At 70.4% G+C, this 46,519-nt stretch carries 27 protein-coding genes and 1 pseudogene; 20 read left to right on the top strand and 8 right to left on the bottom strand.

What is annotated here, in order from left to right:
- From R5W23_RS25335 to R5W23_RS25280, 12 genes and pseudogenes are all read left to right on the top strand, one after another.
- A pseudogene (locus R5W23_RS25335) lies at window positions 1-256 on the top strand (trehalose-6-phosphate synthase); the annotation flags it as partial.
- A 366-nt stretch (window positions 257-622) separates the two neighbouring features.
- Window positions 623-1,633: a hypothetical protein gene (locus tag R5W23_RS25330; protein WP_320688759.1), complete on the top strand. Its 1,011-nt coding sequence runs from the start codon at window positions 623-625 to the stop codon at window positions 1,631-1,633.
- A gap of 155 nt (window positions 1,634-1,788) precedes the next feature.
- Complete coding sequence (locus R5W23_RS25325; RefSeq protein ID WP_320688758.1) at window positions 1,789-3,414, top strand: DUF1549 domain-containing protein; 1,626 nt, start codon at window positions 1,789-1,791, stop codon at window positions 3,412-3,414.
- Window positions 3,415-3,558: 144 nt separating this feature from the next.
- A complete protein-coding gene (locus R5W23_RS25320) occupies window positions 3,559-4,836 on the top strand; it encodes a DUF1501 domain-containing protein (protein ID WP_320688756.1) in 1,278 nt (425 codons plus the stop codon).
- 278 nt (window positions 4,837-5,114) lie between these two features.
- Window positions 5,115-5,492: a transposase gene (locus tag R5W23_RS25315; RefSeq protein WP_320688754.1), complete on the top strand. Its 378-nt coding sequence runs from the start codon at window positions 5,115-5,117 to the stop codon at window positions 5,490-5,492.
- 344 nt (window positions 5,493-5,836) lie between these two features.
- Window positions 5,837-6,967, top strand: coding sequence for a WD40 repeat domain-containing protein (locus R5W23_RS25310; RefSeq protein WP_320688753.1), 1,131 nt, complete (start codon window positions 5,837-5,839; stop codon window positions 6,965-6,967).
- Between the two features lie 34 nt (window positions 6,968-7,001).
- Window positions 7,002-8,321: a 3-keto-disaccharide hydrolase gene (locus R5W23_RS25305; RefSeq protein WP_320688752.1), complete on the top strand. Its 1,320-nt coding sequence runs from the start codon at window positions 7,002-7,004 to the stop codon at window positions 8,319-8,321.
- A gap of 343 nt (window positions 8,322-8,664) precedes the next feature.
- A complete protein-coding gene (locus R5W23_RS25300; protein ID WP_320688751.1) occupies window positions 8,665-11,613 on the top strand; it encodes a chemotaxis protein CheB in 2,949 nt (982 codons plus the stop codon).
- 11 nt (window positions 11,614-11,624) lie between these two features.
- Entirely contained in the window at window positions 11,625-14,084 is a 2,460-nt protein-coding gene (locus R5W23_RS25295; RefSeq protein ID WP_320688749.1) for a hybrid sensor histidine kinase/response regulator, read from the top strand.
- Between the two features lie 304 nt (window positions 14,085-14,388).
- Window positions 14,389-15,144 carry a hypothetical protein gene (locus R5W23_RS25290; protein WP_320688748.1) on the top strand — a complete coding sequence of 252 codons (756 nt, stop codon included), beginning with the start codon at window positions 14,389-14,391 and terminating at the stop codon, window positions 15,142-15,144.
- Window positions 15,145-15,360: 216 nt separating this feature from the next.
- The gene (locus R5W23_RS25285; RefSeq protein WP_261188683.1) at window positions 15,361-15,549 is read left to right on the top strand and encodes a hypothetical protein; all 189 of its coding nucleotides are present in this window, start codon (window positions 15,361-15,363) and stop codon (window positions 15,547-15,549) included.
- Between the two features lie 168 nt (window positions 15,550-15,717).
- Window positions 15,718-18,858 carry a hybrid sensor histidine kinase/response regulator gene (locus R5W23_RS25280; protein WP_320688746.1) on the top strand — a complete coding sequence of 1,047 codons (3,141 nt, stop codon included), beginning with the start codon at window positions 15,718-15,720 and terminating at the stop codon, window positions 18,856-18,858.
- Between the two features lie 801 nt (window positions 18,859-19,659).
- On the opposite strand, the gene R5W23_RS25275 is transcribed toward R5W23_RS25280, so the two are convergent.
- The 3 genes from R5W23_RS25275 to R5W23_RS25265 form a co-directional block, all read right to left on the bottom strand.
- On the bottom strand, window positions 19,660-20,340 hold the full coding sequence (locus R5W23_RS25275; RefSeq protein WP_320688744.1) for an alpha/beta hydrolase: 681 nt from the start codon (window positions 20,338-20,340) through the stop codon (window positions 19,660-19,662).
- Between the two features lie 475 nt (window positions 20,341-20,815).
- Complete coding sequence (gene cysC, locus R5W23_RS25270) at window positions 20,816-21,493, bottom strand: adenylyl-sulfate kinase (RefSeq protein ID WP_320688743.1); 678 nt, start codon at window positions 21,491-21,493, stop codon at window positions 20,816-20,818.
- A gap of 106 nt (window positions 21,494-21,599) precedes the next feature.
- The gene (locus tag R5W23_RS25265; RefSeq protein WP_320688742.1) at window positions 21,600-22,631 is read right to left on the bottom strand and encodes a hypothetical protein; all 1,032 of its coding nucleotides are present in this window, start codon (window positions 22,629-22,631) and stop codon (window positions 21,600-21,602) included.
- A gap of 141 nt (window positions 22,632-22,772) precedes the next feature.
- Here R5W23_RS25265 and R5W23_RS25260 point away from each other — a divergent pair, with 141 nt between their 5' ends.
- The 8 genes from R5W23_RS25260 to R5W23_RS25225 all read left to right on the top strand — a co-directional run bounded on the left by R5W23_RS25260 (window position 22,773) and on the right by R5W23_RS25225 (window position 37,781).
- Window positions 22,773-25,013: a hypothetical protein gene (locus tag R5W23_RS25260; RefSeq protein WP_320688740.1), complete on the top strand. Its 2,241-nt coding sequence runs from the start codon at window positions 22,773-22,775 to the stop codon at window positions 25,011-25,013.
- A gap of 23 nt (window positions 25,014-25,036) precedes the next feature.
- A complete protein-coding gene (locus R5W23_RS25255; RefSeq protein ID WP_320688738.1) occupies window positions 25,037-26,092 on the top strand; it encodes an SPFH domain-containing protein in 1,056 nt (351 codons plus the stop codon).
- A 197-nt stretch (window positions 26,093-26,289) separates the two neighbouring features.
- Window positions 26,290-27,228, top strand: a complete 939-nt coding sequence (locus R5W23_RS25250; RefSeq protein ID WP_320688736.1) for an SPFH domain-containing protein — start codon at window positions 26,290-26,292, stop codon at window positions 27,226-27,228.
- A gap of 704 nt (window positions 27,229-27,932) precedes the next feature.
- A complete protein-coding gene (locus R5W23_RS25245; RefSeq protein WP_320688735.1) occupies window positions 27,933-28,565 on the top strand; it encodes a hypothetical protein in 633 nt (210 codons plus the stop codon).
- 466 nt (window positions 28,566-29,031) lie between these two features.
- Entirely contained in the window at window positions 29,032-29,529 is a 498-nt protein-coding gene (locus R5W23_RS25240; RefSeq protein WP_320688734.1) for a hypothetical protein, read from the top strand.
- Between the two features lie 196 nt (window positions 29,530-29,725).
- On the top strand, window positions 29,726-32,254 hold the full coding sequence (locus tag R5W23_RS25235; RefSeq protein ID WP_320688733.1) for a PAS domain-containing protein: 2,529 nt from the start codon (window positions 29,726-29,728) through the stop codon (window positions 32,252-32,254).
- 1,328 nt (window positions 32,255-33,582) lie between these two features.
- A complete protein-coding gene (locus R5W23_RS25230; protein ID WP_320688732.1) occupies window positions 33,583-35,820 on the top strand; it encodes a WD40 repeat domain-containing protein in 2,238 nt (745 codons plus the stop codon).
- A 389-nt stretch (window positions 35,821-36,209) separates the two neighbouring features.
- Window positions 36,210-37,781 carry a hypothetical protein gene (locus R5W23_RS25225; protein ID WP_320688730.1) on the top strand — a complete coding sequence of 524 codons (1,572 nt, stop codon included), beginning with the start codon at window positions 36,210-36,212 and terminating at the stop codon, window positions 37,779-37,781.
- Between the two features lie 397 nt (window positions 37,782-38,178).
- Here R5W23_RS25225 and R5W23_RS25220 read toward each other — a convergent pair whose 3' ends face one another.
- From R5W23_RS25220 to R5W23_RS25200, 5 genes are all read right to left on the bottom strand, one after another.
- Window positions 38,179-41,247, bottom strand: coding sequence for an AAA family ATPase (locus tag R5W23_RS25220; protein WP_320688728.1), 3,069 nt, complete (start codon window positions 41,245-41,247; stop codon window positions 38,179-38,181).
- Between the two features lie 60 nt (window positions 41,248-41,307).
- Window positions 41,308-42,450: a hypothetical protein gene (locus R5W23_RS25215; RefSeq protein WP_320688726.1), complete on the bottom strand. Its 1,143-nt coding sequence runs from the start codon at window positions 42,448-42,450 to the stop codon at window positions 41,308-41,310.
- A 161-nt stretch (window positions 42,451-42,611) separates the two neighbouring features.
- A complete protein-coding gene (locus R5W23_RS25210; RefSeq protein ID WP_320688725.1) occupies window positions 42,612-44,222 on the bottom strand; it encodes a S8 family serine peptidase in 1,611 nt (536 codons plus the stop codon).
- A gap of 66 nt (window positions 44,223-44,288) precedes the next feature.
- Complete coding sequence (locus tag R5W23_RS25205) at window positions 44,289-46,190, bottom strand: hypothetical protein (protein ID WP_320688724.1); 1,902 nt, start codon at window positions 46,188-46,190, stop codon at window positions 44,289-44,291.
- A gap of 1 nt (window position 46,191) precedes the next feature.
- Window positions 46,192-46,519: hypothetical protein (locus R5W23_RS25200; protein ID WP_320688723.1), on the bottom strand; the 328-nt coding region annotated here is incomplete at its 5' end.

The raw sequence follows: 46,519 nt of genomic DNA, 5'->3' as shown, positions 1-46,519 counted from the left end.
GGCCCTCACCATGCCCGCCGCCGAGCAGGAGCGCCGCATGCGCCGCATGCGCGCCCAGGTCGATGACCACAACATCTACCGCTGGGCCGGGATGCTGTTGTCGGAGGTCGGCAAACGGGTTCCGGATTCACCCCCGATGTCCGCGGAGAAGTCGCAAGGGGAACGCGAGCCGGACCCGAACTTGCGCGCCGCCGCAGACGAAGAGGCAATTGCTCGCGAAACCTACGTGACCGCCATGCAACTGGCCGGCGCCTGACGCACGAGAGCCCACCCACGGAACGTTAAAACAGGGCCGCAACCGTGCGGGAGCAAGCATGATCGCTCCCGCACGGTTGCGGCCCCGGCCCGTTCGAGAGCAGACAGGCACACCACGCTCACCCAGTTCCGGAACAACGATCGTCTTGTGAAAAGTTCGACAATGGTCGCCTGCTCTTTGTCAGGAAAAAACGAGATGCGGGCAGGGAAATGTAACATGTCGTCAATCGGGCGCCAGCTCGTGTAAGAAGGCGGAACGGCGCGGGTATAATCGCGTCGAGTCGGTGCGCACTCGTGCCGGCCCTCTCAGCGGCCCCACGCCCGGTAGCTGAGAACCTCCCTGATCGGCACTTTTAGTGGGTGTTGCATGTTTCACTCCGTCCAGCGTCGTTTGACGTGGTTCGCGCTGGCCCTCGGCGCGCTGAGCTTGCTCCCGCTCACGGGGGTGCTGAAGGCACAACAACCCGGTCGCGCGCGGCCGGCGGGCAGCTACTCCTATGTGCCGCAGGGCGCGTGGCGTCCTGCCGGCTTCAACGGCACCCAAAACAACATCGGTAACGTCGGCCAGATCCAGGGCGGCATCGGCGGTCAGATCCAAGGCGGCATCGGCGGCCAGATCCAGGGTGGCATCGGGGGTATCGGCGGCCAGATCCAAGGTGGGATCGGGGGCATCGGAGGGATCGGCGGCATTCAGGGTGGTATCGGTGGCATTCAAGGCGGTATCGGCGGAATTGGCGGCGGGATCGGTGGGATCGGTGGTCTTCAAGGCGGCATCGGTGGGATCGGAGGTCTTCAGGGCGGCATCGGCGGGATCGGTGGCGGCATCGGCGGCCTTCAGGGTGGCATCGGTGGCATTGGCGGTGGGATCGGTGGCATCGGTGGTGGTATTGGCGGGATCGGCGGAATTGGCGGCGGGATCGGTGGCATCAGCGGCGGGATCGGCGGGAACATTGTCACGTTCCCCTCCATCGGAAGCTACCTGGGTGGTGCCGGCGGGTTCGGTGGCGGCATCGGCGGTATCGGTGGCGGCATTGGCGGCATCGGTGGTGGGATCGGCGGGTTCGGTGGCGGCATTCAAGGCGGTATCGGCGGGTTCGGTGGTGGCATTCAGGGCGGCATCGGAGGCATTCAGGGCGGCATCGGAGGGTTCGGTGGGATTCAGGGCGGCATCGGAGGGATCGGCGGCATTCAGGGTGGGATCGGCGGATTTGGCGGCATTCAAGGCGGCATTGCTGGCATTCAAGGTGGGATCGGCGGGTTCAACATCGGCGGCGGCGGCATCGGTGGCATCGGCGGTATCGGCGGCGGCGGGTTCAACATCGGCGGCGGCGGGTTCGGCGGGAAGCAGCTCGGGTTCAGCGGCGAAACGGGCTACTAACTCGTAACGTGGATCAAGCGCGAAACGGCTCGGCCCGGGGCAGGTGTCCCGGGCCGAGCCGTTTCGCGCTTGACTTGGGCGCGACGCCGGGCGACGATTAATCCTCCCACCTGCCGGTCCACCTTTGCTCCCTCCACCGCAAGGACCGCTCCGCGATGCTCGCTCCCTTTCGCGCCCTCGCTGCCGCCGCTTTGCTCGCCGCCCCGGGCCTCGCACCGGCCGCCGAGCCGCTGCACGTGCGGATCGACCGGCACATCGCCGCCGGCGTCCCGGATTTCAAGAAGAAGGCCGCGCCGCTCACGGGCGACGAGGAGTTCGTCCGCCGGGCGTACCTGGACCTCGCGGGCACCGTCCCCGCGGTCGCCGAGTTGAACCAGTTCCTGACGAGCCCGGAACCGGACAAGCGCGCGAAGCTCGTGGACCGGCTGCTGGCCGCGCCGGGGTACGCGCGGCGCATGGCGTGGCACTTCGACGTGATGCTGATGGAGCGCCGGCCCGACGCGAAGGTGCCCCGGGCCGCGTGGGAGGCGTACCTCCGGGTCGCGTTCTCCGCGAACCGGCCCTACGACCGGTTCGTGCGCGACCTCCTGGCCGCGGACGGCGCCGACCCGAACACCCGCCCGGCCGCGAAGTTCTTCCTCGACCGCGACCTCGAGCCCCACCTCGTGACCCGTGACCTCGGCCGCGTGTTCCTGGGCCGCGACCTCCAGTGCGCCCAGTGCCACGACCACCCGAGCGTCGACGGCTACCGGCAAGCGGAATACTACGGCATCCAGGCATTCCTGAACCGCTCGTTCCTGTCCCCCGACGCACAGGCCGCCGGCGCGGTGATCGCCGAAAGGGCCGAGGGCGACGTGAGCTTCATGAGCGTGTTCGACAAGGACAAGAAGCAGCACACCGCCCTGCCCCGCATCGCCGGCGTCAGGCCGGTTGAGGAGCCCAAGCCCGTAACGGGCCAAGAGCCCAGGGCCGCGCCGAACGCGGTCGCGAAGCCCGCCAACAGCCGCCGCGCCCGGCTCGCCGGCGCGGTGACGAGCCCCGAGAACGCGGCGTTCGCCCGCAACATCGCCAACCGCATGTGGGCGCTGATGATGGGCCGGGGGATCGTTCACCCGCTCGACTGGGATCACGAGAAGAACCCGCCGTCGCACCCCGAGCTGCTCGACGAACTCGCGCGGGAGCTTGTGGCCCGCGGGTACGACCTCAAGTGGCTGGTGCGCGAGATCGCGCTGTCCGAGGCGTACCAGCGGTCGAGCGAGCGGCCCGCGGACGCCGACGCGCCCGAGGACCGCTACTTGGTCGCCATCCTAAAGCCGCTCTCGCCCGAACAGTTCGCATACGCGGTGATGCAGGCGACCGGGCACACCGACGCCGAGCGCGACGCGATCAAGAAGCTCGGGCCGAAGGCGACGGAGGAGATGCTCGACGGGCGGCTGGCGCCGCGGCTGGTCGCGTTCCGGCGGGCGCTCGGCGGCCGGCCCGGGGACGCCGGCGAGACGTTCTCGGCCACCCTCGACCAGACGCTGTTCCTGAAGTACGGCGCGGCGGTGCGCGGGCTGCTCCCCGCGCGCGCCGGCAACCTCGCGGACCGGCTGAGGAAGACCGCCGATCCGGACGCGGTCGCGACCGAGCTGTTCGCGGCAGTGCTCTCCCGGCGGCCCACCGCCGACGAGCGCCAGGACATCGCCGACGCGCTGACGGGCTCCCGGGACCGCCAAACGACGCTCAACGAGCTGGTGTGGGCGATGGTCGCCAGCGCCGAGTTCCGGTTCAACCACTGACACCACCACGCGGTTGATCCGCATTCACGCCTTCATTCTGTAACCGGCCTCACCGCGGCCGGCTACAGAACACAGTTGCTTTCACCGGATTCGATCCGACACAGTGGGTTACGCCCACCTCTTCACCGCACGCGGGAGCCCGACATGCTGCCATGCCAGTACGCCTGCCACACGGCCCCGCACGCGGTCTCGCGGCGCGGGTTCCTCGGCGCGACCGCCGCGCTCGGCCTCGGCGGGTTCGCCAGCGCGGGGGCCGCGAGCGAGCTGAAGAGGTCACAGAAGCGGGTGCTGGTGATCTTCCTGGCGGGCGGCGTGAGCCAGCTCGAGACGTGGGACCCGAAGCCCAACACCGAGACCGGCGGGCCGTTCAAGGCGATCCAGACCTCGGTCACGGGCACACGCATCTCCGAGCTGCTGCCGCACGCGGCGAAGCGGGTGCACAAGCTGGCGCTCGTGCGCAGCCTCAACTCGGTCTCCGACGACCACGGGATCGGCGAGAAGATCATGCTCACCGGGCGCCGGCTGGAGCCCGGGATCGAGTACCCGCACATCGGCGCGGTGGCGGCCAAGCTGCTCGGCGGGGGCGCGTCGGCGCTGCCGGGGAACATCCAGATCCTGCCGCGGGGCGGGAGCGGGTTCGGCGGGCGCGACGCCACGTTCCTGGGGCCGAAGGTGGCGGCGGTGTCGCTCGGCGACGGCAAGCCGCCGGCGGACCTGTTCCGCCCGAAGGACCTCGCGGGCGACGCCGACGCCGCGCGCGAGGCGTTCCGCCGCAAGCTCAACGACCGGTTCGCGCGGTCGCGCAGGTCGGCCGCCACCGAGGCGTACGCCGAGAGCTACGCGCAGGCCGAGCGGGTGGTGCGCCAGGCCGACGTGTTCGACATCGAGAAGGAGAGCCCGAAGGTCGCGGACCGGTACGGGCGGCACGACTTCGGCCGGCACCTGCTCTTGGCCCGGCGGCTGCTGGAGGCCGGGGTGAGCTACGTGAAGGTGTCGCACTCGAACTACGACACGCACCACGAGAACTTCGACTTCCACATCGAGCAGCTCGGCGAGTTCGACCGCCCGTTCGCGGCCCTGCTCGACGACCTGTCCGACCGCGGGATGCTGGAGAGCACGCTGGTGGTGGTGATGAGCGAGATGGGCCGGACCCCGCGGATCAACGACCGGTACGGGCGCGACCACTGGTCGAAGGCGTGGAGCGTGGCGCTGGCCGGCGCCGGGGTCAAGGGCGGGGCGGTGGTGGGCAAGACGAACGCGACCGGCACCGCGGTGACGGACCGCGAGGTGTCCAGCGGGCACCTGTTCCACACGTACCTGCGGGCGGTGGGCCTGGACAGCACGAAGAACTTCTACCCGAACGACCGCCCGGTGCCGGTCGCCGACCCGAAGGCGGCCGCGATCGAGGAGATCCTTGCGTAGCGGGGCCTTCAGCCGCCTCATAGCATCAGCGGCATTGTTTTTGTGGTACAGACATTCCTGGCGGCTTTGTTTTGTGGCACAGACATTCCTGTCTGTGCGTCGTCGTCGGTCCCGACGCCAGGAGGGACCGACCGTCAACCGGCGGGAACCAACACGAGGCGTCATGCCACCGATTCGCCAGTTCCAGGCGACGCGCCGGAACCTACCACACTGGCACCAACCGGGCGCCACGTACTTCCTCACCTGGCGCGTGGGCCCGGGTCGCGAACTCGCGCCGGATGACCGCACACGCGCTCGACGCGATCCGCTTCTGGGACACCAAACGGTGGACCGTGCATGCGGCGGTCGTCATGCCCGACCACGCGCATGCGTTGGTCCGCCCTCTGCCACTCGACACGACCGATGTGACTGCGCGTGAGTTCTACAGCCTGCCGGAACTGACGAAGAGCGTGAAGGGCTACTCGGCACGCGCGATCAACCGGCGCCAGGGGCGGAGCGAGGCGCTGTGGCAGGACGAAGGGTACGACCGCATCGTGCGGAACGACCGGGAGCTGGAAGAAACGTGGGGCTACATCCGCTTCAACCCGGTGAAGGCCGGGTTCGTAGCGGAGCCCGAATTGTACCAGTGGTTGTACTCAGCCGGTCGCGCGGACTGATGTATGATGTCGGTCGCACGGCATGATTTTGTTTTTGTGGCACAGACATTCTTGTCTGTGCTGCGGGCTACGGCCGCGCTGCCGGAAACACCTGAGCTGAAAAGCATCCGCGGCTACGTGTCCTCCCGCCGCCGGTTGACAGGTCGGTTCCTCCTGGCGTCGGAACCGACGACAACGCACAGACAGGAATGTCTGTGCCACGAAACAGAAAGGCAAGCAGCGCCGCCTTCCCGCCGGTTGACAGGTCGATTCCTCCTGGCGTCGGAACCGACGACAACGCACAGACAGGAATGTCTGTGCCACAAAGCCAAGATTCGCAAAGCCCCAACCCGAGAGCCGCTGCCATGTCCGAGGCCCCCCCGCCGCGCCGCGCGTTCGACCCCGCGGCGGCCCGCGTCGCCCACAGCTTCAAGCACCCGCGCCCGCTCGTCGGGTGCCGGTTCGACCCGTCGGGCCGGTTCCTGTTCGCGTCCGCCGAGGACGACACGGTCCAGCGGTTCGACCTGCTCACCGGGGCGAAGACCGCGTTCGTCGGGCACGCGAGCTGGGTGCGCGGGCTCGCGTTCGTTGCCGCCGCGGCGGCCCCCGGCGCGCCCGCACCGAACCCCGGCACGCTTCACGGAGCGATCGGGTTCGGCGCGGTGCGGGCGCCGGTCCCGAAGGCCGCTCCGTTCACGCTGATCTCGGCGGACTACCACGGGAACCTGATCTGGTGGGACGGCGCGGCCGACGCCCCGAAGCCGCTCCGCACCGTGCCGGCGCACGACGGCTGGGCGCGGGCCGTGGCCGTCAGCCCCGACGGGGCGACGGTCGCGAGCTGCGGGAACGACCACGCGGTGAAGCTGTGGAGCGCGGCCGACGGCGCCCCGGTCCGCACCCTCGAAGGCCACACGTCGCACGTCTACAACGTCGCGTTCCACCCGAACGGCCGGCGCCTCGTGTCGTGCGACCTGAAGGGCGTGGTGAAGGACTGGGACGTTAAAACCGGCACGTGCGAGCGCGAGTTCGACGCGAAGGTGCTGGCCAAGTACGACGCCGGCTTCATGGCGGACATCGGCGGCGCCCGCGGGATCGCGTTCCGGGCCGACGGGTCCGCGTTCGCGCTGTGCGGGATCACCAACGTCAGCAACGCGTTCGCCGGCGTGGGCAACCCCGCCGTGGTGCTGATCCACTGGGCGGGCGGCACGCCGGCGCTGCTGCGCCCGAAAGAGGCGTTCCAGGGCACCGCGTGGGGCGTCGGGTTCCACCCGTCCGGGGCGATCATCTCCGCGGGCGGCGGCGGCCAGGGGCGGGTCTGGTTCTGGAAGGGCAAGGACGAAACCGGCGTTCACACGATCAACGTTCCCACCAACTGCCGCGACTTCGCGCTGAGCCCGGCGGGCGACCGGTTCGCCGTGGCCGGCGCCAACGGCACCGCCTTCGTGTACGATTTCACCGGCCCCGCGCCCGCGCCGCCGGCCCCGCCGAAGAAGTGAACCGCCCGCCCCCTTCTACCACATCGGATTCGTCATGCGCTACCTGCTCGCGTGTGCCGCGCTCGGCGCGGCCCTTCCCCTTCTGGCGGCCGACGCCCCGAAGGGCTTCACCCCGCTGTTCAACGGAAAGGACCTGTCGGGCTGGCACGGGTGGGCCGTCCACGCCAAGGGGGGCACCCCGCCCGACGTGGCGAAGCTCGCGCCCGAGGCGCGCGCGAAGAAGGTCGATGAATGGACCGCCGACGCCAAGAAGCACTGGAGCGTCGACAACGGCGAACTCGTGAACGACGGCAAGGGCGCGTACCTGGCGACCGAGAAGGAGTACGGCGACATCGAGCTGCTGGTGGAGTACAAGACGGTCGCGGGGGCCGACAGCGGCATCTACCTGCGGAACACGCCGCAGGTGCAGATCTGGGACAGCGGGCAAACGTTCGACCCCAAGAGCCCGACCCGCAAGCCGCACCTCGGCTCCGGCGGGCTGTTCAACAACACCCCGGGGGCGCCCGGGCGGGACCCGCTCGCCCGCGCGGACAAGCCGTTCGGCGAGTGGAACTCGTTCCGCATCGTCCAGGTGGGGGAGCGCACCACCGTGTACCTGAACGGGAAACGGGTGGTCGAACACGCCCGCATGGAGAACTACTGGGACCGCACGGCCGCGCTCCCGAAGGCCGGCAAGATCCTGCTGCAAACGCACGGCGGCGAGATCCGCTGGCGCAACCTGTTCGTGCGCGAGATCCCGGCCGCGGAGGCGAACGCGATCCTCCGCGCGCACGACGCCACGGGCTTCGAGCCGCTGTTCAACGGCACGGACTTCGACGGCTGGGCCGGGGCGCTCGACAACTACGAGGTCGCCGACGGCGCCATCGTGTGCAAGAAGGGGAAAGGCGGGAACGTTTACGCGAAGCCCGAGTTCGCGGACTTCGCCGTGCGGCTGGAGTACAAGCTCCCGCCGGGCGGGAACAACGGCCTCGCGCTCCGGTACCCGGGCGGGAACGTCCACGTCGCGACGCAGGCCATGTGCGAGTTGCAGATCCTCGACGACACCGCGCCGAAGTACGCGGCGCTCGACCCGCGGCAGTACAACGGCTCGGCCTACGGGATGGTGGCCGCGCGGCGCGGGTACCTGCGCCCCGTCGGCGAGTGGAACTTCATGGAGGTGACGGCGAAGGGGTCGGCCCTGGTGGTCGAACTCAACGGGACCCGCATCCTCGACGCGGACCTGAGCGCGGTGACCGAGTTCAAGGACAAGACCCCGCACCCCGGAAAGGACCGCACGAAGGGGCACTTCGGGTTCGCGGGCCACAACGACCCGGTGGCGTTCCGGGGCATCACGGTGCGGAAGATCGGCAAGTGATTCGCCAGCCGGCCCGGCCGCGGCTCGGTGCGACCGTCCGCCCCTCGCGTGCCGAACCTCACGAACGCCCGCGGCCCGCGACGGAGAGTCGCGGGGACCACCGCAACCAGGGAAAACGGGCGTTCTCGTGGGCACCAAATCGGCCCGGCTGCAACCTGAACTCGAACCAAGTCAGAATTTCCAGTTATTCTGAATGACCGCGACCGCATCTCGGTGTAGGGTAATATCCTGACACGTAAACACCTCGACGCCCGATTTACGATCCGGTCTATTACCGGGTAATGACGAACGGTGTCGGCCGTTAACGACTCGATGACGGCGAAGGCCTTCGCAACGTGCATTCATGGGAACCTCTGACGCCCCCGGAACGCCCCCGGTGCGCCCGCCGGCCGACGACCCGCCCACGCGCGAGGGGTGGCCCCGGCACGTCGTGGCGATCGGCGCGTCCGCCGGCGGCCTCGAGGCGCTCGAGGGGTTCTTCGATCACACCCCGATCGACACCGGGATGGCGTTCGTCGTCATCCAGCACCTGTCCCCGGATTACAAGAGCCTGATGGTGGAGCTGCTCTCCCGGCACACGCGGATGCGGGTGCTGCGGGCGGAGCACGGGATGCCGCTGGAACCGGACTCGGTCTACCTGATCCCCCCGAGGAACAACCTCACCATCCGCGGCGGCCGGCTCCAACTGACCGAGCAGGTGGCGCACAGCGGGGTCCAACTGCCGATCGACCTGTTCTTCCGGTCGCTGGCGAGCGAGTACGGGGACCGGGCGGTCGGGGTGATCCTGTCGGGCACCGGCAGCGACGGGGCGCGGGGGGTGCGGGCGGTCAAGGAGGCGGGCGGGCTGGTGGCGGTCCAGGACGAGGCGCAGGCCCGGTTCGACGGGATGCCCCGCAGCGCCATCGCCACCGGGCTCGTCGACCTGGTGCTGCCGGTCGAGCAACTGCCCGCCGAGCTGGTCAACCAGTTGGAGCTGCGGGCCGCCAGCCCGCCGCCCCCGCCCGGCCGGGCGCTCGAAACGGACGACGCCCTCCTGCGGCAGATGTTCGACCTCCTGCGCCAGCACGCGGGCGTCGACTTCTCGCTGTACAAGCCGGCCACCGTGACCCGCCGGGTGGACCGGCGGATGAGCGCCAACCGGGTCGAGCGGTTCCCCGACTACGTGCGGCTGCTGGAGCAGTCGCCGCCGGAGCGGGACGCGCTGCACCGCGAGCTGCTGATCGGGGTGACCCAGTTCTTCCGCGACCCCGCGGCGTTCGAGGTGCTCCAGACGCGGGTGGTCCCGGAGCTGTTCGCCGCGGCGCCGGCGGGGGAGCCGGTCCGGGTGTGGGCCCCGGCGTGCTCGACCGGGGAGGAGGCGTACTCGCTGGCCGTCCTGCTGCGCGAGTACTGCGACGCCAACCAGCTCCGCTGCCACGTCAAGATCTTCGCCACCGACGTGGACCGCGAGGCGGTCGCGTTCGCCGCCGCCGGGGTGTACCCGGAGGCCAGCGCCGCGCGCGTCGCGCCGGACCGGCTGGCCCGGCACTTCACGGCCGTCAGCGGCGGGTACCAGGTCAGCCGGGCGATCCGCGAGATGGTCGTGTTCGCGTACCAGAACCTGGTGAAGGACCCGCCGTTCACCCGGATGTCCCTGGTCGTGTGCCGGAACCTGCTCATCTACCTGCAACCGGTGCTCCAGCGGAAGGCGCTGGCGCTGCTGGCCTACGCGCTGCGGCCGGGCGGGTTCCTGTTCCTGGGGGCCAGCGAGAACCCGGGGCACCTGGGGCACCAGTTTCAGGTCGTCGACACCCGCTGGAAGGTGTACCGGGCGACCCAGAGCGGGCGCGGGTCGCTGACCGACATCCTCGCCCTGAGCCGCGCCCCCAGCGCCGGCCCGCTCCCGGCCCGGGGGCCGCGGCTGACCGGCGACGACGTGCTGCTGGACCGGGTCCACCAGGAGCTGGTGCGGGCCCTCGGGCAGACGTGCCTCGTCGTGGACGCGGGCTACCGGCTGCTGCACAGCTACGGGAACGCGGCCGAGGTGCTCACCGTCCCGCCCGGGCGGGCGACCCTCGACCTGCTCCGGATGGTCCCGGCGGAGCTCGCGTCCGCGATCCGCGTCTCGGTGCTCCGCGCCGCCAAGGAGGGGCAGGAGGCCTCCCAGCCGGTGACCCTCGGCGGGGCGGACCCGCGGGCCGCCCTGCTGCGGGTCCGCCAGTTGCCGCCGGCGCCGGACCAGGAGGCCCTGTTCCTGGTGCTGCTGGAGCGGGCGGGCGGCCCGGCGGGGTCCCCCGCCGGGGGCGGCGACGCGGACCGGTTCCGGTACCTGGAGGGGGAGCTCGAGCGGACCCGGGAGAACCTCCAGGCCACCATCGAGGAGCTGGAGACCTCTAACGAGGAGCTCCAGGCGACGAACGAGGAGCTGGTCGCGGCCAACGAGGAGCTCCAGAGCACCAACGAGGAGCTCCAGTCGGTCAACGAGGAGCTGCAAACGGTCAACGCCGAGTACCAGCAGAAGATCGACGAGCTGACGCAGCTCACCGACGACTACGAGAACCTGCTCCGGGTCACGGACGTGGGCATCCTGTTCGTGGACGAGGGGCTGCGGATCCGCAAGTTCACGCCGGCGGTGTCGCAGGTGCTGCACGTCATCCCCGAGGACGTCGGGCGCCCGCTCGAGCACCTGTCCGGCGGGGTTCTGGGGCTCAACCTGGCGGGCCGCGCGCGGGCGGTGCTGGCCGGGGGCGCCGCCGACGCGGTCGAGGTGCCGGCGCCGGGCAACCGGCACCTGCGGACCCGGTTCCTACCGTACCTGGTGGACGGGCGGCTCCGGGGGGTGGTGGTGTACCTGCTGGACATCACCCCGGAGCGGCAGCGCGAGCTGCGGACGGTCGAGATCCTGAACTCGCACCCGGCTCACGTGGCGGTCCTCGACGGCGCCGGCACCATCGTCATGGTGAACCGGGCGTGGGAGCAGTTCGCGCGGGCGAACGGCGACCCGGACCTGACCCGCACCGGGGTCGGGGCCAACTACCTGACCGCCTGCGACTGCGGGGGGGACCCGGCGGCGGAGGCCGCCCGGGACGGGATCCGGGGGGTCCTCGACCGGCGCCTGCCCCACTTCTACCTCGAGTACCCGTGCCACGCGCCGGACCGCCGCCGGTGGTTCATGATGCGCGTGTGCCCGACCGGGGAGCCCCCGTCCGGGGCCATCGTCTGGCACCTCGACATCACCGAGCGGCGGGAGGCCGAGGAGCGGCTCGCGGCGGGGCGCCCGGGCCCCGGTGAACCGACCGGCGCGCCAGAATAGGGAGCTCGCCCATGCGGACCGACCTGCGGCACCTCGCCGAACAGCTCCTCCGGGACGGCACCGTCGCGGCCCCGGACCTGCGCGGCGTCGACCTCGACGGGCTGCTGCACGAGCTGTACGTGTACCACGCCGAGCTGGTGGTCCAGAAGTCCGAACTGGAGGCCGCGCAGGCGGAGACCGAGCGGTCCCGCAACGAGTACGCGCAGCTGTTCCACTACGCCCCCGCGAGCATCCTGTTCCTGGACCGCCGCGGGGTGATCCGGGAGGCCAACCAGACGGCCGCCCGGGCGCTCGGCGCCGACGCCGGGGCGGTCCGGGGGAAGCCGTTCACCGCGTTCCTGGCCGGGGACGACCACGCCGCGTTCCACCGGCACCTGAAGGCGGTGCTGGGGGCCGGCCACCGGGCCGAGTTCTCGGCCCGGTGCGTGCGCCCCGGCGGGGGCGGGTTCCCGGCGGAGGTGGTGCTCGAGTGGTGGCCGATGAGCGAGCCGGGGGCGCCCCGCGCCGCCGCGGCGGTGCGGGACGTGAGCGACCGCGCCGCCGCGGAGGCCGAGCGCCGCGCCGCCGCGGAGGCCGAGCGCCGCGCGTGGGACCAGACCCGGGCCACGCTCGACGCGCTGCCGGCGCAAATCGCCCTCCTGGACCCGGCCGGGGCGATCGTCGCGGTGAACGCCGCGTGGCGCCGGTCCGGGACCGCCGGGGATGTCGGCGCGCCGTACCTGGGCGTGCGCGCCCGGGCCTGGGCGGGCACCCGGGCCGACGACGAGCGGCGCGTGGCCGACGGGCTGGCCGCGGTGCTCGCCGGCGCGACCGCCGAGTTCGTGTTCGAGTACCTTTACGGCCCGCACGACGGGCCGCGCTGGTGCCGGCTGATGGCCACCCCGGTCCACGCGGACCGGGTGACCGGGGCGGTGGTCGCGCACGTCGACGTGACCGAGCAGAAGGCGGCCGAGCAGGCCCTGCGGTTCCGGGAGCGGGTCATCAGCTGCGCCGACCAGGGGTTCGCCATCAGCGACTTCCTGGCCCCGGACCGGCCGCTCATCTACGTCAGCCCCGGGTTCGAGCGGGTCACCGGGTGGGCGGCGGCCGACGCGATCGGCCGCAACTGCCGCTTCCTCCAGGGCCGGGACACGGACCGGGCCGCGGTGGACCGGTTGCGGGCCGCCCAGGCGGCCGGCGAGGCGTGCGCCGTCGAGCTGCTGAACTACCGCCGGGACGGGAGCCCGTTCTGGAACGGGCTGTCCATTTCGCCGGTCCGGGACGAGGCCGGGCGGGTGACCCACTACGTGGGCGTGCTGGGCGACGTGACCGCCCGCCGCCGGCTCGAGGAGCAGACGCGGCAGGGGCAGAAGATGCAGGCGATCGGGCGGCTGGCCAGCGGGGTGGCGCACGACTTCAACAACCTGCTGACGGTCATCAACGGGTACACCGAGATCCTCCTGTCCGAGTTGCCCCCGGGCGGCCGGGCGCACCAACTGCTGCGCGAGGTGTGGAACGCGGGCGAGCGGTCCGCGGGCCTCACCCGGCAGCTGCTGTCGTTCAGCCACAAGCAGGTGCTCCGGCCCCAGGACCTCGACCTCAACGCCGTGGTCGCGGGCGCCGAGTCGCTGCTGCGCCGCCTGATCGGCGAGCACATCCGGCTGGTCACGCGGCCGGGGGCCGACGCGGGCGCGGCCCACGCCGACGCGGGCCAGTTCCAGCAGGTGCTGATGAACCTGTCGATCAACGCCCGCGACGCCATGCCCACGGGGGGCCAGTTGACCATCCGCACCGGCGCCTTCGACCTGGGTCCGGAGCACCCCCGGGCGAGCCTCGGGGCGCCGCCCGGGCGGTACGCCACCCTGAGCGTCTCGGACACCGGGTGCGGCATGTCGGCCGAGGTCAAGGACCACCTGTTCGAACCGTTCTTCACCACCAAGGGCGTGGGGAAAGGGACCGGGCTGGGGCTGGCGACCGTGTTCGGTGTGGTTCAGGGCAGCGGCGGGTGGGTCGAGGTGGAGTCCGAGCCCGGGGCAGGCACGACCGTGTGCGTGTACCTGCCCCAGGTCGCCGCGCCGGCGCCGCTGCCGCCCGCGCCGCCCCCGGCCCGACCGCCGCGCGGCGCGGAGACGATCCTCCTGGTCGAGGACGAGGACGGCGTCCGCGCGCTGAGCCGCTGCGTCCTGACCGCCTGCGGGTACACGGTGCTCGAGGCGTGCGACGGGGAGGAGGCGCTCCGCCTCGCACGCGCCCAAGGGCCGTCGATCCAACTGGTGCTGACCGACGTGGTGATGCCGGGTCCGAGCGGGCGGGAGGTGGCCGAGGAGATCCGCGGGCGGCACCCGGCGACGAAGGTGCTGTTCGTTTCGGGCTACACCGACGACGCGGTCGTGACCCGGGGCGTGTTTCAGGACCGGATGCACTTTCTGCACAAGCCGTTCTCACCGCACGCGCTGGCGCTCAAGGTGCGCGAGGTCCTGGACGCGCCGTGACGGCCCGCGCCTCACACCTCCGTGCCAAGCCGTTCCCGCACGCCAATCGGCACCGACTTCGGCGCCCCGCACAGCGGGCGGCGGGCCTTCCTCTCGCGGCCCGCACTCGTGACGATCGCAGAACCGCGCGACCTCGGCCGTCCGCGGGCGGGGGCGTGTCTACCACCCCGTGATACCTCGCCACGTCCGTCCCGGAAAATCGGCTCAGCCGAACTCGAACGGTACGCAAAATGCGTAATATCCCGACGCACTCGGCCCAACGCGGGCCGGGTTTCGTTTTTATGGCACCGTCAGGAGACGCATCATGGCAGATACGGTGGTCCAAGGAACTCACAACCGGGTCGAACAACCCGTCGGCGTAGAAGACCTGGCCGGGGTGCGGTCCCGGATCAGTTGGGGGGCGATCCTGGCCGGCTCGGTGCTGGCCGTCGCCTTGTACTTCCTGCTCACCCTGCTCGGCGGGGCGATCGGGTTCTCGGTCAGCGACAAATTCGGCGGCCGGACGATCGGCATCGCGGCGGCCGTCTACGCCATCGTCGTCACGGCCTTCTGCCTGTTCGCCGGCGGGTTCGTGGCCAGCCAACTGACCACCGGGGAGAACAAGCGGGAGGCCGCCATGTACGGCCTGCTCGTCTGGGCCGCGGTGTTCGCCATGCTCTTGTGGCTGATGGCCAGCGGGGTGAAGGCGGGGTTCAACAGCATGGTCGGGGTCGCTACCGCGGGCGGCAACGTTGCGGACGTGGCGGCCAAGAACGTGTCCCAGGCCGACGCCGAGGAGGCCGCCCGCCGGTTCGGGTTCACCCAGCAGCAGATCGACGAGGTGAAGGCGAAGGCCAAGAGCGCCCCGGCGGACGCCCGGGCGGCGGCCGAAGACCCGGCCAACCGGCAGCGGGCCGAGGACGCCGCCCGGGAGGCCGGCGACGTGGCCACCCGGGTGACGTGGTACTCGTTCCTCGGCACCCTGGTGTCGATGCTCGCCGCGGCGGCCGGCGGGTACGCCGGGGCGGGGCCGACCTTCCGGCTGTTCGCGGTGCCGACCGTCCGCCCCCGGCTGGCGTGACGCCACGGCCCGTCGTTGCACCCGTCCGGCGCCCCGCCGGGCGGGTCGCTTCGTACCCGGCCCCCAACCGGCCGACGCACCCAACTCATGTACGATCCGGCTGGCGGTGTTTGGTTTGGCTTTCGTCTCCGTGCAGCGCGATGGTTACTCTCAGACAGCAATGTCTTGGCCACAAGAAACAGACGCCACCAGCCGGGCCGTGAACCAGGAGCCCTTGTGATTACGATCGAGATCAAGAACGCGGACGAGGTGGTGAAGGCCAAGAAGGGGTGGTTCGTCGCCGGCCTCGCGGATCTGCTCCTCGACCTCGACGCCGAGGTCGAGAAGGTGGTTGCGCAGAAGGTCCGGGAGGCGCTGGCCGAGAACGGGGTGGTGGCCGTGGTGGAACGCACCCCGTACCGGTAACTCGCAGCGAAGAACCTGTGCCGCGCCGCCGCGGCGACGTTCGAGAAGTCATCTGTTGCACCTCTTGCCCGCCCCCGACCGTCCCGTTTCCCACCCGGCGGAAGAGGGGTTCGCGCGACACGAGGCGGCTCGTCCCCGTGACCATCCAGCCGAGTGGTAGACGACCCGATGAACCGTGAACACCCCCCGGCCTGCCCGCCGGAGGACGCGCCGCCCGGTGCGGCCCGGCGCAGCGGACGGCCCTTGCCGCGGTGGCTGGGCTACGCCGGCGCCGTCGCCGCGGTGGCGACCGCCACCCTGGGCCGGTTCGCACTCGACCCGGTGCTGGGCGACCGCTACCCGTTCGTCACGTACACCCTCGCCGTAGCGTTCGTCGCTTGGTTCGGGCGGACGCCGCCGACCGTCGTCACGCTCGTGCTCGGCGGGGCGTGCGCCTGCGTCCTGTTCGTCCCGCCTCACCACGCGTTCGCCCCGGGCGAGCCCGGCGTCCTGGTGGGCTCGGTCATGTTCCTGGCGGTGGCCGGAACGGTCGTCGCCATGAGCCACGCCCTGCGGACGGCCCGGACCCGGTGCGAGGGGCTATTGACCGAGGCGGGCGCGCGGGAGTGCGAGTTGCGGAGGGCGGGCCGGGCCGAGATCGAACAGCGGGAGCGGCTCCGGGCGAGTGAGGAGCGGCTGCGGCTGGCCCTCGGGGCTGCGCGCATGATCGCCTGGGAGTACGCCCCCGCCACCGACACCGTGACCACCAGCGACAACCTGTCCGACCTGTACGGGCTGCCTCCCGGCACCAGCCTGGCCGGGGCGGAAGAGGGGTTCCGCCTGGTCCACCCGGACGACGTGGCCGGGCACCGGGCGGCGGTGGACGCGGCGGTCAGCCGGAACGAGGGCTACGTGAGCCGGTTCCGCATCGTCCGCCCGGACGACGGCCGGGCGCAGTGGATGGAAGAGCACGGGCGCCCCGTCCACGGACCGGACGGGGCGCTGCGGCTGGTCGGGGTGGTGGCCGACATCAGCGACCGGGTGCGGGCCGAGGACGAGTTGCGGGCCGGCGAGCGCCGGCTGCGGCTGGCCCTGGACGCCGCCCGGATGGTGGTGTGGGACTGGGACCCAGCGGCGGACCGGGCGACGTTCTCGGCCAACGCCGCCGACGTGTTCGGGCTGCCCGGCGGCGCGACCCTGACGAACAGCGCCGAGGCGTACCCGCTGGTCCACCCGGACGACCTCGACCGGCACCGGGCGACGGTGCAGGCGGCGGCGGCCTCCGGCCGGGGCTACCGGACCGAGTTCCGCATGGTCCGCCGGGACACCGGGGAGACCATCTGGCTGGAGGAGCGGGCGTCCGCCGTCACCGACGCCGCCGGCCGGACCGTCCGGCTGATCGGCATCGACGTGGACGTGACGGGCCGGCGCCGGGCCGAGGAGCGGGCGGCGCTGCTGACGGCGGCGGTCGAGTCGGCCAACGACGCCGTCATCATCACCGAGGCGAAGCTCGACCGCCCCGGCCCGCGGATCGAGTACGTCAACCCGGCGTACACCCGCATGACCGGGTACGCGTTCGCCGACGCGGTGGGGCAGACCCCCCGCGTCCTGCAAGGGCCGAAGACGAGCCGGGCGCTGCTCGACCGGTTGCGGCGGGACTTGGCCGAGCGCCAGGAGTTCACCGGGGAGACGATCAACTACCGCAAGGACGGGTCGGAGTACATCGTGGAGTGGCGGATCACCCCGATGCGGGGGGCGGGCGGGGGGGTCGAGAAGTGGGTGGCCGTCCAGCGGGACGTGACGGACCGGCGGCGGACCGACGAGCGGCTGCGGGCGAGCGAGGAGAAGTTCCGCACCCTGTTCGAGCGGATGGACGAAGGGTTCTGCGTCATCGAGTTCCTGGACGGCCCGCACGGGCCGCTGAGCGACTACGTCCACATCGAGGCCAACCCGGCGTACCTGGCGAACGCCGGCATCCCGAACGTCGTGGGGCGGAAGGTGCGGGAGATGGTGCCGGACGAGGCCGACGGGTGGGTGCAGGTGTACCGCGACGTGCTGCTCACCGGGCGGCCGGTGCGGTTCGAGCGGGAGCTGGTCGCCACCGGGCGGCACCTGGACCTGGCCGCGTTCCGGGTCGAGCCGGCGGACCGGCGGCAGGTGGCCGTGCTGTTCAAGGACGTGACCGCCCGCAAGCGGGCCGAGGCGCAACTGCGGGACCAGGACCGGCGCAAGGACGAGTTCCTGGCGACCCTGGCCCACGAGCTGCGCAACCCGCTGGCCCCGATCCGCAACGGCCTCCAGATCATCCGGCTGTCCGGGGCGGACGGGCCGGTCGGGAAGGCCCGCGCGATGATGGACCGGCAGCTCGACCAGATGGTGCGGCTGGTGGACGACCTGCTGGACGTGAGCCGGATCACCCGCGGCAAATTGGACCTGCGGCGGGAGCGGGTGAGCGTGCGGGCGGTGATCGACGCGGCGGTGGAGACCGCCGGCCCGCAGATCGGGGCCGCCGGGCACGAGCTGACCGTGCGGGTGCCGGACCCGCCGGCCGAGGTGGACGGCGACCCGGCCCGGCTGGCCCAGGTGGTGTCGAACCTGCTCACCAACAGCGCCAAGTATACGCCGCCCGGCGGCCACATCCGGCTGACGGCCGAGCGGGCCGGCGCGACGGTGGCCGTGTCGGTCCGGGACGACGGCATCGGCATCCCGCCGGCCATGTTGGGCCGGGTGTTCGACATGTTCACCCAGGTGGACCGCGCCCTGGAGAAGACGACCGGCGGGCTGGGCATCGGGCTGTCGCTGGTCAAGGGGCTGGTGGAGATGCACGGGGGCACCGTCGAGGCCCGGAGCGACGGCGAGGGGCGGGGCAGCGAGTTCGTCGTCCGGCTGCCGGTCGCCGCGGCCGGGGGCGCTCCGGAAGGCGGCCGGGGGAGCGGCCCGGCGGACGAGGCCCGCCCGGCGGCCCGCCGAGTTCTGGTGGTGGACGACAACGCGGACGCGGCGGACTCCCTGGCCCAGCTTCTGAAGATACTGGGGAACGAGGTCCGCACCGCCTACGACGGCGAGGCCGGGGTCGCAGCGGCGGCGGCGTTCCGCCCGCACCTCGTCTTCCTGGACATCGGGATGCCGAAGGTGAACGGGTTCGAGGCGTGCCGCCGCATCCGCGCGGAGCCGTGGGGCGACGGCGTGACGCTCGTCGCGCTGACCGGGTGGGGGCAGAACGACGACCGCCGGAAGACCGCGGCGGCCGGGTTCGACCACCACCTCGTCAAGCCGGTAGAGTACGCCACGCTGACGAAGTTGATGGCCACAACCGAACCGCCCGCCTGACGCCCCGAGAGCGGCCCCCCCGCGAAGTCATGTAAAAAGCGAGCGGCCGGCCGTTTGGTACAAGCCCGTCTTTACACACGTACCCGCCTGCGGTGTCGGTGTTCTTAACGAGCCGCGACCGCCGGGGAGCGGGATACGTGGCACCCCGCCCTGGCGATCGCCGCTCGTTAAGAAAGCGGCAGCTGCGTTATCGGACTTCCGTGTCCGTATTCTTTGCGCGGTGGACGGTGCGTCGCGTGCCATCTGGTATTTGGGTGGCTTCTCCATTTAGGGCGCGCCCCTGGTGACCGGATGGTCGCCCGCCCAGGGCTCTTGGGATGCCCCTTGAATTTCGCACGCTGGGGCGTGCTGGTTTGGCGTCGTGAACAAGCCCCTGGGCTGTAGCATTGCTTCAACTCGCGGTTCACGCGACTGACTGTAACGAGGTTTGCAACCCGGCACTGGTGGCGGCCGAGTGGGGCACCGACAGGACATTCGCTGCCCGCGGACTACCCAATCGCGACCCGTTCGCTGGGGCACTACTACCACCGAATCACGTGCTTTCGAGCCCGAAACGTTGAGCAGGTGACTTGATAAATTTTGAAACCGTAGAAGTGTAACGTGTTTTATTTTCACCGTTTACATGCGATTCGTGTGAGCCAACATCCGCGCGTCATGAACGGGAAACCCGCGCCGGGCGTCCGGCGCAATTGTTGTCGTGCCGTAGAGGGAAATGATGTGGGGAACGGTCCGAGGTGTCGATCGAACGGCCGACCGCGATTCCGGACGAGGCGCGGCCCCTGGGGGCGGCACGCCCGCCGCTCACGCGCCGCTGACGTGCTCCATGATCCAGCGGTTGGCGTCGGCGAGCATGTCGGGGTGAGCGCCGTGGGTGGTCGGGTAGCGGTTCACGCGGACGGTGGCGCCCGCCCGGGTCAGCGCGGCGGCGGCGCGCCGGGCCTCCGAGACGGGTACGACCGGGTTCGCGGCGCCGTGCCCGATCAGCACGCGCAAGTTGTTCGCGGGGATGCGTCCGCTCGGGAGAGCGCCGTTCAGCGCCACGACCCCCGCGACCCGGGCGCCGAGGTGCAGCCCGAGCCGGCACGCCGCCGCGGCGCCCTCGCCGACGCCCAACAGGAACACGCGCTCCGCGTTCACACTGTAGTGTGCCTTCGTGTACGCCAGGGCCGCTTTGGTGGCGCGGTCGGCGTTACAACCGGACCAGCCGAACGCCGGGAGGCCGTCGGCCCGGCCACCGAGATTGATCGGGCCGCGCAGGCACAGAACAATGTAGTTGCGCCGACTGAGCAGCGGGACCAGACGCGCCGAGTGCTCCTCGCACTCGCCGTCCGCGTGGAACAGCACCACCAGCGGGTACGCGTACTTCGGCTGGTAGTCCACGGGCAGGTACACGCGCACCGGCCGGTTCCCCGCGGCCGGGAGCAAGGCGGAGCGAAACCCTTCGGCCGGGTGCGCGGCGCGGTTGTGTTTGGGAGCCGGCATGGTCAACCCGATGGTCCGGTTAGTGGCCCCTCTGGCGCCCGTTCCGTGAGCGCCGCGAGTCCGAGGGGGCCTGAGCGAGTGGCCCGCAAGCCAGGTCGCGACAACTCTACGTTGGGCGCGGAGCACATTCAAGAAACCCGCGCTGCGGAGTTGAGTCAAAATCGCGCGTTTTCCCAGTTCGTCGCACGGTTCCTCCGGCTGCGCTGTATGCAGTGGAATAGGAAATCTGGGTCGGGTCAACAGGCCCGTCAATGTGAGTAAGAAATTCTGTCTCGAACGGTCCCGCAATGCGCGGCGCATCCGCGCCAGGCGCATCCGATGGCGCATCCGCGCAGCGCGTCATAACCGTGCGCGGCGCCGGATTCAACCCGGGGTTACCGTGGCAGCATCAACACGATCGCCACAGCGGTCGCGCGATTCTGTGCCCGCCACCCGGTTAAATCCGGCCGAGCGTGTCAGAGCGGTTGCGCCGGGGTTAATGCAGGAGCCCCCTATCTTTCAGGTACTTCAGCACCAGTTCCACGCCCTGTTCGGTGGTCTGCGTGGAGGCGTCGAAGGTCAGCTCGGGGGCGACCGGCGGTTCGTAGGGCGCGTCGATGCCCGTGAACTCCGCTTTCTGCCCGGCGCCAACCGTGGCGCGGGCCTGCTTGTACAGCCCTTTCGGGTCGCGCCGCTCGCACGTCTCGATCGGGGTGTTTACGTACACCTCAATAAACGGAATCGCACCGGTCCGGTTCTGCTCGTGCGCCCGGCGTGCGGCGTCGCGGTCCTTGCGGAACGGGCTGATGAAGCTGGTGAGCGCGAACAGCCCGGCGTCCGCGAACAGCTTCGCCACCTCCCCGATGCGGCGGACGTTCTCCTCGCGGTCGGCGGCGGAGAACCCCAGGCCGAACCGGTCGGCCTGTTCCGCGCCGTAGCCGCGCGTCTCGGCCAGAATTTTCGGCCCCGCGTTCAGCCCCAGGCGGACGTTGTCGCCGTCGAGCGTGTACGCCGCGTGCCCGTGCCGGATCAGCACCTGTTCGAGGGCCATCGCCAGCGTCGATTTGCCCGAGCCGGAAAGCCCGGTGAACCAGATGGTTGCGCCCGTTTGCTTCAGGAGCCGCGCCCGCTCCTCGCGGGTCACCGTGCCGGCGTGGAAGACGATGTTGGACATAGCGCGTTCGGATTGCCCGGCGTCGGTGGTTCGTCACAAGAGAAATCAGCCACGTTCAGTTTAAGTTACGGCGCCGCAGATGGCGCGATCGGCGCTGCGTCGCCACTCACGGCCCGGCCACGTTGAACTCGCACGTGCGATCGGCCGGTGTGCTCACGGTGCGGCGGCCGCTGGCGTCGCTCAACTGAACGTGGATCGTGTACACCCCCGGGGCCGGCGGGGCGGAGAAGGCGTACCACACGTAAAAGTCCTGGAGCGGCGAGCGGGTCACGAACCGCTTCTCGAACTTGACGACCGGCACCCGGTGGGTGTTCTCGGTGGTGAATTGTGCGACCACGTTGCCTTTCGCATCGCGGATCTCGGCCGCCCCGTGGACGTGGGTCAGGAACCCGTCCGGGGTGAGCTGGTGGCCCAGGTTGCGCAGCTCCATGTAGAAGTGGACCCGCTCGTTGGGCCGGTAGTGGTTGGCGGGCGGGCGCTGGACGAACCGCCCGAACCCGGGCGGCTCGTTGGTGCAGAACGCGACCTTCTCGATTTTGAGGGCGGCCAGCGGTTCGAGCCGGCTCGCGGCGGCGCGCAGTTGGTCGGTGAGGGCGGCGGCGGTGGCGGGGTCGTTCGCGAGGTCGGCGCTGGCCCCGCGGGCCAGGATCGGCAGCACCCCCAGCACGAACTCCTGCTGGTTCGGCTCCATCCGGCGGATGATCTCGATGGCCTGCTCGGGTCGCCCCTCACAATGGGCGCGGACCGCGGCCAGCAGCGGCGGCTCGGGCGGCACGAGTTGCTGCGTGAGCGGCGGGAACGCGGCCGGCTCGCCGCTGCCCGTCTTCACGATGCTGGGCGGGACGGTCGGGCCTTTTTCGGGGGGCTTCTGGGCGGTGTTCGTGCTCGTCGTGGCGGGCGCCTCGGGCTTGGTCCGGACGACCTCCCCCGGCACCTTCGGCAGCACCGCGAACTGCGCCCGCGCCGGCTCGACGGCGGCCTGCGGGGCCGGGTCGGCCTTCGCCGGCGGGGCCGGTTCGGCCTTGCGCTCCGGCGGGGCGACCGGCCGCGGGCCGATGTGCGCATCGACGTGGAGGCACGCCGGCAGCGCCAGTGCGACCGGAGCCAGGAGAACGAGCAGCGACCGACACCCGGGCATTCGTGACCCTCGGACCGACCCGCGCGGGCACCGCGGGCGGCGGCTCTCATAACATCGCGGGCCGCCCGCGCCAATAGCACCGCCTTGTTGACGCGCCCCCCGGGGTGCCGTAATGTCGGGCGCACCTTCCAGGAGTTCCCCATGCTCTCGCGTCGCGACGCGCTCGCCCTTCCCGCCGCCGGCATTCTGGCCGGTCACCCGCTGTTTCATCACGCGCGGGCGGCCGACGGGGACGACCCGACCAAGGTGTTCACCGGCGGCAAGAAGCCGACCGACGTCCGGCTCGGGGCGCCGAAGACGCTCAACGGCTACTTCCCCTTCGTGGTGCCTAAGACGAAAGAGGCGTGGGAGGCGCGGCGGACGCAGCTCCGCGAGCAACTGCTGGTCGCCACCGGGCTGTGGCCGCTGCCGGAAAAGACCCCGCTGAACGCCGTGGTTCACGGGACAATCGACCGGGGCGAGTACACGATCGAGAAGGTCTACTTCGCCAGCACGCCGGGCCACTACGTCTGCGGGAACCTGTACCGCCCCGCGCACGGGAAAAGCGACGAGAAGCGCCCCGGCATCCTGTTCGCGCACGGGCACTGGGCCGACGGCCGGTTCCACGACGCCGGCGAGAAGGCCGCGAAGGCGAGCGTCGAGGGCGGCGGCGAACCGGACATGGACCGCGGCCGGTTCTTCATGCAGGCCCTGCCGGCCACGCTCGCGAAGCTCGGGTTCGTGGTGTTCCAGTACGACATGCTCGGCTACGCCGACAGCACCGCCATCCCGCACGGGGCGAGTTTCCGGGACGCGGAGGCCGAGCTGCGGCTCCAGAGCCAGATGGGGCTCCAGACCTGGAACAGCGTCCGCGCGCTCGACTTCCTCGCCGGCCTGCCCGACGTGGACCCGAAGCGGCTCGGCATGACCGGGGCCAGCGGCGGCGGCACCCAGACGTTCATGCTCGGGGCCATCGACGACCGGCTGGCGTGCGCCTTCCCGGCCGTGATGGTGAGCACCGCGATGCAGGGCGGGTGCGTGTGCGAGAACTGCTCGCTGCTCCGCGTGAACACCGGGAACGTCGAGATCGCCGCGCTGTTCGCGCCCAAGCCGATGGCCTTCTCCTGTGCGAACGACTGGACGAAAGACTTCGTGCGCAAGGGGTACCCGGAGCTGGAGCAGCTCTACAAGCTGTACGACGCCGGCGACCGCGTGGACGCGAAGGAGTGGCTCCGGTACGGGCACCAGTACAACGTCCACGCCCGCGAGTTCATGTACTACTGGATGCGCAACTACCTTCTGGGCAAAGAGGAGAAGGTCAAGGAGCCGGCCTTCAAGCCGGTCCCGCCGAAGGAGCTGAGCGTCTTCGACGCCGCACACCCGCGCCCGAAGGACGAACTCGACGCCAAGGCGCTCCGGGCGGCCATGTCGAAGGCCAGCGACGCCCAGATGGCGAAGTTGGTTCCCAAGGACGCCGCGGGCCTGAAGGAGTTCCGGCGGGTGGTGGGCACCGCGCTGTGGGCGATGGTGAACAGCACGTTGCCCGAATACGACTCGCTGGTCATCAGCTTTCAAACCGGTCGATTTCCGGTGGAATGGCCTGATGGTTATGAAGGGTGTAAAGAGCAAGTCACGCGCACTCGCAAAGAGCAAGATGGTACGCATTCGATCGTTGATGAATTCGCCCGCGATCCGGACGGCTCGGTACGCCATTACACCTCCGGTGAAACGCTCCCGCTGTTCTGGTCGTGGGGAAAGATGCGCGCCCACCATGCCTGGGTCGTTTGGGTTCACCCAAAAGGTAAGTCCAGCCTTTTTGAGAAGGGCAAGTGGGTCCCGGCCGCGAAGGCGATTTTGGACAAAGGGTTTGGCATCATGGCCCCGGACGTGCTCCACACGGGTGAACTTGTTGGGGATAAAACGCCTGCCGTAGACAAAACTTACGCCGGGTACACTTACGGCTACAACCGCGCGGTCTTGGCGCAACGCGTTCATGACGTGCTCACCGCCATCACTCGGACTTACGGTTTTACTAACGAGCAAAAGCGACGCTCCCCGGTTCACCTCGTCGGGTGGGGCGAGTTCGGCCCGATCGCCGTTCTCGCCAAGGCCCTCGCGGGCGACGCGGTCGCGAAGACCGCGGCCGACCTCAACGGGTTCAAGTTCGAGGACATCACGGACCCCGCCGACCCGATGCTGCTGCCCGGCGCCGTGAAGTACGGCGGGCTCGGCGCGTTCCTCGCGCTGTGCGCGCCCGGGGAGGTGCTGGTCCACAACCACAAGGACACCGGCACCGGGCAACTGTCCCGCGCGGCCTATGAGGCGGCGGGGGCGGCCAATAAGCTAACCCGCAGCGCCGACAAGCTCGACCCCGCGAAGGTGGTCGAGTGGCTGGTGAAGTAGCCCGGGCCTCGCTGAAGGACGCCATGAACCGCTCCCTACAGGTCGTCGGATCCGTGCTGGTGGCGCTGTGGCTGCGGACCGCGTTCTACACCGTGGACGCGGCCGAGTTCGTGTACGTCACCCGGTTCGGGGCGCCCGTCGCCCTGCACGACGGCGCCCGCGGCGCCGGGCTGCACCTCAAGGCCCCGTGGCCGGTCGATTCGGTGCTCCGCATCGACCGGCGGTTGCAGTCGTTCGACCTGCCCGCCGTCGAGGCGCTGACCCGCGACCCGGTCACCCGCACGGTGGACAAGACCCTCGCCGTCGATGCCTTCGTCACCTGGCAGATCCCCGACGCCGCCGCCGCGGACCGGTTCGTGAAGACGGTCCGCACCCCCGAGCAGGCCCGCAAGCTGCTCGGGCCGATCATCAACGGCCGCCTCGCCACCGTCATCAGCACCATGCCGATCGAGGACCTGATCGGCGTCACCGACACGCAGCTCACCCTCGCCGCGGTCGCCGGCGGCCCGATCCTCGGGCTCCCGGAGTCGTCCTTCCGCGCCGACGACGTGCGGCTGATCGACGAGCGCAACGAGCGGGTGCGCCGCAAGCTGCTCGGGGCCGACGGCCCGAGCGGCGGGGCGGGCGGCGCGGCCGACAACCTCCGCGTGAAGGCCCTGGAGGAGTACGGCATCCAGGTGATCGACGTCCGCGTGCGCCGGTTCAGCTACCCGAACGACGTGCGGGCCAGCATCGCCGAGCGGATCCGCTCCGAGCGGGCCAAGAAGGTCGCCGAGTACGAGAGCGAGGGCCGCAAGCGGGCCGCGGACATCACCACCGACGCCGACCGCGCGGCCCGCATCGTGGAGGCCGACGCGCGAGCGCAGAAGACCGTGATCGAGGGCCAGGCCGCCGCCGACGCCGCCCGCATCCGCGCCGCCGCCTACGCCCAGGACCGCGAGTTCTACCTGTTCCTCGAACAGTTGAAGTCGTTCCAGGCGATGCTGGCCGAGACCCGCGACACGCTGCTGCTCACCACCAAGCACCCGCTGCTGCGGATCATCCAGGGGCCGCCGGCCGCCCCGCCCCCGCCGAAGTAACGGCCCCGCCGACCACGGTCTCATTCACGATCCGGCTAGCTATGTCTGTTTCTTGTGGCGCAGACATTCCTGTCTGCGCAGCGCGAGAAGGCCGCACCGACAGGAATGTCTGTGCCACATAGACGCCAAAACAGGCACCAACAGCCGGAACGTGAATCAGGAACGACGCCCGCTTCACGCCACACGCCGGGGGCACCATGTTCCGCGCTCGCAACGTCCTCCTCGTCGCCCTGGCCGCGTACCTGCTGACGGGCGTGTACCAGGTCGCCCCGGAGGAGCGCGCCGTGGTGCGCCGGTTCGGCGCCATCGTGGCCCACCCCGGGCCGGGGCTCGGCTTCGGGCTCCCGTGGGGCGTGGACCGCGTGGACCGCGTGCCCGTGCGCACCGTGCGGCAGCTCAAGCTCGGCTACGACCCCGAGGCCGCCGCCGACGCCGCCGCCCCCGCCGGCCAGTTGCTCACCGGCGACCAGAACCTCGTCAACGTGCAGCTCGTGGTCGATTACGCGGTGGGCGAGACCGACCGGGACCTCGACGACTACGTGATCCAGCGCGCCGCCGTGGACCCGGCGCTGGCGCAAGCGGCCGAGGCCGCCGCCGCCGAGTGGGTGGCCGGCCGGACCGTCGATCAGGTGCTGCTGACCGGCCCCGGGGCGCTGCCGGCGTGGGTCATGGAGCGGCTCGCGGAACGGCTCCCGGACCTGCGGCTCGGGGTCCGGGTGCAGCGGGTGAGCGTGGCCCAGATCGCCCCGCCGGACGAGGTGCGGGCGGCGTTCGAGGCGGTCGCGCAGGCGCAGGCGGGCATCCGCACCAAGGAGTTCCAGGCCCAGCAGGAGCGCGAGCAGCGGCGGCAGCAGGCGGACGCGCTCCGCTACCGGCTCAGCCAGGAGGCGACCGAGTACCGCGAGTCGCAGTTGCGTCAGGCCGGCGCCGACGCCGACGATTTCCTGGCCCAGCTCGCGGCGTACCGCGACGTGCGGCGCACCAACCCGGACGCGCTGGCGTTCCTGTGGTGGGACGAGATGCGCCGCACGATGCTCGCGCTGCGGGCGCGGGGCGGCACGGTGCGCCCGCTCGACCACCACCTCCAGAACGGCGAACTGAACCTGACCGAAGTCGTCCCGCTCCCGAAGCGCTGAGCCCGGCTCCCGCTGTTGCACCGGGCGCTTTTCCCGCGCGGCACTTCCGGAAGTCCGCGCCGCGCCCGGGAACGCCACCGGCGCCGATTTCCGTTCGCGGGCCGAAACCGCCTCCGGGAACCAATTTCGCCGCAAACCTCTTGTCGTAAACCTCTTGCGGAACTTCATTCGGTGTGGCCCTTCGTTCATTGTGACGCCCTGTGCCGGTTTTGCGGGCGCGATTCGGTGGTAGCAGTGCGCCAGCGAATCGCCAGTTCGTGACCCGTCCGCCGGCACCGAATGTCCACTCCGTGCCCCATCGAGTACCGGCGGGGTTGCGGTGTAACCCTCGTTACAGCCGCCGTTCGCCTCCGCCGCGCCCGCGTGTTCCGGCACCGCCGGCGGGCACGGCGGAGGCAAACGGCGCGAGCCGCCCACGATACCCGGTGCCGGACGGGCGGCTCACACCCGGCCGGCGGAACGGAGCCCCCCATTAGACTGATGGCACGGCGGCCACGCGCGGCGCACGGCTCGGCCGGCGCGCCCGCGGGACGGGTCGGTCCGGACGCTGCGCGGGTTCGGCAGCCGCCTGCTACCGCGCCCAATGCTGTGTGGCGGATAAACGAGTACCCCGGCAAAGAAGGAAGGTGCGGTCACGACAACCGGAGCAAGAATTAGATGAGCGCCGCGGATAAACTCAGAGAGGATGTCGAAGGGGAAAGGCGATGACCGAGATGGAGTGGTTCTCGGGCCACGACCGGGGTGCGATGTTGGATCAAATGGTAGGGAAGTGGAGCAAACGGCAACTGCGGCTCTTCGCCTCCGCGTGTTGCCGTCGAGTCTGGCCCCTCATTGTGTCGGACGCCGCGCGGCGAGTCGTCGAGCTCACGGAACTCTGCGCTGACGGCTTGGCGACCGAGTTGGATCTTCAGGCCGCAGCATCCTTCGCCGAGGCCAACACATTCAGCCTCGACACCTCCACAGCCCGGGCCAACACCGCTGCTGAAAGCCTTGCGACAGTCGATAATTACTCGGGGCCGTGTATGCTTGTTGCCCAGTGTGCCGAATTCGCGGCAGAGTCGGAGGAGGGTGAACGAATAGCCCAGGCCGGGCTGCTCCGCGACATCTTCGGGAACCCGTTCCGCCCCGCCGCCATTGATCCTGCCTGGCTCACGTCCACCGTCGTGGCCTTAGCCGAAGGCATCTACCAAGATCGTGCCTTCGAACGCCTTCCGATCCTCGCCGACGCCCTCCAGGATGCCGGGTGCGAGAACGCCGACATCCTCGACCACTGCCGTGGCCCGGGGCCGCACGTCCGCGGGTGCTGGGTGGTGGATCTGGTGCTCGGGAAAGAGTGAACGGGGGCGATCGGATTTGCGATTCGGCAATCGAGACACGACAGAGATCAACGCGCTAAACAAGTACCTCTGGGCGGTCGCCCGGTGGGTGGTGTGGGAAAAGATATTGACCACGAGCAACGAGTTAAGTTTGAAATTTAAAATTATAATGTATTAATATTCATGATTATTATGAGCTTGCTTTTCCTTCTCGTCCATTGCGTTTTTGGCCGTTGAGCCATCCGGACGGGGCTGCGGGCTCCGGCCGCGAACGGTTCTGCGGCTTGAACTCCGCTGCGGAGAGATCTGGCCGGGTCGGCGGTGCCACCGGTTGAACGCCGGGCCGCAGCCAAGTGCGCGCCCGCGGTACGGGCCGGCCCGGACGCTGCACTGGTTCGGCAACCGCCTACCGCACCCAATTCTATTCGGGTGGGGAACAGGCACGGACGTCTGGCCGTAACCCGCACCGGCTTCCAGGGCACAACGCATGCGCGACCGCGACCCCTTCAACGAGCCGGAAACCGCGCACCCGCGTGCGCGTGAGCTGATGACCGAGGCGTTCTTCTGGGATTGCGCCGATGAGGACGCCCCGTTCGGCAGCGACGAGGGGCACGACGCCTACTACGAATTCCGGAGGTGGCGCCGGCGGAACAAGCCGAAGCCGCTCACGGACTGCTTGGCTTGGATCATGCGGGGCGTGGATTTGAAGAGCTACAACGACGACCTCTGCTCAGACGAGGCCGTCGCTCGGGCCCTGGAAAAGCCGGCCGAGGCGTTCTTGGCCGGTGCCTACGACATGTTCACGCTGGACGCGACGGTCATCGCTACGTCCCTCGGGCAACTGCTGGACGAGGGGCGGATCGACGCCGCCGCGAAGCCTTATGTCCGTGTTGCGATCCGGCGGCAACTGCACCCCCGGGTCGTGACGAGCGAGCGCCGCAGGGAGATCTTGCGTGCGATCCATCGGATCGTTGATGCAGCTTGACCGATCAAGGCGCTCATCAACTCCTTTTTGTGCCGAAAGTGCGATTTCGGGGTGTCGGTCGGCGGAACCGCGGCCGTTGAGCGTGTGCCGGAAAGAGGTTACGGCCTCGGCCCCGCTGCCCGCCCGCGCCCCGGCCTCGTGCGAACGGGTGTGCTAGGATTCACGGAAATCCGTGTCGCCTGGTTCAACCCGATACATGCTCGCCGACCCCACAGCCTCCTCGGCCGGTCTCGACGCCGTCCTGACCACCGACGAACTCGCCCGCCGCTCCCCGCGCCCGCCGGATCACGCGGCCGAGGCCCGGGCGCTCGTCGACCTAGCCCGCACGATGGCCGAGAGCCCGCGCGGCCTGCTCCAGCGGCTGTCCGAGCTGGCGATGGAGCTGTGCGGCGCCGACTCGGCCGGCATCTCCATCCTTGAAACCGACGGCGCGGGCGACCGCTTCCGCTGGCACGCGATCGCCGGGCGGCTGGCCCCGAACCTGTGGGGCACGATCGCCCGCTACGCCTGCCCGTGCGGCGAGGTGATCGCCCGTGACGCGCCCCTGCTGTTCGCCCACCCGGAGCGGCACTACCCCGGGGCGGCGACCGCCCCGCCGATCGTCGAAGCGCTGCTCGTCCCGTTCCACGTGGGCGGGCGCGCCGTCGGAACGGTTTGGGTGATCGCCCACACCCCCGACCGGCGGTTCGACGCCGAGGACGCGCGCCTGCTGACCAGCCTGTCCCGGGTCGCCGCGGCCGGCTGGCAGACGGTCACCGCCCTCGACGCCGCCGAGGAGGCGCGGGACCGGTCCGAGGCCGAAGGCTTTCGCTCCCGGGAGGCGCTCCGGGCCATCCTCGACACGATCCCCCAGCGGGTGTTCTGGAAGGCCAACGACCTGACCTACCTGGGGTGCAACCGCCCGTTCGCCCGCGACATGGGGTACGACTCGCCGGAGGAGGTAGTCGGCAAGAGCGACTACCAGGGGGCGTGGCTGGAGCTGGCGGACCAGTTCCGCGCGGACGACCGGCGGGTGATCGATTCCGGGGTGCCCAAGCTGGACTACGAGGAGGTGCTGGTGGCCGCCGACGGCCGCCGCCAGTGGGTGCGGACCAGCAAGCAGCCGCTCCGCGGCCCGGACGGGGCGGTGGTCGGGGTGCTCGGCACCTACGAGGACGTGACCGAGCGGCGGCGGATCGAGCAGCAGTTGCGGGACCAGGAGGAGCTGCTGCGGGAGGCGGCGACGCTGGCGCACGTCGGCGGGTGGAGCTTCGACCCGGTCACCCTGAAGGGGGAGTGGACGGCGGAGACGGCCCGCATCTACGGGGCGGACCCCGCCGCCCGCCCGGACGTGATGTCGTGCCTGCGGCACTACGACCCGGCCGACCGGCCGCGGCTGGAAGAGGCCCTGCGGAAAGTGATCGCGGACGGCACGCCGTACGACCTGGAGCTGCGGTTCACCGCCGCCACCGGGGCCAGGAGGTGGGTGCGGTCGATGGGCCGGCCGGTGTACGAGGGCGGGCAACTGGTCCGCGTGCGCGGGTCGATCCAGGACGTGACCGAGCGCCGCGCGCTGGAGGAGAAGCTGCGGCAGAGCCAGAAGATGGACGCGTTCGGCCAGCTCGCGGGCGGGGTGGCGCACGACTTCAACAACATGCTCCAGGTGATCAACGGGTACGCCGACCTGCTGGCCGAGGGCCTGCCGCCGGGCGACGGGCGGGCGGGCGTCGTCGCGGAGATCCGCAAGGCCGGGGAGCGGTCCGCCGCGCTCACCAGCCAGCTCCTGGCGTTCGCCCGCCAGCAGGTGGCCGCGCCGCGGCTGGTGGACGTCGGCGCGGCGGCGGCGGGCACGGCGGGGATGCTGCGGCCGCTGATCGGCGAGGACGTGCGGCTGGTGACCGACCTGCCGCGCGGGGGCTGGCCCGTGTTCGTCGACCCCGGCCAGCTCGAGCAGGTGCTGCTCAACCTGGCCGTCAACGCCCGCGACGCCATGCCGGCGGGCGGCACCCTGACGGTGGCCGCCCGGAGCGAGGCGGTGGGGCCGGCCGAGGCGGCCCTGGCGGACATGAAGGCGGGCGAGTACACGGTGCTGTCGGTGACGGACACCGGGTGCGGGATGTCGGCGGACGTGCAGGCCCGCGTGTTCGAGCCGTTCTTCACCACCAAGGGCGTCGGTAAGGGCACCGGCCTCGGGCTGGCAACCGTCTACGGCATCGTCAGCCAGGCGGGCGGGCACGTGCGGGTGCGGTCCCGGGTGGGCGAGGGGAGCACGTTCGACGTGTACCTGCCGCGGGCGAGCGGCGCCGGCCCGGGCGACTCCACCCGGCCGGGCGTGCGGAACCTCCCGAAGGGGAGCGAGACGGTGCTGGTCGTCGAGGACGAGGCGGCGGTGCGGGGGCTGGTGAAGGCGGTGCTGTCCGGCCGCGGGTACACCGTTCTGGAGGCGGGCGACGGGGCGACGGCCGAGCAGGTGGCGGCCGGGTTCGCCGGGACGATCCACCTCGTGCTGAGCGACGTGGTGATGCCCGGCGTCGGGGGCCGGGCGGCCGCGGCCGGGGTGCTCGCCACCCACCCCGAGGCGAAGGTGATGTTCATCAGCGGGTACACGGACGACGCCGTCATGCGGCGGGGCGTGTCCTCGGCCGACGTGCCGTTCCTGCAGAAGCCGTTCACCCCGGCCCTGCTGGCCACCCGGGTGCGCCAGGTCCTTGATACCGCAGGGGACGAGGGGCGTGTGCTCGTTTAGCGCCCGGTCCTGTCCCGGTGCGGATGAACCGCAACGCCCGGCCGCACGTCGGGCAACCGCTGGCGCGCGAGCGCTCGTGCGGTCGCATCGCCCGGGCGCGAGCGGTCCCGGCCGCCCTATCCATCGCGCCACGTCTCGTCGTATATAAATGACGGCCTGCCGAAAACGCCATCTTTTAATTGAATATCAGATAAAATTCTCTTCTCGTCGCCAACCAGATCGTCGACCGTCAGTGGCACCGTTGGCCGTGTGCGCAACTCGTACACGACGCGGCGGTTTTCGATTTGCATGGCGGACTATGTACATAGCCCGTGAAATGAATACTGATCGAATGATTAAAAATCAAATCAAATCAACACATCAATAAAATATAAACATCGAATACTCAAATCGTTTCAGAGTATACAATTGAATTGAAAAGCAAACTCTTAACTGTCTTAGCTAGCGTCTTGATCGGGTAGCGGGAGGTGGAACAGCCAGGGTGCCGTTGCTGACCAAACACGCGACGCGCCGGACGCATCGCACGCAAACCATTCGACATCCCAGCCGAGTAGGTCTTGGGGGCTCACCGGGTCGCGGCGCATACCTTGACCTCCCAACCGCTCACACGGACTGCGCGCCGGCGCGGGCGTCGCGCCGAATCGCCACGTGCCCGGCGCGCATGAAGTGGCCGCCGAGGTTAAGTGACATGGACCATCCAGGTGCTTTGTTTGCCGGCTGGTCTTCGCGAATATTTAACTGAACGCTCTCCGCGTCAAAACCGAGCGATTGTAACAGTAACATTGCCGTTGTCATATTTTATCCGTCCGCTGACAGGTGTGCAAGGCAATCGCGTGACAGTCTGGTGGCGGTGCCGGCGGTAAATCGTGCCGGTAGTCGCTCACACGGCCGCCGCCGGGCGGAGCGCGTCCGGCGCCGCCGAAGGCCGTGCGCGGCGCGCCGGCCCGTTGGCGATCAGGGGCGGCGCACGTCAACGGACGCCGCCGCTATATTCAACCTCGCGTGACCGCAACAGGTAACGCTCAAAGGGCTCGAACCCGCCCGTGCCGGACGCAAGGAGCGAGTAACGACCACTGAAGCGCGGTCGCCCTCTCAAAACCGGCCGACGGCACGGCCCGAGTGCGGTCATAGCTGCACTTGGTTGGCGTGTTGCACTTGTCGGGCGATGTTCTCGGGCTCGGTTGCCGGGACGTTTCCGATCCTGAATAGAACAACGGTGCCGTCGTGTGCGGTTCTGCGGCAAGCGAGTCAGTCACGGTGAAGCTTGCGGCGGGTGGCGGCACCCGGCCGGCGGCCTGTTCACTCATCCGAGCGGAGGAATGCGCGCCATGCCCTTGAATCGCGTGCGATACGCGGCGGCCCTGGCGGCCCTCGCCCTGTGCGGCGGCTGCGGCACGAAAACCGAGCCCGCGCCCGCGGCGAACGATCGCCCCCAGCCCGCCGAGAACACGTCAACGGCCGGGGGCGCGACGCGGCCGGGCGTCGCCCCGCCTCCAATCACGCCCCCGTCGATGCCGAGCGCGCCGCCGGTGTCGCCCAATGCCCTTCCGAGCGGCGCCCTGTTCCGCCTCGGCACCGAGAGCGGAACCCCGCCTAACGCCTGGAAAGGGGCCGAACTGCTGCCCACCGGCACCCGGGTGTTCGCCCCGCACAGCGCGGAGCAGCCGCACTCGTTCCAGCACTTCACCCTGTACGACGTGAACGGCCTCCGGCCGCTCGGCGCGGCGGTGCACGCGGAGTGCAACCCGGGCGGCGGCCTCGGCCCGGTCGCGGCGGTCTCGGCCGACGGCCGGTTCATGGCCGCGGTCAACGTCAAGACGCTTGACGTTCACGACCTGGGCACCGGCAAGCGGGTGCTCCAGTTGCCCCGACCGGAGAACGGCTCGCCCACCATGTCCCTGTCCGCCGACGGCGGGCGGCTCGCGATCACCGGGAGGTTCCAGCGCACGCCCGGCGACGTGCCGGTCACGTGTACCGTGTGGGACGTGAAGACCGCGGCGGAACTCGCCCGGGTCACGATCCTGCAGAACGAGTACCCCTCGGCCGCCCTCTCCCCCGACGGCAAGACGCTGATCACGTCCGGCTCGCACCGCGACCTGCGGGGGCTGGACCCGGCGGACCGGCCGGACCGGGTGAGTCAGGTCTGGGACGTGGACTCGAAAGCGGAGCTCGCCCGCCCGCGGTGGCCGAACGGCCGCACGGTCGTATACGCGCCGGACTCGACGACCGCCGCCGTGGTCGTGTACTCGTCCGCGCAACTGCTCGTCGTCGAGCCGCGGACCGGGAAGACGCGCCACACGATCGAGCTGAAGGACATCGGGACCGGCCCGGTCGCGTTCTCCCCGGACGGGGCAACGCTCGCGCTGGTCACCGACGCCGCGACCCGCTGGGACGTTGCCACCGGCAAGGCGTTCGGCACCACGCCCCGGCCGAAGGACTTACCCGAAGGGGTGAAGGCGTCCGGTGCGGCGTTCGACGCGAACGGCCGGCTGGTCGCGTTCGGCACCCGCGACGCGGCCGCGTACTGCTGGGACGCGCTCGCCGGGAAGCTGCTGACCGCGCCCGCGGGCGGGCACACCGGGCCGGTCCGGACGGTCGCGTTCACCGCCGACGGGGCCGAGATCCGGACCGCCGGGGCCGACGGCGCGGTGCTCCGGTGGGCCGCCGCCGACGGGAAGCCGCTCGGCCGGGTGTCGGCCCATCCGGCGGAGCGCTCCGGGCCGTTCGACGTGCGGCTGAGCCGCGACGGCCGCCGCGCCGTGACCCGGGACGAGGTGTACCCGGTGGACGGCACCGCCCCGCCGACCAGCTTCCGCCCGCTGTTCACGACGAACGAGTTCGCCCAAGCCTCGTACCCGGCCCCGGACGGGGCGCACGTGGCGGTGATCGGTGTGGCCCCCGGCAAGTCCGCGCGGTGCGTGGTGTTCGACGTGGCCGCCGCCAAGCCGACGTTCGACGTGCCGCTCCCGACGCGGATGACCCGGGCGGTCGGCGCGATCGGGGCGAACCCGCAACGGCTCGTCACCGCGCACTCCACCGAGATCGTGAACAACACGTGTGACGTGGTGGTCACCGGGTGGGACGCCGGGAAGAAGCGGGGCGAGTTCACGATCCCCGGCGGGGGCGTGTTGCAGGGGCTGGTGCGGGTGGACGACCGGCACGCGGTGGTGGTCACCGCGATGGGGCACGTGGTGCTGGTCGATGTCGAGACCGGGACGCGGGTCCGGGACTTCGCGGACCCGACCCGGCTGTCGTCCGGCGTGCCGGCGATCAGCCCGGACGGCAAGCTGCTGGCGCTGGCCCAGGGCGGGCGCCAATCGGCGGCCCGGCAAGGCCCCGCGATCCGGGTGTACGACGTGGGCACCGGGGCCGTGCGGCACACGATCGCGTTCCCGTACGGCGGCCCGCCCGTGTTCCTGAAAGACTCCACCTATCTGTTCAACAACACCCCGGCGCCGGAAACGATGGCGTTCTCCCCGGACGGCACCCGGCTGGCGGTTCCGGCCCTGACCTCCGTGCTGGTTTGGGACCTGACCAAGGTCGGCCCGGAGGGCGAGGCGCGGTGAGGACCGAGGGGCCAACCGGTCCCCTGTCCGGATCTCGCCCGCGGCGGACGCTCCGGCCCGCCGCGGGGATTGCGATCGGGACGCGGCCCGCACGGCTCGAACGGGAGCACTTGCCACCGCTCCTTCGCGGCCCGGCTGGTTGCGTCGGTTTCTTGTGGCACAGACATTCCTATCTGTGCGACCTTATCGCGCCGCACAGACAGGAATGTCTGTGCCACAAAAACCAAAGCTGGCAGGCACGCCAGACCCGATGCCGCTCCGGGTAGCCGGATCGTCACCCGTGGTATTCGGCTCTTACGGCAAGTAAATTATCGCTTCTGTTTCTGGGGCACCTTTTACACTGCGCGTGGGCCGTCGCAATTGTGCCGGACCACCGCAAAGGGGTTTGCATGAACAGCCGCCTGATCTGTTTCGCCGCCCTCGCGGCCCTGACCGCCGCCGGCGCGGCGCAGGAGCCGCCGGCCAAGCAGCCGCCGCCCGCGAAGGCCGAGAAGTCCAGCTTCTCGGCGTCGGTGCTCACCCTGAACACGATGTTCCAGAAGGACGGCGGCGCGCTGGGCAAGAAGTACGTCGGCAAGGTGGTCACGGTGTCCGGCAAGGTCAAGGCCGTCACGGCGGCCCCGGACGGCGGGCAGACGCTGGCCCTCAGCGGCCTGCCGCCGACCCCCACCGAACCGGCCGGCTGCACCGTCCCGTTCCCCGCCGGCCACCCCTCGCTCGCGGCCGTGAAGGGGCTGGCCGCCGGGGCGGTGGTGCAGGTGAAAGGGGAGATCGACAGCGTCACCGGCGCGGCGTTCACCCTGAAGAACCCGGTTCTGCTCCCCGCGGCGGGTGCCGGCCCGGTCGCCAAGGGGCCAGGCCCGAAGCGCCCCGGCGCGAAGCAGCCCGACCCGCAACCGAAGGCCGCGCCCGTGCCGACGATGACGACCGTCGACCTCTCCACCCAGTTGCGCGACGACAAGACGGACAAGTTGTGGCTGACGTACGCCGGCAAGGAGGTGGAGCTGACCGGCGAGGTGGAGTACAGCGGCCGGAGCGCGACCGAGAAGGGGGGCTGGGCGCTGGGCCTGCTCGGGTGCGAGTCCAGGGACCCCGAACTGCCGTACAGCTTCCGGATGCACTTCCGGCCGGACAGCCCCGACCTGGCGCGGCTGCGGAACCTGTCCGTGGGGGACCGGGTGACGGTGCGCGGGGAGTTCGGCCTCTCGGTCGGCGTGATCACCACGCTCAGCGGGGCGCGGCTGGTGTCCGGCGGCGAGAAGCCGCCGGCGCCCCTCACCCCGGTCCGGACCGCCGACGCCGAGGCGTTCGTCAAGGAGCTGCTGGCCGACCGGCCGGCGGCGGACAAGCTCCGCGGGCAGGTCGTGGCCCTGACCGGGGTCGTCAGCGGCGCGGACCCGAAGTACTACGCGCACGGGCTGTCCCTCCGGGCCGGGAAGCTCAAGCCGGCCGACCTGTTCGAGGTGTCCGCCGCCTGCGTGGTCGTGGACGACCAACTGGACGCCGTCTGGCAGCTCCCGCCCGGGCAGAAGGTGCGCGTCGTCGGGCGGGTCGGGCGGAGCGAGAAGGACCGCGTGCGGCTGGTCGGCTGTCGGGTCGAGCTGCAAGAACCGAACCCGATGCCGACCGTCACCGCGGCGGAACTGGTGGCGGCGTTTCAGGCCGACCCGAAGGCCGCGGCGGCGAAGTACGGCGACGCCTACGCCGAGAAGTGGCTGTTCGTGACCGGCGAGGTTGCGGCCGTCACGCCCAAGAAGTTCGGCGTCGCCATCGCCGTGAAGGTGCCGGCCGGGCCGAAGGTCGAGTTACTGGTGGATGGGAGTCAGGCGGACGGGCTCAAGGCCGGGGCCGCCGTGCGGTTCAAGGCGGTCTGCCAGGGGCTGACGGACGACAAGACGGCGGTGCGGCTGAGGGGCGATGTATTACCCGAGGCCAAGACCGCGTTGCCGATGGCCAAGTGACGTGCGTGCGCGCCCCCGCCCCGCCGTGTTGCGGAGACCTCGCGCGAGCAGCACAACGGCTTCCTCGACCGCGCCCGGGCCGCCCCGACCGTTTGAATCGGTTAAATCAGACTAAGGGATGGCCAGATAATTTAGCCGTCGCAGTGAGCGAGAGTGGCGTCCACAAACGTTGCACACATGCGCGTACCGGCAGGAATGATTGGCCGCCGTGACTGTTTGTGCGGAACCGCCAAATCGTCCGGCAGTAGTTCCCCGGCGGCGGCGTTGCCCCTCCACCCCGAACGGGAACCTTCGTCACCTCGCTCCCTCCGCTCGGGGCAAAGGTCAACCGGCCAGGGGCCGCGCCAGCGGGCGAGGCGGCCGCGGCCCGAACCGCGGGTGCGGGGCGAGCGCGTGCCTACTCCCCAAGAGTTGCCGACGGGTTGTCGGGGTCCGCGCGCAAGAGCTCCTCGCGGACGCCGAATTTGTTTGCCCAGACGACCACAGCGAGCGCTCGCTTAGGGAGCCCCTCCGCCGGCGCACTGATCTCCTCCAGCCGGCGGCCAAACCGGTCCCAAAGCATCTGGTCGAGAGTCGACTCGGACAGGTGGCTTTCCAGGAGTTGGGTGTGCGCGCGGTTCTGCCACTCGCGGGCCTCGTCGTAAATGCGGTCCCACTGTTCAGCCACACCGGGTGCATCCTGGTCGTCCGTACGCAGAGCCTGCCGGATCGCCTCTCGGGCGTTGTGAAGGGCGACCTGTTGCGCGAGTTCGGGGAACAATTCCGCGAGCGATTGACCGACCGCGGCAGGGGCCTCGTAGTACAACCAGGCGTTCCAGAGCCCGGCCACCGCGTGCCTGCGAGGTGGCGTCAGTTTGCACCGCTCGGCGAGCGGGTGCGGCCGCTCGTTTGCGATCCGGCCGGCCTCCTCCCATTCCCCCAGTGCGCGTGCGAGGCTGTTCACGGAAGTGAGTTCCGCCGCGCCGAGCCCGACTTGCGCCAGCACCGTTCGAAGGATCGTGGGGTCCCGGTCGATAACCTCGGCGGCGAGCTTCCGTGCGACGCGCGGGTGCTTCCGGATATCGGTCAGCGTCGCACGCTCCAGGGCCTCGACGGCCGCGTCCTCTGCGGCCAGGCGGGCCGCCGGAGCGGTGCCCACGGCCGGGAGGGCCTGGAGGCGGGCCAGGGCGAGGTCGATCCGGGCGGCCTTGAGCCGGTGCCGGGTGAACAACTCGTCGGCCTGTTTAATGGCGTCGGCCGCTCGGTCCGCCTGCCCCATCAGGCAGGCGACGCGTGCCAGCTCAAGGAGCAAATCGAGCAGACGTTGTGCCGGCGCGGATTTCGCGAGCCGGATCGCTTCCTGGAGCGTGTCCTGCGCGTCCGCGAGCCGTCCGGTGTTGCGCAGCACCCGGACCCGTAGCGCCCATAGTTCGCTGTCCGGGTGCGGGGCCGTTCGTGCCCAATGGGTGTCGAGCGCGGCGGCCGCCGGACCGTACTTGCCGAGACGGATGAGGTCACGCACGCGGCGGCTCAAATCCCGCTCGACGCTGAGTTCGTCGGCCTTCACCCAGGCGGTGGTCACCTGCGGCGACGCCTCGGTCCCGAACCGGGAGGCCAGGTACGCTTGGGCCGATGGCGGCAGCTCCTCGAGTGTGCTCAGCTCGTCCAGCGCGCCGGCGAGGTGCCGCTTGGCCCCGTCCGTCCACCGCGGGTCGATCTGGCTGGACCGCTGCCCGAGCAGCAACCGGTGGTACACCTCCTCGGCCCGGTCGGCGTCGGTGCTGCGAGACTTGTAGTACTTGACGGCCAGGTTGTGGATGCGGGTGACCCGCTGGTGCTGTTCTCGGAGCAGGTCCTTGAGCACCTCCCGGCGGACCTCCGGGCGGAACCACAGGACGTCCTCGTCCCCGAGGGTCACCAGCGCCACCTCCTGCGCGAGCTTCGCGAAGATCTCTCGGGCCCGCTGGTGCGGGAGCGGCCGGATCTTGGCCTCCGGCCCGAGTACCCGAAAGATTAGGTCCGGGGTAATTTGGCGGAGTACCATCCCGGGGTAAACGATGGCCTGGACGCTGCTGTCGTGCAACCGCTCCAAGATGCGCCGGTGCAACTTCCCTTTTCCGATGGCGTCCCGGAGCCGGACGGGCAGCGCCGGGTCGGTCTTGGGGTTCGCGTCGGGGTGGAGCAACTTCTCCCGATCCAGGACGACCGCGGCCAGGCGCAGGTCGAGCGGGAGGATCGGCGACCCGAGGGTACCCACCACGAACTCGGCAACCCCTGGTGACGCGCCGAGCCGCTCAAGCGTGTGGACCGCCGTTGCGCGGTCGAGGTGCTGGAGGTGGATCGGCGGCTTGTGCGTGGGCAGCAGACTAACCGGGGTCCGGCCTGCTACGATCGGCCGCTGGGCCGGTGGCGCCCGGCCGATCACGATCGGCCGGGCGGACGGGATCTCTTGCTTGAGCAGCGCGAGAAAGGTCCATACGTTCTGGACGAACTCCCAGCTCCGGTGCTGCACCTCCTCGAACGTGTCCAAAACGAACAGGTACGGTTTCGCCGACGCGCCGATTACTTGGGCCAGCTCCCGGACGCGGTTGGGGAGTACGCGGGTGAGGGCCGCCGGGTCGTGCGGATGCCGGATCAGATCGTCGGCTAGTGCCTGGCCGAGCCGTACACAGGCCGCCCGTCGGGGGAACGACTGGGCGGCGAGTTGGGCGACCGCTTCGACCAAGAGGGTGGTCGGGACCTCCGGATCGATCCGGCCCCGACGGTCGAAATCCAGCAGAGCGAAGAACGGGCCGTCGTCGCCAGCGGCGTCGGCCATCGGGAGCAGGGCGTGGTAGGCCAGGCTCGACTTGCCCACGCCCCCGACCCCGTAGACGACCAGCGGCGGCTGGCTCGTGAGGTCTGGGTTGTGTTCGGCGTCGAGGTAGTCGTGGACGACCTGGGTGTCGCGCGCGCGGCCGACGAAGGCGTTGCCGATTAGCTCCCGGAGCGGGCGGAGCAACCGGTACCGTTCGGAGTGGTAGAGTACCAGTTCGAGCGGCGGCAGTTCGAGTTGGGCGGCCGCCACGATCCCCTCGAACCACCCGAGGATCTTGGCGGCCGCGCCGAGCTGGTCGACCGAAAGGTCCGCGGGTGACCGGCCCGCGCCGCGGATGAAGAGCCCGAGGACTTGTTGCAGCACGTCTCTGGCCGGGAGCCACGGCCCGAGCCGCTCGTATTCCTGCCGCAGTTCGTCGCCCGTTGCGAACAGACCGAGGGCCGCACGCCGGACCTTGCTGGGCAAGTACACCCGGCCGCCTTCGGCGGTTTCGCAATCCCGGAGCACGGCCTCGACGTCCTCGCCCAGGGGGGCGACGGCGGCGCGCAACTCGGCCCCAGTGAAGTTCGCGAAGAGGGCCGCGGTCCGGTGGGCGTGGGTGAGCGGAGGGGGTTGGAGATCGTTACGCTCCCAGTCCGTCAAGATATCGTTGAACAGTTCGTCGTTCACCGGCGCACCGGCACCAGCGGTACCTCGGTGCCGAGGGTTCTTGGGCATGATTCGCGTCCCTCAGTTGGCCCCGGAATTCGGGGCGAGCAACCGGCCCTGGAGGCGGCTCAGAAATGACGTCAGCGCCCGCCAGAACCCATCGTATTGTATCGCCCCCCCGCCCGCAGCAGCAGTGATGCGGATGAGCAATTGATCGATTTGTTCCGAACTGAGTTCGTAGCCGAGTTGGCGAAGGTCTTGCGCGATCTCGCCCGACGACGGCGGAACGACGTCTTCAGGATGCGTCAGCAACCGGACCGCCCCTGGCAGGACCGAAGGGAAGTCGAGCAGGATGAGCCGAACGGAGTCGAGATTGGTTACCACCCGGATTGCGAACTGGATCACGAAATCGATCACCTCGGGGGCGGCCCGGCCTTCCCGAAATCCATCCAAGACGATCCACGCCGGCGCCTTCTGATCCCGGATCTGGTCTGCCAGCGATTTGCACAAAATCGGCACCCACGCGTTTACCGTCTGATCGGGCGGTTGGGGCGGGGCCTCCCGCTCCCTCAACTGTAGGTCCGATGCGATCGCGGTCCACACGTCCTGAGGGGTGAGGCCGTGAAAGTCCTGCTCCCTCGGGCTGAAGACCGCGAACCGTACCTTCTTCCGCCACGGGGCGCCGTGCCAGCCGCTCCAGTCTTGATGGCGCAAATACGCGATGAAGCGGCGGGAGTGTGACTTGCCGGAGGCCTTGGGGCCGTTAACGACGAGGAGCCGACGCCCACCGGTACTGAGCGTTAATTCCCGCAGCGCAACGCGGAAACCCTGACGGTCGAGAAAATACTCAGACCCGCCAAGGTGCACGTGATCGAGCGGGCCGGGCCGGGGTGATGGGGCGGGCGTTTGAGCCGACGCGGACCTGGGCACGCCCTCTCCGGTGTTCGCTACCCGAATACCGTTGCCGAGCGTTCGTAGGCGCGTGTGCAATTCGGTGTTAGGGTTCAGCCGGCGCAGTTCCAGAAAAAACCATTCCCACGCCGCAAACCGGCCGACCGCCTCAACTAAATCCAAGGCCACTTGTTGAATCGTTCTGTCCCAGTTGACCGTTGTCGTGAAGTGGAGGTCGCGCCACGACAGGGCAACCGCTCTCAACTCTTGGGTGGTAAAGTACTTGGGAAGGGCCTTGGCGAGTTCGCTCCGCTGGGTATTGGTCAAACTCACGTTTTCGGTCGCTCCGACAAACAAAAACTGGATACCTTGCGCGAAGGCGAACCCCGCGCCGGTGGCAGGTAAATCGGTGTGTCGATTTCACTATCGATAGCGTCAATGAGTAAGAACGGCAACAAATCAATCGATCTTCTTGGTGCGTACGTCACGCAGCGTTACGCTCGTACCAGCAGGGCCGCCAAGTGCGCCCGGAGCGCCCGCGAGGCGAGCGGGGAGCGGCTCAGTTCGGCCAGCACCGGCTTCGCCTCGGCCCACGGCAGCGGGTCGCTCGCCGGGTCCGCGCCGCCGGCCAGTTCCTGGACGCGCGGGGACTGCAGGAACACTTGCAGCGCCTCGACCTCGAACATCCGCTCGACGCCCGTCGGCGCCGCCTCCAGCACCCCGGCCGCGCGCAACCACCCGAACGACACCTCGTCCGCCGGCGTCTTCGGCAGGTCCGTCCGGAACGGCTGGTCGAGCGCGGCCGACGCACGCAGCGCCCCGCGGCCGAAGTAGGTGCCGGCCGCGGGGTGGGATCGGTCGGCGGAGGCGAACAGCGCGCGGCGGACGGCCTCCACCCGCTGCCAGGGTTCGGTGCCCGCCGGGGCCGCGACCGACTGGAGCCACAGCGCGGCCGCGGCCGCGGCCTGCGGCGTGGCCGAAGAGGTTCCCCCGCCGAACCCGACCGATCCGCCGCAGCCCATGACCGCCCACGGCGTGTTCGGGGTGTACGCGGCCAGCGCCGTGCCCATCTTCGCGGGCGGCCCGAAGCAGCCTTGCATGTGGACGTGCAGTTGGGACTGGTAGTACGGGCGGCCGTCGGCCGTCACGCCGCACACGGCGACGACCCGGTTGAAACGGGCGGGGTACACGATCATCCGCGGGGGGGACGGGCCGAACCGGTTGCCCGCCGCCGCGAACATCGCCACCCCGGCGTCGTAGGCCCGGTTGACCGCCGTCGCCCACGCACGCGCCGGCACCCCGCCCATACTGACCGACAGCACCTGGCAGCCGGCTTCAATGGCGTATTCGATCCCGCGGGCCATCGCCGAGGTGGCGAAGTGGACGACCGAGTCGGCGATCCGGACCGGGACGACCTCGGCGAACGGGGCGCCGCCCAGGAAGTCGCTGAACCCGGTGCCCGGGATGGCGACGCGGTTGCCCGCGAGAAGGGCGAGCGTGGCCGTGCCGTGCCCCGGCTGGTTCCCCGGGAAGTGCCGGCCGGGGTCGGTGGCGTCGTTCGGGTCGCCGTCGGCGAAGTTGCGCGCCAGACCGGACAGCACCTGGAGCGGGAGCGTCGAGTGACGGGGGTCGTACCCGGTGTCGAGGTGCGCGACCCGGACGCGCCGCCCGTCGCCGGGGTCGCCGGCGCGGGTCCGCGCGGCCCGCAGTTGCGAGTGGCCGTCGTCCAGGTGCCACCCGAACTCGGGCGCGCCGACCGGCCAGAAGCCGTCCGGGGCGCGGTCCTCGCACGGCGAACCGGTGAACGATTCGAGCCCGCCCGAATCCGGCCGGGGGAACGGGAACGTCTGAACGAAGTCGGGCTCGGCGTAGGTCGGCGGGGCGACCGACTCCAGGCCCACAGAACCCGGGTCGCGAACGGCCCGGTGGGCCTGGTCCCAGGGGTGTTCGGCCGCGCCCCCGGGTGCCGGGGCGGCGGCCCACCCCGGTGAAGAGGATGGGCGGGCGACGGACTCCAGCCCGGCCGCGGCCGACGCGCGCTCCAGCCCCGAGTCCGGCGGCACCTCGACCAGGACGCGACGCGCCCCACCTGCGACCAGCGCCATGTGTGATCCTCCTGGGGTGGTCTGAGGCCCGGCCCGGGAGGGGCCGGCGCGCCCAGCGCAACGAAGTCAGTTCGAGCCGTACGGCCGGATCGATTCCTTCTCATCATGAGCCAGAGCTGCGAGCAGTTTATCCGCGAGCTTTCTCAACTCCTCTGCTTCGCTCCGATACAGCATCCGCGAGTAGTTGCGGCACCAACGGTTCGCCTCGTTACGCTTGGCCGGGTCGGCGCTGAGCAATTCCGCCGCACGCCGGACGCCCTCCACTTGCTTGCCCCATGCCTTGGTGTTCTCGTTGTACCTCGTGAGGCGGTCCTGAAAGGCGTACTGCGGAAGAGTGCTCTCGATCTGACCGAGTTTGGATCCGAACTGCCCCATCGCACCGGCAACGGCACCGCTCTCCACAAGCCCCATGTCGCCCCAGTAATTGAGCCAGAACTCACGAACGTACGGCTCGACGTCGTCGAACGGCCGGGCGGTTTTACTGTCCACGACCTTTAGCACCCCGTTAACGCAGAGCCGGACCCGCAGGTAGGCATCTGTTCGAACGGCCTTCAGTGCGGTTTGGACCTTGGGGTCGTCGCCCTCCAATAAGGCGTCTCGCAGCACGTGCGCCGTTGTCAGGGCGGTGCCCTTTCCGAACTGCTGCCATTCGTCGGTCGCGTACAGTTGCTGAGGGGCCACGTCCCGTCCTGCCGTTTGCTCCGCGGCCAGGGCTTTCTTTCGCGCCTCGTCGGCCATTCCGGTCAGGTCCGCGGTGCCGCGGAGCAAGTGCAATTTCTGCCCCCGGGGCGTGAAGAACCGCCGCTCGGGGCTTTGTTGTCGCTCGTCCGCCAAGATCCCGTCGGCGAGGACATGCCACCGGTTCAGCGCGACGTCCAAATCGGCTTCGCCCCGGGCCGCCCCGATCTCGGCCATCGTGCGGACCGCCTGGACGGTTCGGACCAGCCGGTGCTGCCGCGACACCTCCGCCTCCGCTGCCTCGGCCTTCGCCTTTTCACTCTCGGCGTTCTTCCTTTCGTATTCGGCGTTCTCCCTTGCGCCCTCGGCTCGAACTGTTTCGCGGTCGGCCGTCACCCAGCCGAGCCACGAGTAAACCGCAAGAGGAATAACCAGTAAGAGCAAAACCGCGAGGAGGCTCAGTCCGCCTCGGAACAGCTCCTGGCGGCGTCGGGTACGCGCGCGGCAGGCCTCGATGAACTCCCGCTCTTGGGCGTTCCGATCGTGGTACGCCCGCGCCTGGTCCAGTTCTGCGTCCGTGAGGCCGTCCCCGACCGAAATCCGGCCGGTTCGTTCCCATTCGGTTACCCGTTGCCGGAACGCGGTCCGCTCCTTGCGCAGCTCGTTGAAGATGGGCCACACGTCGAGGAGGGCGGGCGAGCGGAGGGCCACCCGGTCCATCTCCTCGACGTCACCCGGCGTCACTCGGATCACCCCCGCGCCGGCCAACTCGCGCAGCACGCGCAGCAGGTCCTCTGGCGGCGCGTCGCCCGAGAGGCCGGCGCGGACGGTCGGTGCCGGAGCGAACGTGTCGTCGTTACGCAGGCGCACGAGCCGCAACAGCACGCGGCGGGCGAGCTGCTGGTCCTCCGGCGGTGCGGCGGCGAGCCACCGGTCGGCCGCCGCGACGGCGGCGGCGAGGGTCGCAGGCGCGAACGGGGTGAGGACCGTGGACGGCGGCTTGACCCGCGTGGACTCCCCGTCTCGGGTCGCTTCCCGGTACTCGGCGACCAGCGCCGCCGCCCAGTAGTCGATGAGCCCCTGGACAAGTTTGCGGTCGTCCGGGGCGTCGAGCACAGCCCCGGTGGCGACCGCCCGGCGGATGAACTCGGTCACCCGGGCGAGGTCGCCCGGGCGCGGCGGGTCGGGCAACTCGGCGAGCAGCGCGGCGTGGGCCGCACGGACGGCGTCAGCCGACCGGAACGGCTCGGCCGGCGCGGGGCCGGCGGGCGGGGCGGCGGGCGTCATCATGTCAGATGACCTCCAGCAAGGTGTTCAGCGGCTCGATGATGTCGGTCAGCTGGTCGGCGAGGTCGAGCAGCAGGTCGTCAATGTGTTTGAACTCGTGCCGGGCGGCGGTGACGAGGTTGAGGAACACGGTCTCGGCCGCGGCCGGGTCGGCCGCCCCCTCCCACTCGGCGGCCAGGGCCGTCGGCTCGGCGGCCGGGTCCAGGGCCGAGCCGGGCGGGCAGACCCGGGCGAGGTTGGTCCGGACCCGGTCCCACCGGGGCACCCGCTGGGCCGGGGGACCCGGCGGCAGCCCCTCGGCCGCGGTCAGCGCCGCGTCGATCCGCTGCCAG

Source organism: Gemmata algarum, assembly GCF_034097035.1.
Classification (GTDB): Bacteria; Planctomycetota; Planctomycetia; order Gemmatales; family Gemmataceae; genus Gemmata; species Gemmata algarum.
Note: the sequence above shows the minus strand (reverse complement) of the source record. Positions and strands in the feature narration are given on the sequence as shown.

What these genes read in the sequence shown, in the direction of transcription:
- R5W23_RS25280 (WP_320688746.1), top strand. Translation starts at nt 15,718, where the DNA reads ATGAACCGTGAACACCCCCCGGCCTGCCCGCCGGAGGACGCGCCGCCC.
- R5W23_RS25320 (WP_320688756.1), top strand. Translation starts at nt 3,559, where the DNA reads ATGCTGCCATGCCAGTACGCCTGCCACACGGCCCCGCACGCGGTCTCG.
- R5W23_RS25230 (WP_320688732.1), top strand. Translation starts at nt 33,583, where the DNA reads ATGCCCTTGAATCGCGTGCGATACGCGGCGGCCCTGGCGGCCCTCGCC.
- R5W23_RS25300 (WP_320688751.1), top strand. Translation starts at nt 8,665, where the DNA reads ATGGGAACCTCTGACGCCCCCGGAACGCCCCCGGTGCGCCCGCCGGCC.
- R5W23_RS25315 (WP_320688754.1), top strand. Translation starts at nt 5,115, where the DNA reads ATGACCGCACACGCGCTCGACGCGATCCGCTTCTGGGACACCAAACGG.
- R5W23_RS25210 (WP_320688725.1), bottom strand. Translation starts at nt 44,222, where the DNA reads ATGGCGCTGGTCGCAGGTGGGGCGCGTCGCGTCCTGGTCGAGGTGCCG.
- cysC (WP_320688743.1), bottom strand. Translation starts at nt 21,493, where the DNA reads ATGTCCAACATCGTCTTCCACGCCGGCACGGTGACCCGCGAGGAGCGG.
- R5W23_RS25325 (WP_320688758.1), top strand. Translation starts at nt 1,789, where the DNA reads ATGCTCGCTCCCTTTCGCGCCCTCGCTGCCGCCGCTTTGCTCGCCGCC.
- R5W23_RS25240 (WP_320688734.1), top strand. Translation starts at nt 29,032, where the DNA reads ATGCGCGACCGCGACCCCTTCAACGAGCCGGAAACCGCGCACCCGCGT.
- R5W23_RS25245 (WP_320688735.1), top strand. Translation starts at nt 27,933, where the DNA reads ATGACCGAGATGGAGTGGTTCTCGGGCCACGACCGGGGTGCGATGTTG.
- R5W23_RS25310 (WP_320688753.1), top strand. Translation starts at nt 5,837, where the DNA reads ATGTCCGAGGCCCCCCCGCCGCGCCGCGCGTTCGACCCCGCGGCGGCC.
- R5W23_RS25265 (WP_320688742.1), bottom strand. Translation starts at nt 22,631, where the DNA reads ATGCCCGGGTGTCGGTCGCTGCTCGTTCTCCTGGCTCCGGTCGCACTG.
- R5W23_RS25330 (WP_320688759.1), top strand. Translation starts at nt 623, where the DNA reads ATGTTTCACTCCGTCCAGCGTCGTTTGACGTGGTTCGCGCTGGCCCTC.
- R5W23_RS25235 (WP_320688733.1), top strand. Translation starts at nt 29,726, where the DNA reads ATGCTCGCCGACCCCACAGCCTCCTCGGCCGGTCTCGACGCCGTCCTG.
- R5W23_RS25290 (WP_320688748.1), top strand. Translation starts at nt 14,389, where the DNA reads ATGGCAGATACGGTGGTCCAAGGAACTCACAACCGGGTCGAACAACCC.
- R5W23_RS25275 (WP_320688744.1), bottom strand. Translation starts at nt 20,340, where the DNA reads ATGCCGGCTCCCAAACACAACCGCGCCGCGCACCCGGCCGAAGGGTTT.
- R5W23_RS25255 (WP_320688738.1), top strand. Translation starts at nt 25,037, where the DNA reads ATGAACCGCTCCCTACAGGTCGTCGGATCCGTGCTGGTGGCGCTGTGG.
- R5W23_RS25295 (WP_320688749.1), top strand. Translation starts at nt 11,625, where the DNA reads ATGCGGACCGACCTGCGGCACCTCGCCGAACAGCTCCTCCGGGACGGC.
- R5W23_RS25250 (WP_320688736.1), top strand. Translation starts at nt 26,290, where the DNA reads ATGTTCCGCGCTCGCAACGTCCTCCTCGTCGCCCTGGCCGCGTACCTG.
- R5W23_RS25260 (WP_320688740.1), top strand. Translation starts at nt 22,773, where the DNA reads ATGCTCTCGCGTCGCGACGCGCTCGCCCTTCCCGCCGCCGGCATTCTG.
- R5W23_RS25225 (WP_320688730.1), top strand. Translation starts at nt 36,210, where the DNA reads ATGAACAGCCGCCTGATCTGTTTCGCCGCCCTCGCGGCCCTGACCGCC.
- R5W23_RS25305 (WP_320688752.1), top strand. Translation starts at nt 7,002, where the DNA reads ATGCGCTACCTGCTCGCGTGTGCCGCGCTCGGCGCGGCCCTTCCCCTT.
- R5W23_RS25205 (WP_320688724.1), bottom strand. Translation starts at nt 46,190, where the DNA reads ATGATGACGCCCGCCGCCCCGCCCGCCGGCCCCGCGCCGGCCGAGCCG.